This window comes from Duganella aquatilis (assembly GCF_009674565.1).
Classification (GTDB): Bacteria; Pseudomonadota; Gammaproteobacteria; order Burkholderiales; family Burkholderiaceae_D; genus Rugamonas; species Rugamonas aquatilis.
On sequence record NZ_WKJL01000015.1, the window covers coordinates 114,607 to 159,759 of the forward strand.

The 45,153-nt window shown below is 64.4% G+C and carries 42 protein-coding genes and 1 pseudogene; 22 read left to right on the forward strand and 21 right to left on the reverse strand.

Annotated elements, in window-relative coordinates:
• Nucleotides 1-177: 177 nt before the first annotated feature.
• Together GJ698_RS19620 and GJ698_RS19625 are read right to left on the reverse strand one after the other, a co-directional pair.
• Complete coding sequence (locus tag GJ698_RS19620; RefSeq protein ID WP_154359548.1) at nt 178-984, reverse strand: sterol desaturase family protein; 807 nt, start codon at nt 982-984, stop codon at nt 178-180.
• Nucleotides 985-1,030: 46 nt separating this feature from the next.
• A complete protein-coding gene (locus tag GJ698_RS19625; RefSeq protein ID WP_154359549.1) occupies nt 1,031-1,804 on the reverse strand; it encodes a PEPxxWA-CTERM sorting domain-containing protein in 774 nt (257 codons plus the stop codon).
• A gap of 218 nt (nt 1,805-2,022) precedes the next feature.
• Here GJ698_RS19625 and GJ698_RS19630 point away from each other — a divergent pair, with 218 nt between their 5' ends.
• Nucleotides 2,023-2,487, forward strand: a complete 465-nt coding sequence (locus tag GJ698_RS19630) for an OsmC family protein (RefSeq protein ID WP_154359550.1) — start codon at nt 2,023-2,025, stop codon at nt 2,485-2,487.
• Here GJ698_RS19630 and GJ698_RS19635 read toward each other — a convergent pair.
• The 8 genes from GJ698_RS19635 to GJ698_RS19670 all read right to left on the reverse strand — a co-directional run bounded on the left by GJ698_RS19635 (nt 2,471) and on the right by GJ698_RS19670 (nt 8,984).
• Nucleotides 2,471-2,896: a hypothetical protein gene (locus GJ698_RS19635; RefSeq protein WP_154359551.1), complete on the reverse strand. Its 426-nt coding sequence runs from the start codon at nt 2,894-2,896 to the stop codon at nt 2,471-2,473. The two genes, GJ698_RS19630 and GJ698_RS19635, sit on opposite strands and share 17 nt — an antisense overlap.
• A 71-nt stretch (nt 2,897-2,967) precedes the next feature.
• Nucleotides 2,968-5,022, reverse strand: coding sequence for a sodium-translocating pyrophosphatase (locus GJ698_RS19640; RefSeq protein ID WP_154359552.1), 2,055 nt, complete (start codon nt 5,020-5,022; stop codon nt 2,968-2,970).
• Between the two features lie 129 nt (nt 5,023-5,151).
• Nucleotides 5,152-5,808 carry an adenylate kinase gene (gene adk, locus GJ698_RS19645; protein ID WP_154359553.1) on the reverse strand — a complete coding sequence of 219 codons (657 nt, stop codon included), beginning with the start codon at nt 5,806-5,808 and terminating at the stop codon, nt 5,152-5,154.
• Nucleotides 5,809-5,985: 177 nt separating this feature from the next.
• Nucleotides 5,986-6,732, reverse strand: a complete 747-nt coding sequence (gene kdsB, locus GJ698_RS19650; RefSeq protein ID WP_371865386.1) for a 3-deoxy-manno-octulosonate cytidylyltransferase — start codon at nt 6,730-6,732, stop codon at nt 5,986-5,988.
• 3 nt (nt 6,733-6,735) lie between these two features.
• Nucleotides 6,736-6,912 (reverse strand): Trm112 family protein, encoded by a 177-nt coding sequence (locus GJ698_RS19655; protein ID WP_008446346.1) that lies wholly within the window; start codon nt 6,910-6,912, stop codon nt 6,736-6,738.
• Nucleotides 6,893-7,870 (reverse strand): tetraacyldisaccharide 4'-kinase, encoded by a 978-nt coding sequence (lpxK, locus tag GJ698_RS19660; protein WP_229260081.1) that lies wholly within the window; start codon nt 7,868-7,870, stop codon nt 6,893-6,895. The genes GJ698_RS19655 and lpxK overlap by 20 nt, the downstream gene beginning before the upstream one ends.
• A gap of 64 nt (nt 7,871-7,934) precedes the next feature.
• The gene (locus tag GJ698_RS19665) at nt 7,935-8,369 is read right to left on the reverse strand and encodes an ExbD/TolR family protein (protein WP_154359555.1); all 435 of its coding nucleotides are present in this window, start codon (nt 8,367-8,369) and stop codon (nt 7,935-7,937) included.
• A gap of 9 nt (nt 8,370-8,378) precedes the next feature.
• On the reverse strand, nt 8,379-8,984 hold the full coding sequence (locus GJ698_RS19670) for a MotA/TolQ/ExbB proton channel family protein (protein ID WP_154359556.1): 606 nt from the start codon (nt 8,982-8,984) through the stop codon (nt 8,379-8,381).
• Between the two features lie 748 nt (nt 8,985-9,732).
• Here GJ698_RS19670 and cysC point away from each other — a divergent pair.
• From cysC to xseA, 4 genes are all read left to right on the forward strand, one after another.
• Nucleotides 9,733-10,272 (forward strand): adenylyl-sulfate kinase, encoded by a 540-nt coding sequence (cysC, locus tag GJ698_RS19675; protein WP_154359557.1) that lies wholly within the window; start codon nt 9,733-9,735, stop codon nt 10,270-10,272.
• Nucleotides 10,273-10,390: 118 nt separating this feature from the next.
• The gene (locus GJ698_RS19680) at nt 10,391-11,242 is read left to right on the forward strand and encodes a sulfotransferase (protein WP_154359558.1); all 852 of its coding nucleotides are present in this window, start codon (nt 10,391-10,393) and stop codon (nt 11,240-11,242) included.
• On the forward strand, nt 11,239-16,827 hold the full coding sequence (locus GJ698_RS19685) for an Ig-like domain-containing protein (RefSeq protein ID WP_154359559.1): 5,589 nt from the start codon (nt 11,239-11,241) through the stop codon (nt 16,825-16,827). The genes GJ698_RS19680 and GJ698_RS19685 overlap by 4 nt, the downstream gene beginning before the upstream one ends.
• A gap of 215 nt (nt 16,828-17,042) precedes the next feature.
• Nucleotides 17,043-18,407 (forward strand): exodeoxyribonuclease VII large subunit, encoded by a 1,365-nt coding sequence (gene xseA / locus GJ698_RS19690; RefSeq protein WP_154359560.1) that lies wholly within the window; start codon nt 17,043-17,045, stop codon nt 18,405-18,407.
• 25 nt (nt 18,408-18,432) lie between these two features.
• On the opposite strand, the gene glk is transcribed toward xseA, so the two are convergent.
• Complete coding sequence (glk, locus tag GJ698_RS19695) at nt 18,433-19,425, reverse strand: glucokinase (RefSeq protein WP_154359561.1); 993 nt, start codon at nt 19,423-19,425, stop codon at nt 18,433-18,435.
• Between the two features lie 248 nt (nt 19,426-19,673).
• Here glk and GJ698_RS19700 point away from each other — a divergent pair, with 248 nt between their 5' ends.
• The 4 genes from GJ698_RS19700 (at nt 19,674) to mgrA (ending at nt 22,940) form a co-directional block, all read left to right on the forward strand.
• Nucleotides 19,674-20,654 carry a LacI family DNA-binding transcriptional regulator gene (locus tag GJ698_RS19700; protein ID WP_154359592.1) on the forward strand — a complete coding sequence of 327 codons (981 nt, stop codon included), beginning with the start codon at nt 19,674-19,676 and terminating at the stop codon, nt 20,652-20,654.
• A 123-nt stretch (nt 20,655-20,777) separates the two neighbouring features.
• Nucleotides 20,778-21,356 carry a superoxide dismutase [Fe] gene (gene sodB / locus GJ698_RS19705; RefSeq protein ID WP_154359562.1) on the forward strand — a complete coding sequence of 193 codons (579 nt, stop codon included), beginning with the start codon at nt 20,778-20,780 and terminating at the stop codon, nt 21,354-21,356.
• A 75-nt stretch (nt 21,357-21,431) separates the two neighbouring features.
• The gene (locus GJ698_RS19710) at nt 21,432-21,683 is read left to right on the forward strand and encodes a hypothetical protein (protein WP_154359563.1); all 252 of its coding nucleotides are present in this window, start codon (nt 21,432-21,434) and stop codon (nt 21,681-21,683) included.
• 216 nt (nt 21,684-21,899) lie between these two features.
• Nucleotides 21,900-22,940, forward strand: a complete 1,041-nt coding sequence (gene mgrA / locus GJ698_RS19715; RefSeq protein WP_154359564.1) for an L-glyceraldehyde 3-phosphate reductase — start codon at nt 21,900-21,902, stop codon at nt 22,938-22,940.
• A gap of 1 nt (nt 22,941) precedes the next feature.
• Here mgrA and GJ698_RS19720 read toward each other — a convergent pair whose 3' ends face one another.
• On the reverse strand, nt 22,942-23,424 hold the full coding sequence (locus GJ698_RS19720; RefSeq protein WP_154359565.1) for a hypothetical protein: 483 nt from the start codon (nt 23,422-23,424) through the stop codon (nt 22,942-22,944).
• A 99-nt stretch (nt 23,425-23,523) separates the two neighbouring features.
• Here GJ698_RS19720 and GJ698_RS19725 point away from each other — a divergent pair, with 99 nt between their 5' ends.
• On the forward strand, nt 23,524-24,426 hold the full coding sequence (locus tag GJ698_RS19725) for a LysR family transcriptional regulator (protein WP_154359566.1): 903 nt from the start codon (nt 23,524-23,526) through the stop codon (nt 24,424-24,426).
• Between the two features lie 4 nt (nt 24,427-24,430).
• On the opposite strand, the gene GJ698_RS31025 is transcribed toward GJ698_RS19725, so the two are convergent.
• Nucleotides 24,431-24,784 (reverse strand): hypothetical protein, encoded by a 354-nt coding sequence (locus tag GJ698_RS31025; protein WP_229260079.1) that lies wholly within the window; start codon nt 24,782-24,784, stop codon nt 24,431-24,433.
• 165 nt (nt 24,785-24,949) lie between these two features.
• On the opposite strand from GJ698_RS31025, the gene GJ698_RS19735 reads away from it, so the two are divergent.
• The 7 genes from GJ698_RS19735 to GJ698_RS19765 are packed head-to-tail and all read left to right on the forward strand — an operon-like array spanning nt 24,950 to nt 31,342.
• The gene (locus GJ698_RS19735; RefSeq protein WP_154359567.1) at nt 24,950-25,213 is read left to right on the forward strand and encodes a DUF4148 domain-containing protein; all 264 of its coding nucleotides are present in this window, start codon (nt 24,950-24,952) and stop codon (nt 25,211-25,213) included.
• Nucleotides 25,214-25,222: 9 nt separating this feature from the next.
• Complete coding sequence (locus GJ698_RS19740) at nt 25,223-26,659, forward strand: efflux transporter outer membrane subunit (RefSeq protein WP_371865387.1); 1,437 nt, start codon at nt 25,223-25,225, stop codon at nt 26,657-26,659.
• A gap of 51 nt (nt 26,660-26,710) precedes the next feature.
• Nucleotides 26,711-27,208: a MarR family winged helix-turn-helix transcriptional regulator gene (locus GJ698_RS19745; protein ID WP_154359568.1), complete on the forward strand. Its 498-nt coding sequence runs from the start codon at nt 26,711-26,713 to the stop codon at nt 27,206-27,208.
• 9 nt (nt 27,209-27,217) lie between these two features.
• On the forward strand, nt 27,218-29,356 hold the full coding sequence (locus GJ698_RS19750; protein ID WP_154359569.1) for an FUSC family protein: 2,139 nt from the start codon (nt 27,218-27,220) through the stop codon (nt 29,354-29,356).
• On the forward strand, nt 29,334-29,546 hold the full coding sequence (locus GJ698_RS19755; RefSeq protein ID WP_307766663.1) for a DUF1656 domain-containing protein: 213 nt from the start codon (nt 29,334-29,336) through the stop codon (nt 29,544-29,546). The genes GJ698_RS19750 and GJ698_RS19755 overlap by 23 nt, the downstream gene beginning before the upstream one ends.
• A gap of 28 nt (nt 29,547-29,574) precedes the next feature.
• On the forward strand, nt 29,575-30,435 hold the full coding sequence (locus GJ698_RS19760) for an HlyD family secretion protein (RefSeq protein ID WP_371865388.1): 861 nt from the start codon (nt 29,575-29,577) through the stop codon (nt 30,433-30,435).
• A complete protein-coding gene (locus GJ698_RS19765) occupies nt 30,428-31,342 on the forward strand; it encodes a LysR family transcriptional regulator (RefSeq protein ID WP_154359570.1) in 915 nt (304 codons plus the stop codon). Before GJ698_RS19760 ends, GJ698_RS19765 begins: the two co-directional genes overlap by 8 nt.
• Here the strand turns inward: GJ698_RS19765 and GJ698_RS19770 are convergent.
• The 6 genes from GJ698_RS19770 to GJ698_RS19795 all read right to left on the reverse strand — a co-directional run bounded on the left by GJ698_RS19770 (nt 31,302) and on the right by GJ698_RS19795 (nt 36,624).
• The gene (locus GJ698_RS19770; RefSeq protein WP_154359571.1) at nt 31,302-31,784 is read right to left on the reverse strand and encodes an ester cyclase; all 483 of its coding nucleotides are present in this window, start codon (nt 31,782-31,784) and stop codon (nt 31,302-31,304) included. The genes GJ698_RS19765 and GJ698_RS19770 overlap by 41 nt on opposite strands.
• Nucleotides 31,785-31,888: 104 nt before the next feature.
• Nucleotides 31,889-32,635, reverse strand: coding sequence for an SDR family oxidoreductase (locus GJ698_RS19775; protein ID WP_154359572.1), 747 nt, complete (start codon nt 32,633-32,635; stop codon nt 31,889-31,891).
• 44 nt (nt 32,636-32,679) lie between these two features.
• On the reverse strand, nt 32,680-33,012 hold the full coding sequence (locus GJ698_RS19780; protein ID WP_154359573.1) for a hypothetical protein: 333 nt from the start codon (nt 33,010-33,012) through the stop codon (nt 32,680-32,682).
• 22 nt (nt 33,013-33,034) lie between these two features.
• Nucleotides 33,035-33,697, reverse strand: coding sequence for a thiol:disulfide interchange protein DsbA/DsbL (locus GJ698_RS19785; RefSeq protein WP_154359574.1), 663 nt, complete (start codon nt 33,695-33,697; stop codon nt 33,035-33,037).
• Between the two features lie 84 nt (nt 33,698-33,781).
• The gene (locus GJ698_RS19790; RefSeq protein ID WP_154359575.1) at nt 33,782-34,648 is read right to left on the reverse strand and encodes a cobalamin-binding protein; all 867 of its coding nucleotides are present in this window, start codon (nt 34,646-34,648) and stop codon (nt 33,782-33,784) included.
• A complete protein-coding gene (locus GJ698_RS19795; protein WP_154359576.1) occupies nt 34,648-36,624 on the reverse strand; it encodes a TonB-dependent receptor in 1,977 nt (658 codons plus the stop codon). The genes GJ698_RS19790 and GJ698_RS19795 overlap by 1 nt, the downstream gene beginning before the upstream one ends.
• A 139-nt stretch (nt 36,625-36,763) precedes the next feature.
• Here GJ698_RS19795 and GJ698_RS19800 point away from each other — a divergent pair, with 139 nt between their 5' ends.
• Nucleotides 36,764-37,567 carry a DODA-type extradiol aromatic ring-opening family dioxygenase gene (locus tag GJ698_RS19800; protein ID WP_154359577.1) on the forward strand — a complete coding sequence of 268 codons (804 nt, stop codon included), beginning with the start codon at nt 36,764-36,766 and terminating at the stop codon, nt 37,565-37,567.
• Here GJ698_RS19800 and ylqF read toward each other — a convergent pair.
• Nucleotides 37,564-38,514, reverse strand: coding sequence for a ribosome biogenesis GTPase YlqF (ylqF, locus tag GJ698_RS19805; RefSeq protein WP_154359578.1), 951 nt, complete (start codon nt 38,512-38,514; stop codon nt 37,564-37,566). The genes GJ698_RS19800 and ylqF overlap by 4 nt on opposite strands.
• 127 nt (nt 38,515-38,641) lie before the next feature.
• Here ylqF and GJ698_RS19810 point away from each other — a divergent pair, with 127 nt between their 5' ends.
• Both GJ698_RS19810 and GJ698_RS19815 read left to right on the forward strand, forming a co-directional pair.
• Nucleotides 38,642-40,642, forward strand: a complete 2,001-nt coding sequence (locus tag GJ698_RS19810) for an OPT family oligopeptide transporter (protein ID WP_154359579.1) — start codon at nt 38,642-38,644, stop codon at nt 40,640-40,642.
• An 85-nt stretch (nt 40,643-40,727) separates the two neighbouring features.
• A complete protein-coding gene (locus GJ698_RS19815) occupies nt 40,728-42,719 on the forward strand; it encodes an alpha/beta hydrolase family protein (protein ID WP_371865389.1) in 1,992 nt (663 codons plus the stop codon).
• 16 nt (nt 42,720-42,735) lie between these two features.
• Here GJ698_RS19815 and GJ698_RS19820 read toward each other — a convergent pair whose 3' ends face one another.
• Nucleotides 42,736-43,662: a histone deacetylase family protein gene (locus GJ698_RS19820; RefSeq protein WP_154359580.1), complete on the reverse strand. Its 927-nt coding sequence runs from the start codon at nt 43,660-43,662 to the stop codon at nt 42,736-42,738.
• A gap of 83 nt (nt 43,663-43,745) precedes the next feature.
• On the opposite strand from GJ698_RS19820, the gene GJ698_RS19825 reads away from it, so the two are divergent.
• The gene (locus GJ698_RS19825; protein ID WP_154359581.1) at nt 43,746-44,666 is read left to right on the forward strand and encodes an AAA family ATPase; all 921 of its coding nucleotides are present in this window, start codon (nt 43,746-43,748) and stop codon (nt 44,664-44,666) included.
• Between the two features lie 6 nt (nt 44,667-44,672).
• A pseudogene (locus tag GJ698_RS19830) lies at nt 44,673-45,153 on the forward strand (DUF58 domain-containing protein); the annotation flags it as partial.

Below are 45,153 nucleotides of genomic sequence, written 5' to 3' on the forward strand. Positions count from 1 at the left end.
TAAGCATTGTAGCGTATTGACGGGGTTCGGCTGTTGCTTTTGACTTGGCGGCGGATGGCCCCCCCCCCCTGAGACCCGCACACCGCGGCGGCCAAGGGCCGGCCCATGGGCCGGCGGGGCGCAGCCCCTATCCCTGCCCCTGGGGTCAGACCCTTTCGTCAGGGGTGCCTGCAGGCGTTATTTTTTGACCGGAAGCAGCGGATCGAGCAGTTGCCCCGTCAAACTGTCGGCTTGCGGGGTATCGGTGCCATACTCGACCGGCCACTGAGCCGGCAGGTAATGGCTGCCAAACAGCCGATCAAGAAACGCCAGCGTGGACGCGTAGTTGCGGTTGATGTGGTCGTAACGGCTGTGATGCCAGTGATGGAAGGCCGGCGTTACCACCAGCCATTCCAGCGGCCCCAGACGCCAACGCAGATTGGCATGAATGAAGAACCCCCACAGCGTGCCCAGCACCAGCAGCAGTGCTGGCGCTCCGCTGCCCACCACGCTCGGACTGGCCAGCCCCAGCAGATACAAGGGAATCAGGCCGAACAGCCGCGTGACGACCATGTCCACCGGATGGGTACGGGTATTGGCGAGGAAGTTCATGTGCTCCGTGCTATGGTGCAGCGCGTGGAAGCGCCACAGCCACGGCAATTCGTGGCTCAGACGGTGTCCCCAGTAGAAGCCGATTTCGGCAATCACAAAGGCCAGCGCCAGCCGCGCCCATCCCGGCAGCATTTGCAACGCCGAGATCAGCGCATCGGGCACCAGATGCCGGGCTGCCACCGCCAGCACCGCCGTCACCACGCTGAGCACGAGGATAGGCATCAGGCTGCTGATGACGTAGTAGGCCAGATCATGGAATAGTTCGCGGCGTGAGCGCGGTGCGTGTTGCGCGCCGAACCAGCGTTCGAGCGGCACGAAAATAACGGTCAGCACCACCAGCCACAGGCTCAGGCGCAGGACGGCGATCGCGAATTCGTGCAGGGAGAGAGACATGGAGGGGATGCGGCGCACCCGTCAGGATGCGCCGGTGGCGACTGGATCAGGCGCGCTTGGCGGCGCGACGGCGGCGCGCCATGAAGCCGACCAGGCCCATGCCGCCCAGCATCATGCCCCAGGTCGATGGCTCAGGCACGGCAGCGGTCAGCGACACATTGTCCAGCAGCAGGAACGGTGGCGCACCAGCCGAACCTTGGGCGAAGAACGACAGCACCTGGGTCGCTTCTGCCGCGGTGAAGGTCATGGTGGAGGTCTGCCAGCCGCTGAAGCCGCCGGTGGCGATGCTCAGTGCGGCGCTGTTTTTCGAGACGGTATTGGCCGGCAGCACGCCGACTTCAAGATCATGCGCCTTGGCGGTGCCGCCAAACAGGACTTGCCAGTAATCGGTGTTGGCACCGGTGAAGCCGCTTTGCTGGCCCAGCGCGTAATCGAAGGTCAGCGTGTACGTGCCGCCAACGGTCAGGCCGCTGATGGACTGCGACAGCACGCCTGCGTGATACAGCGGGTCGGAGGCGAAGAAGTTGCCGCCGTTGGTCTGCGAAGTGAAGCTTTGCAGCGAGATGGCCGATGCCGCACTGGTAACCTGGCCGCCGTTCAACACGAAGTTGTAGCCGCCGTTGTTGCCGTCGTAGCTGGTCCAGTCGCTCAACAGGGTTTCGCCAGTGACGCCTGCGACGTGACCAACCTGGTTGTTGTTGCCGTTAGTGACCTGGGTGAAATCGCCATTCTTGACCAGATTGGTCGAAGCAGCATTAGCATTGCCTGCGCTCATGGCGGCAACAGCAAGCAGGGACAACAGGATAGAAGTGATGCGCATAGAAGCGAGCTCCAGTAGATGACAGGTAGTGTGGGTAACTGCCGGCGAGTTCCAGGCCGACGACAGCTCGACATGACACCGTCGAACTGGGGAGGCGTTTTCGTTGCAAAACGCCACAATTGATTGCATTGCAGCTATTCTAACAGAAGTAAAATAAAAATCATCAAATATCTCAAAAACAATTCAAATTACTTTTTGGAAATATTTAAGGAGCAAGCATGACGGCAGGCATCCATCATTACCAGGTCGATGTGGAGTGGACCGGCAACCGCGGCAGCGGCACCTCCGGCTACAGGGATTACGACCGCAACCACACCATCAGCGCCGACGGCAAGCCGGCGATTCCCGGCTCCTCGGACCCGGCCTTTCGCGGCGATGCGGCACGCTGGAACCCGGAAGATCTGCTGGTGGCGTCGGCCTCGGCCTGCCACAAACTGTGGTATTTACACCTCTGTGCCGAGGCGGGCATCGTGGTGACGGCGTATGTGGACGAAGCGGAAGGCACGATGAAGGAAGACGCCAGCGGCGGCCGCTTCGAGCGCATCGTGCTGCGCCCGCGCGTGACGATTGCGGCCGGCAACCCGGAACTGGCGGCCAGCCTGCACCATGCGGCGCATGAGAAATGCTACATCGCCAACTCGGTCAACTTTCCGATCCTGTGCCAACCTAGCATTGAATCGTAGCGCCGGCGCGGGTGCAGACCTTGCCGGACGGCCCGACCACGCCGCTGCCGGCGTTGTTATAGCGCACGCCATTGACGCCATAGCAGCCGCCGGCATCGCAATTGGTGACCGGGACCGGCGCGCGCGGCGGACTCGGCAGGGTTGGCGTCATGGACGGCATCTTCACCGACGTCACGCGCTTTTGCTGCGGCATGCGGTCGATGATCTGCGGCACCGGACGGCGCGGCATCGGCCGTTGCGCCGGCGCCGTGCGGCAAGGCTCGACGGCCAGCTTGGTGCCGTCGGCACTGAGCGTGCAGACCGGCAATTTGGCGTAGTCGTCCGTGGCCTGGTCGGCCCATGCGTATTCACACACCAGCATGCCGAACAGGAACACAACGGTCAACGCGGCTGGCTTGGCGATATTCATGGTCTTCCCTCCTTGTCTATATTATTAGCAGACGCACGATTGGAAGGAAGACACGGAAACAATTCGTAACCTTAGTGCACCGATACCGCCAGCCAGCCGGCCGCCGGCAACAGCGGCACCAGCAGCAGCGCCACGATGTTGATGATCTTGATCAGCGGATTCACCGCCGGCCCGGCCGTGTCCTTGTACGGATCGCCGACCGTGTCGCCGGTGACGGCCGCCTTGTGCGCGTCCGAACCCTTGCCGCCGAAATGGCCATCCTCGATGTATTTCTTGGCGTTGTCCCAGGCGCCGCCGCCGGTGGTCATCGAAATCGCCACGAACAGCCCGGTGACAATGGTGCCCATCAGCATGCCGCCCAGCGCCGCCGAACCCAGCAGCATGCCGACCAGGATAGGCACCACCACCGGCAACAGCGACGGCACGATCATTTCCTTGATGGCCGACGCGGTCAGCATGTCGACCGCCTTGTCGTACTCCGGCTTGGCCGTGCCTTCCATGATGCCCTTGATGTCGCGGAACTGGCGCCGCACCTCCACCACCACGGCGCCGGCCGCGCGCCCCACCGCTTCCATCGCCATGGCGCCGAACAGATAGGGAATCAGGCCGCCGATGATCAGGCCGACGATCACCATCGGGTCCGACAGGTCGAAGGTGATGCTGCGCCCGGCCGAGGCCAGCGCGTGCGTGTAATCGGCAAACAGCACCAGCGCCGCCAGGCCGGCCGAACCAATCGCGTAGCCCTTGGTGACCGCCTTGGTGGTGTTGCCCACCGCATCCAGCGGATCGGTAATCGCGCGCACCGAGTCCGGCATGCCGGACATTTCGGCGATGCCGCCGGCGTTGTCGGTGATCGGACCATAGGCGTCCAGCGCCACCACGATGCCGGCCATCGACAGCATCGACGTCGCGGCGATCGCCACGCCGTACAGCTGGCCCAGCTGGTACGAGACCAGGATGGCCGCGCACACCGCCAGCACCGGATACGCGGTCGACTTCATCGACACGCCCAGGCCGGCAATGATGTTGGTGCCGTGGCCGGTGGTCGACGCTTCGGCAATGTGCTTGACCGGGTGGAAGTCGGTGCCGGTGTAGTATTCGGTGATGTAGACCATCAGCCCGGTCAGCACGATGCCGACCACGGTGCAGCCGATCATCTTGCCGCGCATGGCGTCGTCCGGCCACAGCTGCCAGGTCACGGCCACGAAACCGATCAGCGACAACCCGGCCGCCCACCACAGGCCGGTGTACAGCGCCGACATGATCTTCTTGCCCGGCTTGGCCTTGACCATCGAGCAGCCGATGATCGAGGCGATGATGGACACCGCACCCAGCAGCAGCGGATACACCACCGCCGTGGTCCCGGCAGAGCCCATCAGCAGCGCGCCAAGCAGCATGGTGGCGATCAGCGTCACCACATAGGTCTCGAACAGGTCGGCCGCCATGCCGGCGCAATCGCCGACGTTGTCGCCGACGTTATCGGCGATCACCGCCGGATTGCGCGGATCGTCTTCCGGAATGCCCGCCTCCACCTTGCCGACCAGGTCCGCGCCGACATCCGCGCCCTTGGTGAAGATGCCGCCGCCGAGCCGCGCGAAAATCGAGATCAGCGAGGCGCCGAACGCCAGCCCGATCATCGGCTCTATCGTCTTGTGCAAGTCGATGCCCGGCCCGACGCCGGCCACCAGGAACATATAGAACAGCACCACGCCCAGCAGGCCCAGTCCCACCACCAGCATGCCGGTGATGGCGCCGCCCTTGAAGGCGACGTTGAGCGCCTCGTTCATGCCGCGCGTGGCCGCCTGCGCCGTGCGCACATTGGCGCGCACCGAGACGTTCATGCCGATGAAGCCGCACGCGCCCGACAGCACCGCGCCGATCAGGAAGCCGATGGCGGTGCTCAGGTCCAGCAAAACGCCAATCAGGATGAGGAGCACCACGCCGACGATCGCAATGGTGCGGTACTGGCGCGCCAGATAGGCGGCGGCGCCCTGTTGAATCGCGAGCGCGATTTCCTGCATGCGGGGGTTGCCCGCGTCCTGTCGCAAGATCCAGCTGCGCGACCAGAGTCCATACACCACGGCAATGACGCCGCACGCCACTGCTATCCATAAGCTGGCTGCCATATTGTCCCCTTTTATTTTTGTTGATTAAGCCGTACAAACCACACTTCACGTGCGAACTGCAAAACTTCAAAAACGGGATGGCATCCAGCGAAAAAAAAAGCGGACCATCGGTCCGCTCTACTTTAACGCTTATTTCGACAGCGCGGCAAACGCGGCGTCGCGAATTTCCTCAACGGGGCCGACGCCCTCGATGCGGCGATATTTCGGCGCGCCTGCCTGGCCCGATTGTGCCCAGTCGTTGTAGTAACCCAGCAGCACTTCGGTCTGGTTGTGATACACGTCCAGACGCTTCTTGACCACTTCGGCCTTGTCGTCGTCGCGCTGCACCAGGTCTTCGCCGGTGACGTCGTCCTTGCCTTCAACCTTCGGCGGGTTGAACTTGACGTGGTAGACGCGGCCCGAGCCTGGATGGCAACGGCGGCCGTCGATACGCTCGATGATCGATTCGTCCGGCACGGCGATTTCCAGCACGTAGTCCACTGCCACGCCGCTGTCCTTCATGGCGTCGGCCTGGGCGATGGTGCGCGGGAAGCCGTCGAACAGGTAGCCGTGGGCGCAATCCGGCTGCGTCAGGCGGTCCTTGACCAGGCCGATGATGATGTCATCCGATACCAAACCACCCGCATCCATGACCTTCTTGGCGGCCAGGCCCAACTCCGAACCCGCCTTGATGGCTGCGCGCAGCATGTCGCCAGTGGAGATTTGCGGGATGTTATATTTTTCTTTGATGAAGTTAGCCTGAGTGCCTTTGCCGGCACCTGGTGCTCCTAAAAGAATAAGACGCATGAAAAATTCCTAAAAATCAGATATGGGTATGGGTTAGTAAGTAGCGGATCGTACGAAACTTACCACAAAACATAGTTTGAACGCCAATTTAAGCCTGATATACCGTATGAATATCGCACAGTTACAACCGTTATATCAGCACTTGCTGACGGGCGACTGACGTTGTTTTGATATAAATCAATAGAACTGGCGTACGCGCTCCAGGTCTTCCGGCGTGTCGACACCGGCGGCCGGGGCCGAATCGGTGACGTGAACGGCGATCGGATGGCCGTGCCACAGCACGCGCAGCTGCTCCAGCGCCTCGATCGATTCCAGCGGCGACACTTCCAGCGCCGGGTAGGCTTGCAGAAAGTCGTTGCGGTAGGCGTACAGTCCGATGTGACGGAGCGGTACATAAGCGGCGGGCAGCGCCTCCCTGGTCTGCGCGAAGGCGTCGCGGTGCCACGGGATGGTGGCGCGCGAGAAGTACAAGGCGCGGCCGGACTTGTCCAGCACCACCTTGACCACGTTCGGGTTGAAGGCGTCGGCGGCGTCGTGCAGCGGATGGGCGCAGGTGGCCATGGTGACGTCGGCGTCGATCAGCGCGGCGGCCGCCTGCAGCAGCGCCGGGTCGATCAGCGGTTCGTCGCCTTGCAGGTTGACGATGACGGCGTCGGCCGCCAGGTTCAGCGTGCGCGCCACTTCGGCGATGCGGTCGGTGCCGGACGGATGGTCGGCGCGCGTCATGCACACTTCCACGCCATGCTGTGCGCAGGCGGCACGGATGTCTTCATGGTCGGTGGCGACGATGATGCGGGACGCGCCGGACTGCTGCGCGCGTTCGGCCACGCGCACCACCATCGGCTTGCCGCCGAGGTCGGCCAGCGGCTTGTTCGGCAGCCGGGTCGAGGCCAGGCGTGCCGGGATGATGACGATGAAGGACACTGCTTATTCCGCCTTGTCCTGCAGGGTGCGCGCTTCGTCGGCCCACATGATGGGGATGCCGTCGCGGATAGGATAGGCCAGGCGGTCGCCTTTGCAAATCATCTCCTGCGCCTTTTTATCGTACTCCAGAGGGCCTTTGCAGACCGGGCATACCAGGATATCAAGCAATCGAGCGTCCACGACATTTCTCCACAATTTGGTCGGCCAGCGCGCGGTCGATGCGCGCTGTTACCGGGACGACCCATAGTCGCGGGTCGTCTCTGAGTTCTTCAATTTGCGCACATTTTACTGCATCCTTCTCCGTCATCAAGATTAGGTCGGCGTCCAGGGCGGCGAATGGGCGGTCCTGGAAGTCGTGATGGTCGGGCAGAGGCAGTTCCTGGATGCGCAGGCCGGCGGTTTTCAGCATGCCGAAGAAGCGCGCGGGGTTGCCGATGCCGGCGGCGGCGGCAATGCGCAGATCCGGCTGGGCAGCCAGTTCGGCCAATGTTTTGCGCTGCGTCCGGTCGCGCAACTGCTCGGCGAGATCGCCGGCCAACGTCATCTGCACCGGCGGCGTGCGGGCGCCAACCGCAGCGGCCAGCTCCGCGCCCAGCTGCGGCGTGTTGATGACGGTGAAGTCGCGGCGGCGGCTGACCGGCTCGCGCAGCGGGCCGGCCGGCAGCAGCCAGCCGTTGCCGGCGCCGCGGCCGTCGAACAGGATGATTTCCACGTCGCGTTGCAGCTTGTAGTGCTGCAGGCCGTCGTCGGTCAGCAGGATATTCACATCAGGATGCGCGGCCAGCAGCGCGCGGCCGGTGGCGGCGCGGTCGCGCCCCACCATCACCGGTGCGCCGGTGCGCTGCCTGATCAGCAGCGGCTCGTCGCCCACCTGCGCCGGCGTCGAGGCGGCGGTCACTTCGCGCGCGCCATCGGCGTCGCTGCCGAAGCCGCGCGAAATCACGCCCGGCCGCATGCCGGCCGCCTGCAGCGCCTGCACCAGCCAGATCGTCAGCGGCGTCTTGCCGGTGCCGCCGATGTAGATATTCCCCACCACCACCACCGGCACCGGCAGCCGCGACGACTTCAGCACGCCGGCGCGGAACAGGGCCGCGCGCAGGCCGCTTAGCAGACGGAACATCAGCGACACCGGCCACAACGCACAAGCCAGTGGCCCGCGCCGCAGCCAGTTACGCGTCAGCGTGGATTCCAGCGCCGACGCCTTATTTGTCGCCACCGGTTTGCGCCGCGAAAGTCAGTTTTTCATAGCCGGCGATGCGCGCGGCTTCCATCACGTTGATCACCATCTGGTGCATGGCGAACTGGTCGGCATTGACGATCACCACCGGCGACTTGCCGGCGTCGCCGCCCTTGCCTGCCGCCTCGCGCATCGCCTGCGCAAAGCCGTTGACGTCGCGGAACGAGACCGGCTCGCCGTTGATGGTGTAGTTGCCCTTGGCATCCACCGTCACGTTCAGTTCGAACGGCTTGTCGGTGGCCTTCTGCGCGTCGGCCGTCGGCAGCGTGATCTGCAGTTCGGTGAACTTGCTGTAGGTGGTGCTCACCATCAGGAAAATCAGGATCACCAGCAGCACGTCGATAAACGGGATCAGGTTGATCTCCGGGTCCTCGCGGCGCTGGCCTTTGCGGAAATTCATGGCGCGTCCTTACTTGCGCTTGCTGTGGACAACGTCGACAAACTTCACCGCCTGCTGTTCCATGTCGATGATGAAGCTGTCGACCAGCGCGCGGAAGTGGCGGTAGAACACCAGCGTCGGCATCGCGATCGCCAGGCCGAAGCCGGTGTTGTACAGGGCCACCGAAATGCCGTGCGCCAGCGCCGCCGGATTGGAACCGGCGGTATTCTGCGAACCGAAGATCTCGATCATGCCGACCACCGTGCCGAACAGGCCCATCAGCGGCGCCAGCGTGGCGATGGTGCCCAGCGTGGTCAGGAAGCGCTCCAGCGTGTGGGCCACGCCGCTGCCCGCCTCTTCAATGGATTCCTTCATCACCTCGCGCGGCGCGTCCACATTGCGCAGCGCGGCCGACAGCACGATGCCCAGCGGCGAACTTTTTTCCAGCTTGTCGATGACGTCGGGCGTGATCTGCTTGTTGCGGTAGACCTGCACCACTTCGTCCAGCAGGCGTTTCGGGAGGATCTTGCTGCGGCGCAGATACAGCAAGCGTTCGATGATCAGGGCGGTTGCGACGATGGAAGCAATCAACAACAACCAGATAGGCCAACCTGCAGCTTGGAATATGGCGAGCAAAACGAACTCCTGTGTAGAAAATCTGTACTTGAATGGCGCAATGTATCGTGTTGAGCCAAAGTGAGCAAGTGTCTGACGGAGTTCTCAACATTTTCTGTGGACAATAATGTGAGCAAGCTTTACCAACCAAACTCAAACCATTGATTTTAAAAGATATATCAATACAGCCTAAAAATAATGCAGCCCTCACAAACATTTGTCCAGTTATACCCACATTCTGTTGATAAGATTGTGAGCAATGCCTTTTAGGACCTTCCATGTACTTGATTTCATTGATCTTTATATCCTTGAGCAAAAAATAAGCAAGAGGCAATAAGCACTTCTGCACAATAAATGTGGATAAGATTGTGCGTAAACATCACTCCTGCATAAGAGTGCCTTGATTTATAAAGACTTTCTTGCCATGAGTAAAAATTTAGCACAATTGTGTTTTTTCCCGGTTAGCAATATGCTCCAGCTATCGCTTACCCCACCCACTTCTGCACATTTTATGTGGATAAGATTGTTAGCAAGGCGCAAGTCACCCTGATAAGTCATTGATTTAAAACATTTTTATAGCCATGCGCAAAAATCCGGCAGGAGGTACAGTGATCAGCAGCGACGATCAGCCCAGCACCCCGCCCCATTATCATTGGCCAGTTTTGCACAAATTCTGTGGATAAAAGTGTGTGCAATGACCGAAGGCTGAAGGTAAGCCATTGATTTAAAATGAAATAATTTCACTGCGTAAATTTTACGCATAAAAAATATGCAAGAAGAAAAAAACTATCGCTCACCAAAACTGGTGATCTGGTTCACCGGCCTGTCCGGCTCTGGCAAATCGACGCTGGCAGAGGCGGTTTACCAGCGGCTGCAGCAGCAGGACCGCCCAGCCTATGTGCTGGACGGCGACGCCCTGCGCGGCGGCCTGTGCAGCGATCTAGGCTTCGACGCCGCCGCCCGCACCGAAAACAACCGCCGCGCCGGCCATGTCGCGCGGCTGATGACTGATGCGGGCCTGGTCGTGCTGGGCGCCTTCATTTCGCCGTTTGCCGAGCACAGGGCGTTGGTGCGCGGCCTGTTCGCGCCAGGCGAATTTATCGAAGTGCACTGCGACTGCCCACTGGAAGAATGCGAGCGGCGCGATGTCAAAGGCCTGTACCGGCGCGCCCGCGCCGGCCAGATCACCGACTTCACCGGCATTTCCTCGCCCTATGAAACACCGCTGCGGCCAGAGCTGGTTGTCGATACTTCCAATCAGTCGGTCGACGCCGCCTGTGCACAGGTGCTGGCCTTGCTATCAAGATAACCAGGCCACTCCATGTATCAAAAAACAACAAGTGTGCACCGTTACAATTCAAGATAAAACACCGCTCAAAATCTGTCATAGTAAAAAGCTTTCATATCTGCCAAGAAGCTCGTGACAAATGACAGCATCAGCCCGCACCTTCCATTTCATTTCCGGACTACCGCGCTCCGGCTCGACACTGCTGTCGGCCATCCTGCGCCAGAATCCGCGCTTCCACGCCGGCATCAGCAGTCCCGTCGCCGGACTGGCGCACGGCGTGCTGGCCCAGGTGAGCGCCGGCGCCGAATCGGCGCCGCTGGTCGACGCCCAGCAACGCAAGGCTTTGCTGCGCGGCCTGTTCGACTCGTATTACAGCACCCTGCCCGGCGAAGTCATTTTCGACACCAACCGCCAGTGGTGCGCGCGCCTGCCCCTGCTGCTGGACTTGTTCCCGGACGCCAAAGTGATCGCCTGTGTGCGCAACGTGGCATGGGTGATGGACAGCATAGAACGCCTGTACCGCGCCAATCCCTACGAACACACCCGGCTGTTCAATGCGCTCGGCGGCCGCAGCTCGGTGTATACCCGGCTGGAAGGGCTGACCCAGCACGACCAGATGGTCGGCGCAGCCTGGGCCGCGCTGCGCGAAGCGTTTTACGGCGACCACGCGGCGTCGCTGCTGCTGGTCGATTACAACCTGCTGGCGCGCGCGCCGCAGCAAGTGATCCCGCTGGTGTACGACTTCATCGGCGAGCCGGCGTTCGCGCACGATTTCGACCACATCGAATATGACGCCGTCGATTTCGACCTGCAACTGGGCGTGCCGGGCCTGCACCGGGTGCGTTCCAAAGTCGAGTTTCAGGCACGGCGTACCATTTTGCCGCCCGATTTATTCGATAAATATTCCAAGCTGTCGTTCTGGGGCGACCGTAGCGCCAGCCGCGCCAATGTCATCAGCAATCAGACCGCGATCCCAGGAGAACCGTCGTGATCAATCAGACCACTGACAACGAGCTGCTGCAGCTCACCATCCAGCCCGGCGTCATCCATTCGCAGGCCACGCATGAAGCGGCGCCGCTCGCGCCAGCCGCGCTGGCGATCAGCCAGCACACGGAAGTGATCTTTATCGAATCGAATCTCGCCGATCTCGATACCTTGCTGCATGGTCTGTCCGGCGCCGAGGTCCATGTGCTGGACGCCAGCCAGGACGGCATCAGCCAGATCGCCAGCATCCTTGCCGGCCGCAGCGGCATCGACGCCGTCCACGTGCTATCGCATGGCGCCACCGCCGCCGTCAATTTCGGCTCGCTCACGCTGGACAGCAACAATCTCGGCGCGCACCAGACCGATCTGAATACCATCAAAAGCAGCCTGAGCGTCGGCGGCGACATCCTGCTGTACGGCTGCAATGTCGGTAGCGGCGCCAGCGGCCAGGCTTTCGTCGACCAGTTGGCAATAGCCACCGGCGCCGATGTTGCCGCTTCCTCCAATCTGACCGGCGCCGCCGCCCAGGGGGGGGACTGGCAACTGGAAATCAGCAGCGGCCATATCGAGACGGCATCGGCGGTGAATCCGGCGCTGGCGGCCCTATACCAGCAGACGCTGGCGATCTCCAGCGCCAACATCACCTTCGGCACCATCAGCAACTTCGCCAATAACGGCAGCCATTTGTCGTCTGCGGGCGACGTCAGCTATAAGCTCAACGGCAACTCCAGCTATGTGCTGAAAATTGACGGCGCCACCCAGGGCGTGGAAAGCTACGGCAACGGCTATGTGGTCAGCGACTCTTACCACGCCGTCGGCGAAACGCTGCTGACCTTTTCGTTCAGCACCGGCCAGATATTCACGCCTACCTCCATCACCTTGGCCAACTACCAGAACACCAATGTGCAGAACCTGGTGCTCAAGGGTTATGACGCTGCCGGCCACCAGGTCGGCAGCGCGGTGGCCGCCTCCACCTCGGCCAGCTACGGCGCCGGCTCCGAGATCGTAGCCAACATCAGCGGCTTGACCAACATCGCCACGCTGAAGATGACCGGCACCAGCAACGGCGGCAAGATGATCCACCTGGACATCGACAACATCACGATGATCAACATCCAGCCGCCGCCACCGTCGGTCACCAACATCACGTCCAGCACGGCCAACGGCAGTTACAAGGCCGGCAGCCTGATTGACGTGACCATGACCTTCAGCGATGTCGTCACCGTGTCCGGCACGCCGCAACTGACCCTGGCCACCGGCGGCGCCGGCCGCGCCATCAATTACACCAGCGGCAGCGGCACCAACACGCTGCATTTCACCTACACCGTGCAGGCCGGCGACAACAGTGCCGACCTCGATATCTTCAGCACCAGCGCACTCAGCACGAATGGCGGCAGCATCCGGAACCTCAGTGCGGTTAGCGCCACGCTGACCCTGCCGACGCCGGGCGCGACCGGTTCGCTAGGCGCCAACAAGGCGCTGGTGATCGACACCGTGGCGCCCACGCTAAGCATCAGCAGCGACCACGCCACACTGAAGGCCGGCGACACCGCCACCATCACCTTTACCTTCAGCGAAGACCCCGGCGCCAGCTTCAGCTGGGACGGCAGCAGCGGCGACGTCACGGTCAGCGGCGGCACGCTGGGCGCCATTTCCGGCAGCGGCCTGACGCGCACCGCCACCTTCACGCCCACCGCCAGCACCAACAGCGGCACGGCCAGCATCACGGTGGCTGCCGGCGCCTATACCGACACGGCCGGCAACGCAGGCGGCGCCGGCACCACGCCGTCGATCACCTATGACACGCTGGCGCCTTCCACGCCGTCCGCACCGACGCTGAGCGCAGCCAGCGACAGCGGCACCTCGAACAGCGATCACATCACCAAGGTCACCACGCCGACCTTGACCGGCACGGCAGAAGCCAACGCCACCGTCACACTGTACGACACCAACGGCAGCACCGTGCTCGGCACCGCCAGCGCCGACGGCAGCGGCAACTGGAGCATTACCAGCAGCACGCTGAACGAAGCGACGCACACGCTGACGGTCAAGGCCACCGACGCCGCGGGCAATGTCAGCAGCGCTTCCACCCCGCTGTTGGTGACGGTCGACCAGACCGCACCGACGGTTGCCATCAACAGCAACGTCGCCAACCTGAAGATCGGCCAGACCGCCACCATCACCTTCATCTTCAGCGAAGACCCGGGCTCCACTTTTAGCTGGGACGGCAGCAGCGGCAGCGTGGTGGTTAGCGGCGGTACGCTGAGCGCCATTTCCGGCACCGGCCTGACGCGCACCGCCACCTTCACGCCCACCGCTGGCACCGACAATGGCACGGCCAGCATCACCGTAACCGGCGGCAGCTACACCGACGCGGCCGGCAATAGCGGCGGCGCCGGCGGCACGCCGACGTTGCACTTCGACACGCTGGTCAACGCCCCCACCATCACCGGCGCCGCCAGTGGCAGCGACAGCGGCGCCCTCAACAACGATGGCATCAGCGCTGTCAGCACCCCGGTCATCAATGGCCACAGCGAGGCCAACGCCAACATCACCCTGTACGACACCGATGGCGTCACGGTACTGGGCACAACCACCGCCAACAACAGCGGCAACTGGAGCGTCACCAGCAGCACGCTGAGCGAAGGCACGCATACGCTGAAAGCGACCCAAATCGACGCCGCCGGCAATCTGTCAGTGATTTCCAGCGGCTACAACTATTTGTTCGACGCCACCGCCCCCACCGGTCTGGCGCTGGGCAGTACCACCATCGTGCAGGGCAACGCCACCATCGGCGCCACGCTCACTGCGGTGTCGGCCAGCGATACCGGCGGCGTCGGCGGCATCACCTATGCACTGGCCACCGGCGACACCGTCAACGATGCCGACAACGGCAAGTTCAGCATCAGCGGCGGCAGCCTGGTGGCGGCGCAGAACCTCACCGCCGGCGCTTACCATATCCACCTGAGCGCTATCGACGCCGCCGGCAATACCCTCTTCCAAAGCTTCACGGTCAACGTGGTGGACGCGCCCGCGGTCGCCAGTATCGCGCGCACCGGCGGCGCCAGCGCCACTGTGGCCGCCAGCACCACATCGGTGACCTATACCGTCACCTTCAGCCAGTCGGTGACTGGCGTGGATGCCAACGACTTCACGCTGACCAGCAGCGGCAACGCCACCGGCACCATCTCGGGCTTTAGCGGCAGCGGCGACACCTACACGGTGACGGTCAACGGCATCAGCGGCGACGGCGGGCTGCGGCTGGACCTGAACAGCAGTGGCACCGGCATCCAGAACGGTAGCTCGGTGGCCATTGTCGGCGGCTATAACAGCGGGCAAACGTACACGCTCGATCACACGGCCCCATCGCCATCGAGCGCACCAGTGCTGACCACCGGCAGCGACAGTGGCAGCTCGCACAGCGACGCCATCACCAGCAACACCACGCCGGTATTCGAAGGCGTGGGCGAGGCCGGCGCCACCATCAGACTGTACGATACCGACGGCACCACCGTGCTCGGCACCACCACCGCCGACGGCAGTGGCAACTGGCAGATCACCAGCAATACGCTGTCCGTAGGCGACCATACGCTGACGGTCAAGCAGACCGACGCCGCCGGCAATGTCTCGGCCGCCAGCACCGGCTTGCTGGTGGTGATCGACATCGCCGCCGCCGCGCCTGCCACGCCAGCGCTGGCCAACGGCAGTGACAGCGGCGCCGCCGGCGACCGCATCACCAACGTCACCACCCCGACCATCACCGGCAGCGCCGAGGCCAACGCCAGCGTCACCCTGTACGACACCGACGGCACCACGGTGCTCGGCACCGCCACCGCCAACGGCGCCGGTGTCTGGAACATCACCACCAACACCACGCTCAGCGAAGGCAGCCATACGCTGACAGCGATACAGACCGATCCGGCCGGCAACACCTCGATCGCCAGCGGCGGCCTGGTACTGACCATCGACGCCACCGCACCAACCGCACCGGCAGCGCCAACGCTGGCCCCCGCCAGCGACAGCGGCACGGCCGGCGATGGCATCACCAATATCGCCACGCCGGTTGTCACGGGCAGCGCCGATCCTGGCGCCACAGTCCGGCTGTACGACAGCAATGGCACCACCGTGCTGGGGACCGCGGTCGCCAATGGCTCGGGCCAGTGGAGCATCACCAGCAGCACGCTGGGACTCGGCGCGCACACGCTGACGGTGCGCCAACTCGATACGGCCGGCAACCTATCGGCCGCCAGCGGCACGCTGAGCCTGAACATCGAGGCGCCGCCCGCACCGCCAACCTCACCCTCGACCGTCATCGACGGCGTGACGGTGACCCAAAGCAGCATCACGCTGCCGGATGGCAGCAGCGGCACGCAGATCTCGATCCCAATCGTCGGCTCGGACCGGACGGAATCGAATGGCAACGCCGGCGTCGCCGATATCCCACTGGTGACCGGCAACGCTGGCAATCTACTGTTGGCACAGTTGGCGCCTGGCTACGGCCTGACCGCCAGCGGCGGCACGCCGCAAGCGGCCGGTGATTCACTCGCACATCTGGTCCAGGCCATCCTGGCCGCTGCGTCCGGCCATCCAGCCAGCGACCAGGGCCACCTGACCGGCAATGGCAGCAGCTTCCTCAGCCAACTGGCGCAGACGGTGCCGCTGCTGATCGAAACCATCACGCCGGTCGCCGGCGCCAGCGCCCCGGCTGGCGCGCTGACGTTGACCGGCACCAGCAACGCCAACCAGCACACGGCACTCGTGATCGACGCCAGCCAATTGCCTACCGGCAGCCAGTTGGTACTCAACAATGTCGACTTTGCCGCCGTAATTGGCAACGTCAACATCACTGCCAACACCAACGGCCAGATCCTGACCGGCGACGCGGCCAGCCAACAATTCTTCATCACAGCCGGCAACAACAGCACGGTATTCGCTGGCGGCGGCAACGACATTCTCCACTTTGTAACGCCGGCGGCCCAGTCTGCCGGTAACGGCAATACGCGTGTACAGGGCGCCAGCCTGACTGACGGCGGTTCGGTGCTGCACGGCGGCCAGGGCAACGACACGGTCGGTTTCAGCGGCGCACGCGCCGACTACACGGTGGAAAACCATGATGGCTACCTGATCGTCGCCAGTGTTGCCCATCCGGCCCAGCGCGCGGTGTTGATCAATATCGAGAACCTGACATTCAGCGACGCTACGATGACGGTCAGCAACGACAGTTCGCTGACCGCCATCGCCGGCCTATATCAGGATGTGCTGGGACGACAGGCCGACTATCTGGGCATCTCCCTCTGGGCCACAGCGGAAAAGCAAGGGGGCAGCCTGGGCAGTGTAGCGCTAGGTATCATTGGCTCGGCCGAAGCGCAGGCGCGGCTGGGCTCCACATTCACCGGCAACGCTACGCACGATGTCGAGTTGCTATATCAAGGCATCTTTGGCCGCCACAGCGACGCCGCCGGCCTGGCGCTCTGGACGGGGCAGATGGCGGCCGGCATGACACTGGAACAAGTGGCCGACCACTTCATGCACGCGCAGGAAATCAACGTGCATCTGGTGGCGGTGAATAACGGGGATTTCCAGATGGGGTAATGAACAATTTTTGTGGATAACTTTGTGCGTAACCACCCCTGGTTACGCCAAAGTGCTTGATCCATAAGGATTTTTCCTCACTGCACGCAAATGCAGCAAAAAAGTTTACGCTTTAAAATCAGGGACCTATCTATAATACTTGTTGTTTTAGACGCTCTGTGACCGCTGTGTGACCAAACGCACATAGTGTGGATAGTTTTCTTTTTTGAAATGTGATGATTTCCGACAGCCCTCCCGACACCGCCCCCGCCGCCCCCGTAATCACCGTCAGCGCGCTGAACCAGGCCGTGGCGCGACTGCTGGAGCGCTCTTTCCCACTGACATGGATCTCGGGCGAAATCTCCAACTTCACGCGCGCCGCGTCGGGCCACTGGTATTTCACGCTGAAGGACAGCGGCGCCCAGGTGCGCGCGGTGATGTTCCGTGGCCGCGCGCAGTATGCCGACTTCATCCCGCGCGAAGGTGACAAGGTCGAGGTCCGGGCGCTGGTCACGCTGTACGGCGCGCGCGGCGATTACCAGATCAATGTGGAAGCGATCCGCCGCGCCGGTGTCGGCTCGCTGTTCGAGGCCTTCCAGCGGCTGAAGGAAAAGCTCGATGCGGCCGGCCTGTTCCACCCGGACCGCAAGCGCGCGCTGCCGATCTTCCCGCGCACGGTGGGCATCGTCACCAGCCCGCAAGCGGCGGCGCTGCGCGACGTGCTGACCGCGCTCAAGCGCCGCGCGCCGCATGTGCAGGTGATACTGTATCCGACGCCGGTGCAGGGCCAGATGGCGGGACAGAAGATCGCCGAGGCGATCGACACGGCGTCGCTGCGCGGCGAGTGCGATGTGCTGATCGTGTGCCGGGGCGGCGGCAGCATCGAGGACCTGTGGTCGTTCAATGACGAGGAAGTGGCGTATGCGGTGGCCAACTGCCGCATGCCGGTGATTTCCGGCGTCGGCCACGAGACCGACTTTACGATCTGCGACTTTGCGGCGGACTTGCGCGCCGCGACGCCGACCGCGGCGGCGGAACTGGCAGTCACGCCGCGCATGGACTGGATTGGTTCCCTGCGCGCGGACGTGGTGGATATTCGCCGCGCCATGCGGCGGGCCTTGAATGACGCGGAGCAGACGCTGGATGGGTACACACGGCGTCTGCTGAACCCGACCGCGCAGATTGACCAGCAGCGCCACAAGCTGCGCGCGCTGGCGACGGCGATGACGCACGCGAACCGGGCGCCGTTGTCGCAGGCGCGGCATCAGCTGGAGCGGTTGGGTGGGCGGCTGGGCACGCGCAGGCCGGATGTGACGGCGGCGCGTTCGGTACTGGCGGGGTTGCAGCATCGGGCGGCGATCAGTATCGGCACGCGGCTGGGGCAGCAGCGCGATGCGCTGGGGGCGCTGGCGGCGCAACTGGAGATGCTGAATCCGCAGCGGACGCTGGAGCGGGGCTATGCCATCATCACCAACCAGCAAGGCGAAATTGTGCGTACCCCTAATCAACTGCACGCCGATACGACGCTGGATTTGAAACTGGCCGAAGGCAGCGCGCAGGTTGGCATCAACGCCGTCCACCCCGGGCAAGGCGGGGTCTGACCCCTATGACGCGGCGGCCGCGGGGTCAGGCGGCCGACAACATCGCCGACATGCCGATCAGCACCGGGTATTTCTCGGTAATGACGTAAGTGGGAATATGCGCCAGATAGTCGGAGAAGCGGCCTTTCTGTTCGAAGCGGGCACGGAAGCCTGAGCGTTCGAAGAACTCGCTCATCTTCAGCACCGTGCGGCCGCCGATGTAGATGCCGCCCTTCGCGCCCAGGGTCAGCGCGACGTTGCCGGCTACCGTCCCCAGCATTTCACAGAACGCCAGCAAGGTCTCCTCGCACACCGGATCGAGCCGATGCACGCCGCGCTCCATGATCTCCGCCGAGTTCAGGTTCTGCGGCTCAACCCGCGCCCGTTCGCACAGCGCCCGGTACACCAGCGCCAGCCCGATGCCCGACACCAGCCGCTCGCTCGACACATGCTCGTGATAACGCCGCGCATAGCGCAGAATATCGATCTCGCGCTCGTTCATCGGCGCGAACGTGGCATGCCCGCCTTCGCTGTCGATGGCGATCCAGCGGTCCCCCGCCGGCACCAATCCCGACACGCCCAGCCCCGCATCCGCCCCCACCAGACCAATGGTGGCGCCGCTGCGCACTATCCCGCCGCCCACCTGGTGCTTGTGCTCCGCCGCCAGATACGGCAAGGCGCTGGCCAGCGCGGTGAAGTCATTCACCACCACCAGCGATTTCAGACTGAACTGCGAGCACACCGCCTCGATCGAAAACGACCAGTGATGATTGGTCATGGTAACCCAGTCGCCGTCGATGGGATTGGCAATCGCGATGCCGGCGAAGCGCGCCTGGTAGCCGCCCGCCGCCACCGTCGCCGCCTGCGACAGGTAGGCCACCATGGCGGCGCCCAGCGTCGGGTAGGCTTCGCACTCGGTCAGCCAGATCGCTTCGATCTGGTTCGGCGCCGTCTCCAGGCCGAAGCTGGCACTGCTGCCACCGATGTCGGCCAGGATGCGCGGGCCGTGCGCGAGGTGCGAAAAGGAATCGCGTTTCATGTCTCTATCCGTTCTGTCTCTTATTGGTTTACTGCGGCTTGATTATATGTCATGCGTTATTATGAAAACGATTTCAAGCGCGTTTTTCATTAAATACCGCCACCGGCAGAAAGTCAATGCGATGTCACTCTTCAAAATGGCGGACAGGCCCGGAATTTATGGTAATCTTCGGCGAAAAGGTTTTCATAACTACATGACAAGGACGCGCTTTGGCTGAGATTCCCCACTCCACCGGCCCATCGACCCTGATGGATGTTGCACGCCAGGCGGGAGTGTCGCCCAGTACCGTTTCCCGCATCCTCAACGGCACCGCCAAGGTGTCGGACGACAAGCGCCAGGCCGTGCTGGCCGCCATCACCAAGATGAATTTCGCGCCCAACCAGATGGCGCAGGGCCTGAAAAAAGGCCGCTCGATGACCATCGGCATCGTGGTGCAGGATATTTCCTCCCCGTTCTTCGACGAAACGCTGCGCGGCGTCGACGATGGTCTGAAAGGCACCGGCTACGCCTCGGTGATCGTCAGCGGCCACTGGAACGCGGAAGAGGAAGCCGAGCGTATCCGCTTGCTGCTGGCGCGCAAGGTGGACGGCATCATCCTGCTGTCGGGCCGCATCGGCGACGAGGCGGTGCTGGGCTTTTCCGGCCAGCGGCCGATCGTCTCCACCGGCCGCGCGCTGCACACCCGCACCGCGCTGGGCTTCAAGATGGACAATGAATACGGCGCCTACCTGGCCGTGCACCATCTGATCGAACTGGGCCACCGTCGCATCGCCTTCATTTCCGGCCCGGCCAACAACATCGACGCCAACGAGCGCCTGGCCGGCTACACGCGCGCGCTGGAGGAAGCCGGCATTGCGCTGGACCAGAACCTGATCGTCGAGGGCAATTACCACGAGGCCAGCGGCATGCTGGCGATGAACCGTTTGTTCGACAGCCACCAGCAGTTCAGCGCGGTGTTTGCCGCCAACGACCTGAGCGCCTATGGCGCGCGGCTGGCCCTGTACCGCAAGGGCATCCGCGTGCCGGACGACATCTCGCTGGTCGGCTTCGATGACCTGCCCGGCTCGTCGTACACGACGCCGCCGCTGACCACCATCCGCCAGCCGCTGTACGACATCGGCCGCATCGCCACCCAGGCCTTGCTGCGCATCATCAACGGCGAGGAAGCGCGCGGCGAAGTGCCGCCGCTGGAGCTGATCGTGCGCGAGACCACGCGCCGGGTGCGCTAGGTTCGCTAACCCACACGAATCCCGGGTGATTTCTGCGGGGACGGCCCATCCGCTTTACAATGATGGACGTTTCGCTAAAAATGACCCGGTTTCAAGAAACCAACTCAAACCAAAGGAAGAACAATGGAACATACTCTGCCACCTCTGCCATATGCCATCGACGCCCTGGCGCCGTCCATCTCGCAAGAAACGCTGGAATACCACTACGGTAAGCATCACCAAACGTATGTCACCAACCTGAACAACCTGATCAAAGGTACCGAGTTCGAAAACCTGTCGCTGGAAGAAATCATCAAGAAGTCGTCGGGCGGCATCTTCAACAACTCGGCACAAGTGTGGAACCACACCTTCTACTGGAACAGCCTGACGCCAAACGGCAAAGGCGCACCAGACGGCGCGCTGGCCGATGCCATCAACGCCAAGTGGGGTTCGTTCGACAAATTCAAGGAAGAGTTCACCAAGTCGGCCGTCGGCAACTTCGGTTCGAGCTGGACCTGGCTGGTGAAAAAAGCCGACGGTTCGCTGGACATCGTCAACACCTCGAACGCCGCCACCCCGCTGACCACCGACGCCAAAGCGCTGATCACCTGCGACCTGTGGGAACACGCCTACTACATCGACTACCGCAACGTGCGTCCTAAGTACATCGAGACCTTCTTCAAGCTCGCCAACTGGGACTTCGCTGCCGCCAACTTCGCGTAAGCGACACCGGCAGCCTCAAAGCCCGCAGCGCCCCGCGCCTTGCGGGCTTTTTTACGCCCATTTGCGCTGCGACAAGTGCTGTTCGACGTGCTAGCATATCTTCGTCGGATGGAGGATGTCCTGAAAAAACTACCTGAGCACGAAGTCGCCCCCAACCTCGGCAAACCACCCAAAGGCGCGGTTTTCGAACGCCGCCCCTTGGAAGCACATGAGATCGACTGGGAATTGCATCGCCAGATCCTGGAAACGCTGATGTTCAAGCAAACGACGCACGAGGATTTCGACCGCATCAGAGCTGAGCTCAAAAATGAGTCTAGTAAAGTTTGATGTGCACAGCGACGGACGATTTCTAGCTTCATTAAGAGACCTTGGCGCCGGGCCAGCAGACCGCATTCTCGCCATGTTGGATGGAATGAGTGACTGCGTCTCCTGGGCGGAAATGCGCCGGACGTCGTGTGCGTGTTGGCGCGAGTGACAAGGCTCGTGTGAAGTTCCGCCGGCGCGACTATAATCGTCGAGCTCGATTTCACACGGAGACACGCAATGACCTACCAGGCTTCACCACACCGTTACGATGAAATGCAGTACCGCACCTGCGGCCGCAGCGGCTTGAAATTGCCGGCGATGTCGCTCGGCCTGTGGCATAACTTCGGCGATACCAACACCCTCGCCTCGCAGCGCGAGATGCTGCGCACGGCGTTTGATCTCGGCATCACCCACTTCGACCTGGCCAACAACTACGGGCCGCCTTACGGTTCGGCGGAAACCAATTTCGGCCACCTGTTCAAGGAAGATTTCAAGCCCTACCGCGATGAGCTGATCATCTCCACCAAGGCCGGCTGGGACATGTGGCCCGGTCCTTACGGCCAGGGCGGCGGTTCGCGCAAGTATGTGCTGGCCAGCCTGGACCAGTCGCTGCAACGCATGGGGCTCGACTACGTCGATATCTTCTACTCGCACCGCTTCGATCCGGACACGCCGCTGGAGGAAACCATGGGCGCGCTGGCGCACGCGGTCCAGCAGGGCAAGGCGCTGTATGTGGGCGTGTCGTCCTACTCCGCCGAAAAGACCGCCGAAGCGGCGCGCCTGCTGAAGGAGTGGAAGGTGCCGTGCCTGATCCATCAGCCCTCCTACAATATGCTGAACCGCTGGATCGAGACCGAAGGCCTGCTCGATACGCTGGGCCAGGAAGGCATAGGCTGCATCACCTTCACCGCGCTGGCGCAGGGCATCCTGAGCGACAAGTACCTGAACGGCACGCCGGCCGATGCGCGCATCAACCGTCCGGGCGGCGGCTCGCTGCAGCAGTCGCACCTGAGCGAAGCCAATCTGGAACGCGTGCGCGGCCTGAACGAAATCGCCAGGCGCCGCGGCCAGACGCTGGCGCAGATGGCGCTGGCCTGGGTGCTGCGCGATCCGCGCATCACCTCCACGCTGATCGGCGCCAGCAACGCCGCGCAGATCCGCGAGAACGTCGCCGCGCTGAAGAACCTGTCCTTCTCCACCGAAGAACTGGCGCAGATCGACGCGCAGGCGCAGGAAGGCGCCATCAACCTGTGGGCCGGCTCCTCCTCGCACCGCTGACTCAGTGCGCGCCGTAGAAGGCTTCGCCCTGCGCCAGATGCTGGGTGAAGTCGAAGCGGCGCGCCAGCATCGCCTCGAAATCCGCGCGCGCAATGCGCATCACATAGCTGTGCTGATTGGCGATCAGCCGGCTGTCCGGCGGCAGCAGCGCCACGTGCTCGCCGCCGTACCACTTGGCCGCATCCGCATGGCCGGCCTTCAGCACCTGCCCGCCCTGCTCGATCTGCCAGCCGCCATCGAGCAGAATCCAGATATGGTCGTTGGCGTCCAGGCGGTTGCTGACCTCCATGCCGGCCTGCGCTTCCCACTCGGTTGAATGATCGATCACCCATTGCAGCTGGCGCTTGTCCAGCCCGGTGAAGAACGGCGTCTTTTTCAGCAGATGCAGATACGTGACGGACTGTTTCATGTGCGGCTCCTGTGTGGTGCAGCCGCCCACGGCGATCGCAAAGGCAGCGGCAAGCAGGTATCGGGCGATGTTCATGGAAGGCTCCTGGTGAGTTGATGAAACCAGTATGACTTCTCGCCATCCATGAATAAACACAGTAATATTGCAATCACTATGCAATAACCGCGAATAAAAATGGACCGTTTCAACGCCATGCGCATTTTCACCCGCATTGTCGAGCTGGAAAGTTTCAGCAAGGCCGCGGAGGATTTGCAGATTCCCGCCGCCACCGCCACCTACACCATCAAGCAGCTGGAGGCGCGGCTCGGCGTGCGCCTGCTTCAGCGCACCACGCGCCATGTCAGCACCACGCTGGACGGCCAGGCGTATTACCAGCGCTGCGTGCGCATCCTGGCGGACGTGGAGGAAACGGAAGCGGGCTTCGGCAACAGCGGCGTGGCGCCGCGCGGCAAGCTGCGCGTGGATTTGCAGGGGACGCTGGCCCAGCATTACGTGCTGCCGCGCCTGAAGGAATTCTTTGCGCGCTACCCGGATATCGAACTGGAAATCGGCATGGGCGACCGCCTGGTCGACCTGGTGCGCGACGGCATCGACTGCGTGCTGCGCGTCGGCGAACTGCGCGACTCCAGCATGGTCGGCCGCCGCGTCGCCAGCCTGCAGCAGGTCACCTGCGCCAGCGCCGCCTACTTTGAACAATACGGCACGCCCACCACGCTGGACGAGCTGCTGACCCAAGGCCACCGCGCGGTGAACTTCTTCTCATCCAGCACCGGCAAGATGTTCCCGTTCGATTTCGTGGTCGATGGCGTGGAACGCAGCATCGCCCTGCCCGGCAGCGTGTCGGTCGCCAGCGCCGAGGCCTATGCGGCCTGCTGCACCCACGATCTGGGACTGGTGCAGGCGCCGCGCTACCACATGGCGCAGCAGCTGCGCAGCGGCGCGCTGCGCGAAGTGCTGGCGGAATGGCGGCCACGGCCGATGCCGGTCTCGGTGCTGTACCCGCACCAGCGGCAGCTGTCGCCGCGCGTGCGGGTGTTCGTCGACTGGCTCAGCGACGTGATGACCGCCGCCAGCTAGCTCGTCAATCGCGGCGCGACCAGTCGCGCCGTTCCTCGCGCTGCGCCTGCGGCGGCACATCGCGCGACGCGGTGTCGTTCGGCAGCACGTCGTGGAATTCGCCATCCACCAGCGGGATCGATTCGACATGGTCGAAACCGATGTCGCCCGCCTCCACATTGGCTTCGTCCGCGCCGGCGCGCTCGCCGGTGCCGTGGGCGTCGGTGTCGCTGTCCAGGCCCAGGTCGGGCTCGCCCACCACATCGCTGCCGCTGTCGGAATTGTCGCTCGGGCCCAGGGCGCGCGTGCCGTGGCCGCGTCCGAGGATACGGTCGGCGCCTGCCGGAATGTTATCCGGGTCCAAAGTACTGTCAGCCATGATCGCCTCCTTGCCATAAAAATCACATTACACCATCGCCATCGCACCAGGTCGGTGCGGCGGTTCGCTTATGGCATTGCCTGGCTATCGTTCTTATAGGAATTTTTTACTTTACAAATGTATTATTCATCTCTATAGTTATACTCATTAATTACGGAGAACGTCATGAGCACGACTACCAAACACCTGTTGGGCGCCATCGCCACCGCCGCTTTTGCCATCGCCGCCACCGCCACCACGGTGACCAACGCCTTCGCCGAGGATGCCCCGGCGCCAGCCGCCAAAACCACCAAAGCGGAAGCGCCTGCCGGCAAAACCCGCGCCGAAGTCCAGGCCGAATTCCTGGAAGCCCGCAAAAACGGCACCCTGCTGGAAACCGAGGCGGACTTCGACGTCGCCCAGACCCGCAAGCACGTGGTCAAGCACTAAGCGACGCCAGTGAACCAGCGCTCGTCCAAACTTGCCCTGCTCGCCTGCGCACTGGCCGTGCTGGCCGGTTGCGCCGACATGGGCAACGTCAAGCCGCAAGCCACGCAGCTGAAGCCCGCTGAACTGAATCCGGGCAAAGCCATCGCCGCCGCCAGCGAAAACATCGCCTGGCCCGACGAACGCTGGTGGGAAGCGCTGCACGACGAGCAGCTGAACAAACTGGTGACCGCGGCACTGAGCGACAACCCGAACCTGCGCGCCACGCTGGCCCGCGTGCGCCAGGCCGAATCGCTGGCCGGCGTCGCCAAGGCCGCCACGCAGCCGCGCGTGGACGCCTCGGCCAGCGCCGACCGCGAGTTGTACTCGGCGCACAGTACGATCCCCGCACCACTCGCCGGGAACTACGCGTGGAAAAATACCGCCACGCTATCCGGTTCCTACGATCTGGATCTGTGGGGTCGCAATCGCGATGCGCTGGCCGCCGCGCTGGACGACGTCCACATGGCAGCCGCCGAATCGCAAATGGCGCGCCTGACGCTGGAGACCTCCATCGTCCGCACCTACATCCAGCTGTCGCTGGAGTACGCGCTGCAGGACAGCGTGGCCGACAACCTGGCGCAGCGCCAGCGCATCCTGGACATCACGCGCCGCCGCAAGGCGGCCGGCCTGGCCAGCGACCTGGATGTGACCAGCATCGAAACCACACTGCCGGCCGGACGGCGCGAGCACGAGCAATATGGCGAGTCCATTGCCCTGCTGCGCAACCAGCTGGCGACACTGATCGGCAAAGGACCGGGCGACGGCGATACGATCGCCCGGCCGCTGCTGACCCTCGGCACCACCCGCAGCGACGGCGTGCCGGCCACGCTGCCGGCCGAACTGGTGGGCCGCCGCCCGGACATCGTGGCGCAGCGCTGGCGCGTGGAAGCCGCCGGCACCCGCATCGACGTCGCGAAAAAAGATTTTTATCCGAATGTGAACCTGGCGGCCTTCGCCGGCATGCAGTCGCTGGGCTTCGGCCACTTCCTGGACGCCAGCTCGCGCATGCGCGGCATCACGCCGGCCATCAGCCTGCCGGTGTTCGAGGGCGGCCGCCTGCGCAGCCAGTTGGGCAACCAGACCGCTGTCTACGACGGCGCGGTGGAGCAGTACAACGCCACGGTGATCCAGGCCATGTCCGACGTCGCCAACGCGGTGGTGAAGATCGCGTCGGTCAGGCAGCAGGACGAACTGGCGCAGCGCGCGCTCGATTCGGCGCGCCGCCAGCAGCAACTGGCGGAAAAAGCCTACCAGGCCGGCTTGACCGATACACTGAACGTGATCAACGCCCAGTTGACTTTGTTGAACGAGCAGCAGCAAATGGCGCAAGTGGCCAGCAAACAGCTTGATAATTACGCTTTATTGATGTCGGCGCTGGGCGGAGGCATAAAACTGGATTTTGATTGACACTTTAAATAGTACAATCAAGCCTTTCTAAAAGATATCAGAGGAGTGGCAATGAGTAGTTTTGATGCGACTAAAAGGCGCCTTAAAAATATCCATGGCCGAATACCGGAATTCCCTGAGGAGTTGATGCGCCTGTTGCGCATGACTTACCACATCCAGAAACGGATGAAAGATTTGAGCAACGCCGCACTGCGTAAATACGAGCTGGTTGACGCCAGCTACATGGTGCTGGCGGTGCTGTACGGTTCGGACAATGAAACCTCGACCGCGTCCACGCTGGGTGAGGCTTGCATGGAAAAACCGGCCAACCTGACGCGCGTGTGCAACGACCTGGAAGCCCAGGGCCTGATCACCCGCGGCAACCGGCCCGGCGACCGCCGCTGCGTGATGATCTCGCTGACGGACGCCGGCCGCACGCTGGCCGAAAAAGTGCTGCCGGAAGTCTGGCGCACCACCACGCGCGCGTATGATGGCTACAGCGAGGAAGAAGTAAAACTTTTGGAAAGGCTGCTGAAACGGCAGCTCGATAATTTAGAAGCAATCACCTAGAAACGACCAATGAACGCACCTGCCGCCGCCCCTTCCCCGGACCAACGCGCGGCGCGGAGGGCGTTCACCTGGTTCAGGGCGCAAACCGCCGACTGGGCCGCCACCGAAGGCCAGCGCTGGATCTTTGTCGCCAAGGCCATGCTGGCCGCGTTTGCCGCCCTGTGGCTGTCGTTCCGTCTCGGTCTCGAAGCGCCCTACACCGCCCTTGCCACCACCGTGGTCCTGGCCCTGCCCAGCAGCGGCATGGTGCTGGAAAAAGCCCTGCACCGTTTTCTCGGCACGCTGGTCGGCTGCTCCGCCGCGCTGACGCTGGTGGCGCTGTTCCCGCAATCGCCGACGGTGCTGTTCCTCGGCCTGGCGCTGTGGGTGGCGCTGTGCACCGGCGGCGCCGCCATGCACCGCAACCAGCAGTCCTACAGCTTCGTGCTGGCCGGCTATACCGCCGTGATGATCGCAACGCCGGCGGTCGATGCGCCGGGCAATGTGTTCACGCTGGCCGTCACGCGCGTGACCGAAGTCAGTCTGGGCATCATCTGCTCGGCCGTGGTGCACGACGTGTTTTTCCCGCGCCGCCATTCCGGCGCCGTGATGCGCACCGTGCAGGCGCGCTACGCCGGCTTCATCGATTTCTGCCGCCAGGTGCTGGAGCACCGCATCACGCCGGCCGATGCCGAGCTAAACCACCTGAAGTTCGCCGCCGATATCGCCGCGCTGGAATCGGGCCGCGCCGCCGCCTTCTTCGAGGCCGGCCATTCGCGCTCGCAGACGCGCCAGCTGCACGCCTTCAACGCCGCCTTCATGACGGCGCTGACCACCTTCTACACGCTGCACCGCCTGAGCCACCGCCTGCGCGCGGCCGGCGACGGCCCGGTACTGGCCCTGGTGGAACCGATGTACGCCCACCTGGCGCAGGCCATGGGCGACGAGCTGACGCCGGCGCGGCTGGCGCAGATGCGCAGCAAGCTGGCCGACGACAGCGCCGCCGCCCACGCGCAGCTGGCCGCCGGGCCGGAACTGGAGCGCGCGCGCCACATCGACTTCGACACGGCGGTGGAGCTGCTGGAACGCTTCGCCGGCAACCTGGCCGACTTCGCCGCGCTGTACCACGGCCTGGCGCAGCAGAAGCGCCAGCAGGTCAGCGATCCGGGCGCCTATTCGCCGAAGACGCCGCCCGCCATCATCGTCGCCAGCGGCGTGCGCGCCGGCGCCACGCTGCTGGCGACGGCCGCCATGTGGTACTGGCTGGCGTGGCCGGCCACCGTCAACGCGATCCTGATGGCGACCATCTTCTGCGCGCTGGCCTCGTCCTCGCCGCGCCCGACGGTGCTGGTCAAGCAGGTGCTGATCGGCTTCCTGATCTCGATGCCGTTCGCCTTCGTCACCGAGTTCCTGCTGGTGGCCAGGGCCGACAGTTTCTATCCGCTGGTGCTGGCGGCGCTGCCGCTGTTCGCCTTCGGCGCTTACCTCAGCAGCGGTCCGCGCTGGAGCGGCGTCGGCATCGGCGTCGGCATGTTCTCGGCCACGCTGGTGGTGCCGGCCAACCTGATGCACTACGATGTTGAATCCTTCATCAGCAGCGAGCTGTCGCTGACCATGGGCGTGGCGGTGGCCTTCGTGATGTTCAAGGTGCTGCTGCCGGAGCACACGATGGGCCATCGCGGCCACGTGGCGGCCGCGCTGTGGCAGGAGGCGCGCAACGCCTGCAGCGCGCGCCTGCATCGCCTGAAGCGCCGCTTCGACAACCGCGTGCGCGATCTGCTGAGTCAATTGAACGCCGCCGCCGGCCCGTCGCCGAACGCGCAGACGCGCGCCGTGGTGCGCCAGGGCCTGACCTTGCTGGAGCTGGGCCACGCCGCCATCGAACTGCGCCAGCTGATCGCCGCCTCGCACGCGGGCGGCGCGCGCGACAGCCTGGAGGTGGTGCTGCGCCAGCTGGCCGCGTATCTGGATGCGCCGACCCGCGCCGCCGGCGAAGCGGTGCTGGCGGCGATCCTGCACGCCGGCACGGCGGTGCGCGCCGCACTGCCCGATGCGCATCCCGAACGCCGCGCGCGCCTGCACATGGCGCTGACCGACCTGCATTCCATCTATACGTCCCTGCTGGACCAGCTTTCTGGAGAATCGAATGTTCCAACACCTGCCGCGTGAAATCGACTTTTTCGGCGTGCTGCTGCCCGGCGTGCTGCCGGTCTTCCTGCTCAGCGCCGTGCTGCAACTGGTGCTTGACGCGGTGTTAAGCTATGTCGGCGCGTATCGCCACAGCTGGCACCCGGCGCTGGTGCGGCTGTGCATGTTCGTCTGTATCTTCAGTGCCTTGCTGGTCACGCTGTACCAATAATAAATTCAACTTCCTGTGAGAGCCTTCTGTGAGCGCATCTAAAATCTTCCGCTTTTGTCTGACCATGCTGTTGCTGGCGGCGGCCCTGTGGGCGGGCCGCACCGCCTGGGACCACTACATGGAATCGGCCTGGACCCGCGACGGCCGCGTCAAGGCCGACGTGGTGACCATCAGCGCCGACGTCGCCGGCACCGTCACCGAGGTGCTGGTGCACGACAACCAGCTGGTGCAGAAAGGCGATGTGCTGTTCGTCGTCGACAAGGCGCGCTACGAAAATGCGCTGATCCAGTCGAAGGCGCTGCTGGCGTCACAGCAGGTGGAAAAAGGCCGCCGCACCAGCGAGGCCAAGCGCCGCGCCGATCTGGACGCCTCCATCGTCTCGGCCGAGAGCAAGGAAACGGCGGAAGCGGCGGTCGGCACCGCGTCGGCCCAGTACCAGGCGGCGGTGTCGGCGCGCGACCTGGCGGAGCTGAACCTGGAACGCACCGTGGTGCGCGCGCCGGTGACCGGCTACGTCACCAACCTGAATGTGCATCCGGGCGACTTCGCCGCTGTCGGCGCGGCCAAGCTGGCGCTGATCGATGCCGCCTCGTTCTACGTGGTCGGCTACTTCGAGGAGACCAAGCTGCCGCTGCTGAAGGTGAACGACAAGGTCGAGATCCACATGATGAGCGGCGCGGCGCTGCTGCAAGGGCATATCGAGAGCATCGCGCGCGGCATCACCGACCGCGATGCGAACCTGGGCCGCGAGCTGCTGGCCGACGTCAACCCGACCTTCAACTGGGTGCGCCTGGCGCAGCGGGTGCCGGTGCGCATCCACATCGACAGCAAGCCCAAGGATCTGGAACTGGTGGCCGGCACCACCTGCACGGTGGTGATCCATGGATAGCAGCAATGACCGCTTCACGGTCGTGCGGCTGTTCCTCGACGCCGCGCAGCTGGGCAGCTTTTCGGCCGCCGGCCGCAAGCAGGGCATGTCGCCGGCGGCCGCCAGCGCCAGCATCCAGCGGCTGGAACTGTCATTGCAGGTCAAGCTGTTCGAGCGCACCACGCGCCAACTGCGGCTGACCGAGGAAGGCAAGGTGTATCGCCATTTCAGCGAGCAGGCGATGGCGCTGATGGCGGAGGCGGAATCGAGCCTGCATGCCGGCACCGACAGCGTGCGCGGCATGGTGAAGATCTCGGCGCCGTCTGACCTCGGCCGCAATGTGCTGATGCCGATGCTGGACGCCTTCCGCGCCATCCATCCGGAAGTGCAGTATGCGCTGACGCTGAGCGACAACACCTCCAACATGGTGCAGGACGATATCGACCTGGCGCTGCGCTACGGCCAGCTGGCAGACAGCGAGATGGTGGCGCGGGTGCTGGCGCCGAGCCGGCGCGTGGTGTGTGCGGCGCCGGCGCTGATCGCGCAGACCGGCGGCCCGGCCATGCCGGAGGATCTGGCCAGCCTGCCGACGCTGGTGCTGGTGACGGCGCTGGGGCCGATGCAGGACTGGCGCTATTGCAGCAACGACGACGCCGACGAGCGCCTGTCGGTGCGTGTGCGCCGCACGCAGCAAAGCAACGACGGCGAGATTATCCGCAAGTGGGCCATCGCCGGCCAGGGCTATGCCTACAAATCGATCATCGACATCTCGGACGATCTGCGCAGCGGGCGGCTGGCGACGGTGCTGGACGAATACTTCACCGACAGCGCGCCGCTGAATATCCTCTACCACCGCAACCGCTACCAGCCGCCGCGCATCGCGCTGCTTATTGCGTTCCTGATGCAGCGCTTTGCGGATCTGGCGTGATGCCCAGCTGCTGAAGCAGCGTCAGGTTGTCTTCCAGGTGCCAGTTCTCGGCGATGCGGCCGTTCACCACGTGATACAGGTCGAAGGCCTGGAAGTCGATGGCCTGGCCCCTGCCCTGCACGGCGCCGAACTTGCCGGTGAAGTGACCGGTGAAATGCAGGCGTACCGAGACCAGGTCGCCGTTCGGCACGATGTGCGTGGCTTCGGCCTTCAGGTCCGGCACGGCGGTGCGGAAGAATTGCGAGGCTTGCAGCGGGCCGTTGACGCCCTGTTCGCGGCCGGCCGGCAAGGTGCGGTCGATGAAGTCCGGCGCCAGCGCTTTCTTCGCCAGCGCCGGATCGCCGGTGTTCCAGAAGGCGGCGTAGGTGCGGGCGGCGTCGGCGACCGGATCGGCGTGGGCGGCGCCGGCTGCCAGCAGGCCGGCAATGAGAAGTGCTTTCATGATGCTTCCTTTGATGAAGTGGATGCACCCATTTTGCGCGCGCACCGGCCGCGTGGGAATGCGGCTGGCGCATGAAGCACCTTCAAGCGGCGATTGAATATGCGCTAGCGCGCGCCGGCGGCGTCGATGATGGCGCCGCTGACGTAGCTGGACTGCTCGCCCAGCAGCCACAAAATGGTTTCCGCAATCTCCTCCGGCTGGCCGCCGCGCCCCAGCGGCACGGTGGACGCCAGCTTGCTGACGCGGTCCGCATCGCCGCCGCTGGCGTGGATCTCGGTGTAGACAATCCCCGGCCGCACGCAGTTGACGCGGATGCCCTCCGGCCCCACCTCCTTCGACAGGCCCAGCGTCAGCACGTCCACCGCGCCCTTGGACCCCGCATAGTCCACGTACACATTGCCGGCCCCATGGCGCGCCGCGCCCGAGGACACGTTGACGATGCCGCCGCCCTGCCCGCCGCGCGCGGTGGACATGCGCCGCACCGCCTCGCGACTGCACAGGAAGTAGCTGAGCACATTGGTGGTCAGCACGCGCTGCAGGCGCTCGGCCGACATATCGGCCAACTGTCCCTGCTGCTCCAGCACGCCGACATTGTTGACCAGCGCCGTCAGCGGCCCCAGTTCCTCGTCGATGGTGGTGAACAGCCGCAGCACGTCGGCCTCGATGCCGACGTCCGCCTGCACGGCGATGGCCTCGCCGCCCTCGGCCACGATCTGCGCGCGCAGGCGCTCGGCGGCGGCGGCGTTGCTGACATAGTTGATGCAGACCGCATAACCGCGGCGGCTCGCCAGCAGCGCGGTGGCGGCGCCGATGCCGCGGCTGCTGCCGGTCACCAGGAGTACTTGTTTCATGCTTGACCTTTCATGAAAAAAGCCCGCTGCTGCGGGCTTTCGGATTATTTTTCCGGGCTGAGATGGCTCATCGCGTAGGTCAGATGCTCCCACCAGTGCTCGCGCGACTGCACGCTGCGCAGGCACTTCTTATCCAGCTCGGTCTTGAAGATCGGGTCGCGGCACTGCTTGCCGATCAGCGCATTGCGCTGGTTCTCGGCGTTGACCAGGGCCACGCACAGCCACAGGATCAGGCCGAGGAACACAATGACCAGGCTCCACGCCACGTGGTTGATGTACGACCATTCAAACAAGGTTTCCAGCGCAGGCGAAGATTCCTTGTAAATCTTCATGACCTGGGCTTCCGCCTCTTCCCGCTCGTTGTTGGGGAATTTCATTGCCCTACCCGTCCTTCCTTGATTACTTCTTGCCTGCGCGTTCCGCCAGCGATTTTGCCACCAGGCTGTCCGCGACGGCAAACATGGCCGCATGCGCCGCCGGCGCCGAGGTCAGGCCGTGGCCTGCCACCGCCGGCGAGGTGGTGTAGCGGCCGTCGATGACCAGTGCCGGCACGCTATCCAGTTTATACTGATTTGCCACCTGCACGCCGCGTTTCAATTTGGTTTGCACGCCGAACGAGTTGAAGGTCTCCAGGTACTTGGCCTTGTCGACGCCGTTCTTGACCACGAAGTCCAGCAGCGCCTGGTCGGTATTCAGGCGGTTGCGCTCGACGTGGATGGCGCGGAAGATTTTTTCGTGCATGCCGTTGCCCAGCGCGTTCATGGATTCCAGCGTGTAGAAGGCCTTGGCTTGCGGGTCTTCACCCATGTGCATGCGGCGGAACACGATCTTGTCGCTGTTCTTCTTGACCCATGCGGCCAGGTCCGGATCGAGCGCGTTGCAGTGCGGGCAGTGGTACATGAAGAATTCCAGCACCTCGACTTTCTTGCCGGTGTCCGGGCTTGGGCCGTTGACGCTGTTGTAGTCGACGCCATCCTTGAAGTCGGCGGCGGAGGCGCCGGCGGCAGCGGCCATAAAGGCGACGGTGGCAATCAGTGGACGCAGCAAGTTCAGGAGACGCATAACAATCCTTCAAGTATGAGATGAGTGGCAAACGCGGGGAGATTACCACTTTTTCCCCGGTTAGAGATAACTGTTAAGTCAACTTTAAGGCCGGCGTCGGCGCGCGGTCTCCAGTTTTTCGCACAGCACCGCGATGCCGTCGGCGATGCGCGGCGTGGCGCGCACCAGCAGTTCGCTGTCCAGCATGAACAGGTTGTCGCGCTGGACCGCCAGCATGCCCTTGTACGGCTTCCAGATGTTGATGCCGGCCTGGCCGCTGTGCTGCTCGCCGCCGACGATGGCTTCCGGATTTTCCTGCAACACGGCCTCGGTGCTGACCGACGGCGCCGTCACCTTCAGACCGGCGAAGATGTTGCGGCCGCCGCAGACGCGCAGCGCGTCGCTGACGATGTGTTCTCCGTTGAGCGTGAACAGCGGCTTTTCCCAGATCTGGTAGAACACCTTGACCGGCGGGCGTTGTGCGTAGGTGGCCGTCAGCTTGCCGATTTTCTGGCGGTAGTCGCGCGCGGCCGCTTGCGCCGTGCTGTCGGTGCCCAGCAGCTGGCCCAGGCGCGTCAGGCTGGTGGCGATGTCGTCCAGCTTTTTCGGCTCGCTGTAGAAGATCGGAATGCCCAGGCTTTTCAGCTGCGCCAGCTGGCGTTCGGTATTCCCGGTCTGCCACACCACCAGCAGGTCCGGGCGCAGCGCCAGCACGCGCTCCATGTCGATCTGGGCGTCGCTGCCGATCAGCGGGATACGCTTGGCGGCTTGCGGATAGTCGCTGTAGTTCATGGCACCGACCACGCGCTCGCCGCCACCGGCCGCGAACAGCAGCTCGGTGATGTGCGGCGCGGTCGAGATCACGCGCAGCGCCGGCCTGGCCAGGGTGACGCTATTGCCGGCGTCGTCCTGCACCGTGACACCGTGCGCGGCGCCGGCGGCCAGCGCCAGCATCAGTGCGAAGCCGCGCATCAGAACTCGTAGCGCGCCGAGATTTTCAGCTGGCGGCCGTCAGCCGGGTAGATGCCGTACTTGCAGCCGTAGGCCTGCGAGAAGTAGTGCTTGTCCGCCAGGTTCTGGCCCGACACCGCCCACTCCCACTGGCCGAACCTGCGGGCATAGCGCGCGTCCAGCGTGGTGTAGGAAGGCATCTCGCCCGAACAGCTGTTGTCGAAGTCGGCGCCGTAGCGCTGCTTGTCGACCCACTGCGCGCCGAAATCGGCGGTCTGGCCGCTGGCCGGCGTCCAGCTGACGCGCGCGGTCAGCACGTTCTTCGGCACCAGCACCATTTCGCGGCCATCGTTGACGCCTTCGCGGAACTTGGCCTGCACGTGCTGGTAGTGCGCGTTCAGGTTCCAGGCGGCGGCCAGGCGCTGTTCGGCGTCCAGCTCGAAGCCCTGACGGCGCGTCGGGTCCAGGTTGGTGTTGGCGCCGAAGCCGCCGTTCAGCGTTGGATCGTAGAAGATTTCGTTGGTCAGGTTGTTGCGGAACACGCGCGCGGTGATTTTCTGCGTGGCGTTGGCGTAGCTGGCGCCCAGCTCCGCATCGTGCGACTGCTGCGCCGCCAGCGGCTTGTTGAAGACCGGCGTGTAGGCGTTTTCGTCGGCGTTGGCGACGCGGTAGCTCTGCCCCAGTTTGCCGTACACGGTCAGGTTAGACACCGGCATGTAGCTCGCCTGCAGTTCCCAGGCGTTCAGGCCCTGCACCACGTTGTAGCCGGCGGTGGCCACCGGATCGACGAAGTCCTTGTCGAAGATTTCGCGGCGCACGCCAGCCGAGATGCGGCCTTCATGCGCCGGGTCGAAGCGCAGTTCGTCGCGCAGGTAGAGCGCCTTGGATTTCTGGTTGGCGTCGGCGGCGGAGAAATCGGAGGCGGTGGTGCGCTCCCACTTGATGAAGTCGACGCCGGCCACCAGTTCATTGACCATGCCGTTGATCGCGCCCAGCTTGCGCACGCGCGGCGAGAACTGCAGCTGCTTGCTGTCGTAGGTGCTGGTCGACGGGAAGCCGCTGAACACATAGGTCGATTCCACGGTCTTCTTGCGGTACGACAGATCGGCCGCGATGTCGTGGCCGAACAGGCGGTACTGGCCGAACACGGTCAGGCGGTCGCTGTCGAGCGAGCCGTTGTCGTCCGGCGTCAGCGTCTGGCGCGGGTTGGCGTGGTACTGGGCTTCGGTCAGCGCGCCGGCGAAGCGCATGTCCTGGCGCGCGCCTTCGTAGCGGAAGCCGATGCGGTCGAAGTCGTTGGCGAACCATTGCGCGCCGCCGCTGAAATGGGTCTGCTTGAATTCGTTGTTGTCGCGGTAGTTGTCGGTGCGCTGGTGGTCCAGCGTGGCGTCGGCGGCAAAGCCGTTCCAGGATTGCGTGGCCGAGATGCGCGCTTCGCCGGCGTGGAACTGGCCGCCTTCGAGGAACACGCTGCCACGGCTGGTGTACTGGCCTGGACGCCTGGTGACGATGTTGATCACGCCGGCGGTGGCGCCGTCGCCGTACAACACGCTGGCGCCGCCGCGCAGGATTTCGATGCGCTCCACCGTGTCGACCGGGATGGTGGACAGGACGGCGTTGCTCAATTCATTTTCCGACAGGCGCACGCCGTCCAGCACGATGACCATGTTCTGGCTGCTGTTGGTGCCGAAGCCGCGCAGGTCGAGGCCGAAGTCCGGGCTGCCGTCCAGGCTCTGGCGGCCGTAGACGCCGCCGATCTTGCGGATCGCCGCATTGACGTCGCTGGCGCCGGCGCGGCGGATCTCGTCCGCACTGATGATGGTGGCGCCGATCGGGGCCAGCGACGGGTCGGCGTCGAAGCGCGAGCCGGTGACCACCACCGAGGCCAGCGCCTGGCCGGCCTGCACGGTGTCTTCCGCCTGGGCGGCGAACGGCGTGGCGAAGCAAAGGGAAACAGCGGCGGCCAGCAGGCGCGGACGGAATGCGGAGGATATCATGATGTTATTGAGTCAAGCACTAGGAGCCGCAGATTATACGCGTGACAAGATCATTCAGGTTTTGGATATGATCTATCTATATTTACTGCATTGATTACGAAAGCGTGAGTGCTTATAGTGAAGACTGAAAGGAACTCCTATGACCACGCAAAAACTCCCCACCTATTTCCTGTCCCACGGCGGCGGCCCATGGCCGTTCATGATGGACCAGGTCGGCCATTTGTACGGCAAGCTGGATGCCTCGCTGCGCGATATCCCGCGCCAGATCGGCGTCACGCCCAAGGCGGTGCTGGTGATTACTGCGCACTGGGAGGGCCGCGATTTCATGCTGTCGTCGTCCGCCAAACCGCCGATGATTTACGACTACGGCGGCTTCCCGCCACATACCTACCAGGTGCAGTACAGCGCGCCGGGTTCGCCGGCGCTGGCGGCGCAGGTGCAGCAACTGCTGCAGGCCGGCGGCCATGCAGCGCTGCTGGATCCGGAGCGTGGTTTCGACCACGGCACCTTCAGCGCCATGTATCCGGTGTATCCGGATGCGGACGTGCCGATCGTGCAGCTGTCGCTCAAGTACGGCCTCGATCCGCAGACGCACCTGGAAGTCGGTCGCTTGCTGGCGCCCTTGCGCGAGCAGGGCGTGCTGATTGTCGGCAGCGGGCTGAGTTACCACAATCTGCGCGCCTTCAATGCGGCCGGTGCGGCGGCCTCGCATGCGTTTGACGACTGGCTGCGCCAGACCATGGCCTTGCCGCCGCAGCAGCGCAGCGCGCAGTTGATGAAGTGGGACGAGGCGCCGGCCGCGCGCATGGCGCATCCGCGCGAAGAGCACCTGCTGCCGCTGATGGTGGTGCTGGGCGCCGCCGAGAACGACGACGCCTCCGTGCCGTATCACGAGGATGCCTTCATGGGCACCCTCGCGGTCAGCAGCTTTAAACTCGGTTAAGTACCGCGCTTGCCGTTGGCGGCGGCCTTGGCTTTTTCGGCGGCGATGGCGGCTTTCTCGGCGGCCTTGGCCGCCATTTCAGCTTCGTGCTGCGCCAGGCGCACGCCGCGCGTCTCCGGCGTCTCCAGCGAGATGCGGCCCAGGATGCCGCTGCGGTAGTCGCCCAGGAAGGTGTGCGCGGCCTTTTCGTAATCGAGGTCGCCGCCCTTCTGGCGGAAGCCGCGCTTCATGCCCACGCCTTCCACCACGCCGATGGCGTCGAAGCTCTCGATGTCCTTGAAGCCGTAGCGCGCCACCAGCAGCTGCGGGTAGTGCACCAGCAGCTCGCCGGCCAGAAACTCCGCCACTTCCTCTTCAATCAGCGCATTCGAGCCGATCGCGTGGCTGGCGGCCAGCATCAGGCCATCGCTTGGCAGCGCGATCTTCGGCCACAGCATGCCGGGCGTATCGACCAGCACCGTGTTCTTGTCCAGGTACAGCTTCTGCTGCTGCTTGGTCACGGCCGGCTCGTCGCCCACCTTGGCCACGCGCTTTTTCAGCAAGGCGTTCATCAGCGTCGACTTGCCGACGTTGGGGATGCCCATGATCATGATGCGCAGCGGCTTGGTCGGCACGCCGCGGTGCGGCGCCAGCTGCTTGGCCAGGTCCGGAATGCGCGCCACGTCGGCCGGCTTCTTGGTGGTCATGGCGTACGCGGTCACGCCTTCCTGGGCGTTGTAGTAGGCGGTCCAGGCGGCGGTGGCGGCCGGATCGGCCAGATCGATCTTGTTGAGGATCTTCAGGCAGGGACGCTGGCGGAACTTGCGCAGCTCCTCCACCATGGGGTTGGTGCTGGCCTCCGGCAGGCGCGCGTCGACCACTTCGATCACCAGATCGGTGTTCTCCATCTGTTCCGCCGCCTTCTTCTTGGCGGCGTTCATATGCCCCGGGTACCATTGTATCGACATGCTCTGACCTTCAAAATCGTTCTGACAACCTGCTATTTTACCTGCTAACCGGCGCGGGATTCGTTTATCATGAGTCGCCTTTCCTTTTTCTAATCATATAAACAATATTTCAACCGGAGTGCTGAAGATGAGCATAGCTGCACCGTCCAACCCGAAGGAGATCACCCTTCGCGGCATTATTCTGGGCATTCTGATTACGCTGATATTCACGGCGGCCCAGGTGTATCTGGGTCTGAAGGTCGGTCTGACCTTCGCCACCTCGATCCCCGCCGCGGTGATCTCGATGGCGCTGCTCAGCGCCTTCAAGGACGCCACCATCCAGGAAAACAACATCGTCCAGACCATCGCCTCCGCAGCAGGCACGCTGGCCTCGGTGATCTTCGTGCTGCCTGGCCTGCTGATGATCGGCTGGTGGGCGCACGTGCCGTTCTGGCCGACCTTCGGCGCCTGCGCCATCGGCGGCGTGCTGGGCGTGATGTACACGGTGCCGCTGCGCCGCGCGCTGGTGTCGCAATCGAACCTGCCGTATCCGGAAGGCGTGGCCGCCGCTGAAGTGCTGAAGGTCGGCATGGCCTCGCGCGAAGGCGCGGCCGAGGGCAAGGCCGGCCTGCGCGCAGTGATCTGGGGCGCGCTGACGTCGGCGCTGTTTGCCGCCGGCGCCGCCGCCAAGCTGCTGGCCGCCGAAGTGTCGGTCTACTTCCGCACCGGAAGCGGCGCCACCGCCGGCGCCACCGGCATCGGCGCATCGAGCTCGCTGGCCCTGATCGGCGCCGGCCACCTGATGGGCATCACCGTCGGTGTCGCCATGGGTGTCGGCACCATCATCGCCTGGGGCGTGCTGGTGCCGCTGATGACGTCCCTGACGCCGGCCGCCGCCGGGGTCGACGCCGCCGGCCACGCGCTGGGCATCTGGTCCAAGCAGGTGCGCATGATCGGCGCCGGCGTGATCGGCATCGCCGCCATCGTCACGCTGGCCGGCCTGGCCAAGCCTATCCTGGGCGGCCTGACGTCGGCCATGGAGACCGCGCGCAAGGCCAAGCTGGAAGGCGCGGTGCTGGACCGCACGGAAATGGATATGCCGATCTTCATCGTCGGCCTGGTGACGCTGATCGCGCTGGTGCCGGCCGGCTGGCTGCTGGCCAGCTTCCTGCAGGGCGGCCCGCTGATGTCGCTGGCCGTGCCGCTGGTGGCGGTAGGCGTCGGCTACATCCTGATCGCCGGTATCTTCGCGGCCGCCGTGTGCGGCTACATGGCGGGCCTGATCGGTTCGTCGAACTCGCCGGTGTCCGGCATCGCCATCCTGACCATCCTCGGCGCCGCGCTCAGCGTCGGCTTCGTCGGCCGCAGCGTGATGGGGCCGGAAGTGGCGCAGGCGCTGATCGCCTTCGCGCTGTTCGTCACCACCGTGGTGCTGGCGGTGGCCGTGATCGGCAACGACAACCTGCAGGATCTGAAAACCGGCCAGCTGGTCAACGCCACGCCGTGGAAGCAGCAGGTCGGCCTGCTGATCGGCGTCGCCGCCGGTTCGTGCGTGGTGCCGCCGGTGCTGGAACTGCTGAATCACGCCAACGGCTTCGTCGGCGCGCCGAATCTCGATTCGATCTCCAGCGAGCCGCTGGCCGCGCCGCAGGCGCTGCTGATCTCGACGCTGGCCAAGGGCGTCATCGGCGGCGACCTGCAATGGGATCTGCTGGGCTACGGCGTGCTGATCGGCCTGGGCCTGGTGGTGATCAACTTCCTGCTGAAGAAGTTCAGCAACGACAAATACAGCCTGCCGCCGCTGGGCGTGGGCCTGGCCATCTACCTGCCGAGCGCCGTCATCACCCCGGTGGTGATCGGCGCCGTCACCGGCTGGCTGTTCGACCGCGCGGTCGAACGCAAGGTGGGCGGCGAATCGGCCAAGCGCATCGGCGTGCTGGTGATGTCCGGCTTCATCGTCGGCGAGAGCCTGTTCAACGTCGCGCTGGCGGGCCTGATCGTCCTGTCGGGCAAAGGCGAGCCGCTGGCGGTGGCCAACAGCATGAGCGAGGGCGCCTCGATGGTGGTGGCGCTGATCGTCGGCGTGGCCATCGTCTGGGGCCTGTACCGCTGGTCGGCCAGGAACGGCGAGGCGGTGCACCAGAAATAAGGCTGACGCCACTCCGCCTATTGCCAATAGACAAATATTTCATTGCCTTTTATGATAGCGAAATTGTCAATCATAAAGGTGCACTGTGATACCACGCTGTTTTACCTCCCTGCTGCTGGCCGGCGTCCTGCTGGCCGGCGCTGCCGCCGCCCAGCCGGGCGCCGAGAGCTTCTTCCAGACGCCCAAGGCCGGCCATGTTGAACTGTCGCCCAAGGGCGGCTATGTCACCATGGTCAGCATCTTGCCCGGCGGCGTCAGCGTGCTGACGGTGCACGACACCAGCGATGTCGCCAAGTTCAAGCCCATCATCCGCACTTCCAGCGAAGAGGTGATCCTCGCGGTCCACTGGATCAACGAGAACCGCATCGGCTTCACCATCAAGAACCGCCGCATCGAGTTCAACGGCAACCTCGACGAAATGGCGGCCGACCGCGACGGCGGCAATCTGACCCACCTCATCACCGGCAACTGGGAGCACCAGCAGGAAGTCACCGGCAGCTTCATCGCCAACAAGCTGCTGACCGCCGACTATGTGTTCTTCGACGTGCTGCACGACGGCTCGGACGATATCCTGCTGAAGAAATACTTCTGGAATAACATCGATCCGACGCCGGACCACGCACGCCTGTTCCGCCTGAACACCCGCACGCGCCAGCTGCGCGGCCTGGAGGGCACGCAGCCGACCTCGGCGCTGATGTGGCTGGCCGACAACCGCGGCGTGCCGCGGGTGGCGGTGTCGCGGCGCAAGGGCCACTGCATCACGGCCCACCGCCCGGCGCTCGGCGGCGAATGGCGCGAGCTGGACGACAGCGACTGCATCGTCGGCAACGGCTTCACGCCCTCCTTCTTCGACGGCGAGGACACGCTGTACGTGGTGGCCGACCACAAGGGCTATGGCGCGCTGTTCCGCTACGACCTGAAGGCCATGCAGCGCGACGCCGAGCCGGTCGTCTCGGTGCCCGGCTTCGACTACAGCGGCACGCCGGTGATGGACTACGCCAGCCGCCGCCTGGTCGGCCTGCACCTGTACACCGACGCCGGCACCACCTACTGGATGAACCCGGTGCTGAAGGCCGAGCAGGCCAAGATCGACGCCATGCTGACCGCCACCACCAACACCGTCTTTTGCGCCGACGAGTGCCTGACGGCGCCGGTGCTGCTGGTGATGGCGGCCTCCGACCGCCAGCCGACGCAGTACATCATCTACCACCGCGACAGCGGCAAGATGGAGGGCCTGGGCCACGCCCATCCGGAGATCCAGGCCTCGCAGATGGGCCTGCGCGACTTCCACCGCTACACGGCGCGCGACGGCCGCAGCATCCCGGTCTATGTGACGCTGCCGCCCGGCAAAGCCAGCGGCCCGCGCCCGGCGGTGGTGCTGGTGCATGGCGGCCCGGCGGCGCGCGGTGCCTACTGGGAGTGGGATGACGAGGCGCAGTTCCTGGCCACACGCGGCTATGTGGTGATCCAGCCGGAATTCCGCGGCGGCACCGGCTTCGGCGCGGCCCACTTCAACGCCGGCCTGAAACAATGGGGCATGGCGATGCAGGACGATCTGGTCGACGCCGCCCAGTGGGCGGTCAAGCAGGGGTGGGCCGATCCCAAACGCATCGGCATCATGGGCGCCAGCTATGGCAGCTATGCCACGCTGATGGGACTGATCCAGAATCCGCAGGTGTTCCGCTGCGGCGTCGAATGGGCCGGCGTCACCGATATCGATCTGCTGTTCAGCACCACATATTCGGACGCCTCGCAGGAAGACCTGAAGTACGGCATGCGCACCCTGATCGGCGATCCCGACAACGCGGCCGACGCCGCCCGCTTCCGCCAGTATTCGCCGCTGCAGCGCGCCGCCGAACTGAAACAGCCGCTGCTGATGGCGCACGGGCTGGAGGACAAACGGGTGCCGCTGGTGCACGCCACCCGCTTCTACGACGCGGTCAAGCGCAGCAATCCTCACGTGGAGCTGATCACCTATCCGAACGAGGGCCACGGCTGGCGTCACGACGCCACCAATATCGCCTTCTGGCAGCGGGTCGAGGCCTTCCTCGAGCAGAACCTGAAGCAGGCGCCGTAAGCGCGCCGGCGCTGGTCTAGAGGTCGGCCAGCGCCTTGACGTGGGCCACCACGCTGCGGCCCAGCGCCGACAGGTTGTAGCCGCCTTCCAGGCAGCTGACGATGCGGCCCTTGGCATACACCCTGGCCACGTCCATTATCTGCTGCGTGATCCAGGCGTAGTCGTCCTCCACCAGGCCCATGCCGCCGATGTCGTCCTCGCGGTGGGCGTCGAAGCCGGCCGAGATGAACAGCATCTCCGGCTGGAACGCGTGCAGCGCCGGCAGCCATTGTTCGGTGACGATGCGGCGCACCACGTCGCCCTTGGTGTAGGCCGGCACCGGCACATTGACCTGGTGCCCGGTGATCGGCTGCGGCTCGCAGTACGGATACAGCGGGTGCTGGAAGAAGCTGACCATCAGCGCGCGCGGCTCGTTGCGGAAGGCTTCCTCGGTGCCGTTGCCGTGGTGGACGTCGAAGTCGACGATGGCCACGCGCGACAGGCCGCGCACGTCCAGCGCGTGCTTGGCGGCGACGGCGACGTTGTTGAACAGGCAGAAGCCCATCGGCTCCACCGGCCGCGCGTGGTGGCCGGGCGGGCGCACCGAGCAGAAGGCGTTGTCGATTTCGCCGTCGATGACGGCGTCGGTGGCGGCCACCGCGGCGCCGGCGGCGCGCTGCGCGGCGCGCCAGCTCCAGGCGTTGAGCGAGGTGTCGCCGTCGATCGGATAGGTGTCGCCTTCGGCCGGCACGTTGTCGCGCACGATGGCGATGGCGTTCTTGCTGTGGTTGCGTTCCAGGTCCGCCAGGTCCACCAGCGGCGCCTCGCGGTGGTCCAGCAGGTCGCTGATGTGCGAGCCGATCAGCTGGTCGGCAATGGCCTGCAGGCGCGCCGGGGATTCTGGGTGCCAGTCGCCCATGTCGTGGCGCTGGCAATCGGGATGGCTGTAAATGGCTGTGCTCATGTGACCTGGATGTCTCTGTTTTTTCTGCGGCAAGCGTTTTCTCGCATAGAATCGCTCCTAGGCGCTAATCTACCATACATATCATGACCACAAAATTGCATGCGGTCGCCCGCCAGGTGGGCGGCATCATCGTCGGCAAGGAGTTGCAGATCCGCCTCGCCCTCACCTGCCTGCTGGCCGGCGGCCATTTGCTGGTCGAGGATGTGCCGGGCGTCGGCAAGACCACGCTGGCGCACGCGCTGGCCATTTCGCTGGGCCTGCGCTTCAACCGCGTGCAGTTCACCAGCGACCTGCTGCCGGCCGACGTCAACGGCATTTCGATTTTCGAGCGCGAGCGCAACGGCTTCGTGTTTCATCCGGGGCCGATTTTCACGCAGGTGCTGCTGGCCGACGAAATCAACCGCGCCACGCCGAAGACGCAATCGGGCCTGCTGGAGGCGATGGAGGAACGCCAGGTCAGCGCCGACGGCGTCACGCGTGCGCTGCCGTCGCCGTTCTTTGTCATCGCCACGCAGAATCCCGCGCACCAGATCGGCACCTTCCCGCTGCCGGAGTCGCAGCTGGACCGCTTCCTGATGTGTCTTTCGCTGGGCTATCCGGACGCCGCCGCCGAACGCGCGCTGCTGATGGGCGAGGACCGGCGCGAACTGCTGAAAACCCTGCCGGCGGCGATGACGGCCGAGGAACTGCTGCAGGCGCAGCAAGGGCTGCGGCAGATCCACGCATCGGCGGCGCTGATCGATTACGTGCAGGCGCTGGCGGCGGCCTCGCGCCAGAACGGCATGTTCGCCGAGGGACTGAGTCCGCGCGCGGCCATCGCGCTGCTGCAGGCGGCGCGCGCGTGGGCGGCGCTGGAGGGCCGCGACCACGTGCTGCCGGAGGATGTGCAGGCGGTGCTGGTGCCGGTGTGCGCGCACCGTCTGCGGCCGCTGAAGTCGGCCCACGGCGTGGCGCTGGCCAGCCGCGATCTGGTCTTGCAGCTGCAAGCGTCGGTGGCGGTGTAGGCACCGATGGCCGGCGCGCTGCACGCGTTGTACCGCAAGGGCCGCGACAAATGGCTGTTCCAGCTGCGCGACGCCGAGCCGGGCACGGTGACGCTGACCATGCGCCGCGTGTTCATCATGCCGACCCGCGCCGGGCTGGCGTTCGCCGGGCTGCTGCTGGTGATGCTGATCGGCGCGCTGAATTACAACCTGGGCCTGGGCTTCGCGCTGACCTGCTTTGCCGGCGCCTGCGCGGTGGCCGACATGTATCTGACCGCGCGCAACCTCGCCAAGCTGCAGCTGGCGCCGGGCCGCGCGGCGCCGGTGTTTGCCGGCGAGGCGGCGCAGTTCGAGCTGCATCTGCTGAACCGCGGCGGGCCGGATCGCTATGCGCTGTGGCTCGGCTTTCAGGCCGACGGCGAGCCGCGCCAGGTGGCCGATGTGGCGGCCGACGGCGCCAGCGCGCTGACGCTGTCGACGCCGGCGCCGCAGCGCGGCTGGCTGGCGG

Excerpts from the sequence above, each read along its gene's own strand:
- mgrA (WP_154359564.1), top strand. The coding sequence starts at position 21,900 with ATGACCTACCAGGCTTCACCACACCGTTACGATGAAATGCAGTACCGC.
- GJ698_RS19745 (WP_154359568.1), top strand. The coding sequence starts at position 26,711 with ATGAGTAGTTTTGATGCGACTAAAAGGCGCCTTAAAAATATCCATGGC.
- GJ698_RS19700 (WP_154359592.1), top strand. The coding sequence starts at position 19,674 with ATGGATGTTGCACGCCAGGCGGGAGTGTCGCCCAGTACCGTTTCCCGC.
- GJ698_RS19770 (WP_154359571.1), bottom strand. The coding sequence starts at position 31,784 with ATGAAAGCACTTCTCATTGCCGGCCTGCTGGCAGCCGGCGCCGCCCAC.
- glk (WP_154359561.1), bottom strand. The coding sequence starts at position 19,425 with ATGAAACGCGATTCCTTTTCGCACCTCGCGCACGGCCCGCGCATCCTG.
- GJ698_RS31025 (WP_229260079.1), bottom strand. The coding sequence starts at position 24,784 with ATGGCTGACAGTACTTTGGACCCGGATAACATTCCGGCAGGCGCCGAC.
- GJ698_RS19765 (WP_154359570.1), top strand. The coding sequence starts at position 30,428 with ATGGATAGCAGCAATGACCGCTTCACGGTCGTGCGGCTGTTCCTCGAC.
- GJ698_RS19785 (WP_154359574.1), bottom strand. The coding sequence starts at position 33,697 with ATGCGTCTCCTGAACTTGCTGCGTCCACTGATTGCCACCGTCGCCTTT.
- GJ698_RS19725 (WP_154359566.1), top strand. The coding sequence starts at position 23,524 with ATGGACCGTTTCAACGCCATGCGCATTTTCACCCGCATTGTCGAGCTG.
- GJ698_RS19635 (WP_154359551.1), bottom strand. The coding sequence starts at position 2,896 with ATGAATATCGCCAAGCCAGCCGCGTTGACCGTTGTGTTCCTGTTCGGC.
- GJ698_RS19630 (WP_154359550.1), top strand. The coding sequence starts at position 2,023 with ATGACGGCAGGCATCCATCATTACCAGGTCGATGTGGAGTGGACCGGC.
- GJ698_RS19625 (WP_154359549.1), bottom strand. The coding sequence starts at position 1,804 with ATGCGCATCACTTCTATCCTGTTGTCCCTGCTTGCTGTTGCCGCCATG.
- GJ698_RS19825 (WP_154359581.1), top strand. The coding sequence starts at position 43,746 with ATGACCACAAAATTGCATGCGGTCGCCCGCCAGGTGGGCGGCATCATC.
- GJ698_RS19720 (WP_154359565.1), bottom strand. The coding sequence starts at position 23,424 with ATGAACATCGCCCGATACCTGCTTGCCGCTGCCTTTGCGATCGCCGTG.
- GJ698_RS19775 (WP_154359572.1), bottom strand. The coding sequence starts at position 32,635 with ATGAAACAAGTACTCCTGGTGACCGGCAGCAGCCGCGGCATCGGCGCC.
- GJ698_RS19750 (WP_154359569.1), top strand. The coding sequence starts at position 27,218 with ATGAACGCACCTGCCGCCGCCCCTTCCCCGGACCAACGCGCGGCGCGG.
- GJ698_RS19755 (WP_307766663.1), top strand. The coding sequence starts at position 29,334 with ATGTTCCAACACCTGCCGCGTGAAATCGACTTTTTCGGCGTGCTGCTG.
- GJ698_RS19735 (WP_154359567.1), top strand. The coding sequence starts at position 24,950 with ATGAGCACGACTACCAAACACCTGTTGGGCGCCATCGCCACCGCCGCT.
- GJ698_RS19680 (WP_154359558.1), top strand. The coding sequence starts at position 10,391 with ATGACAGCATCAGCCCGCACCTTCCATTTCATTTCCGGACTACCGCGC.
- GJ698_RS19620 (WP_154359548.1), bottom strand. The coding sequence starts at position 984 with ATGTCTCTCTCCCTGCACGAATTCGCGATCGCCGTCCTGCGCCTGAGC.
- GJ698_RS19665 (WP_154359555.1), bottom strand. The coding sequence starts at position 8,369 with ATGAATTTCCGCAAAGGCCAGCGCCGCGAGGACCCGGAGATCAACCTG.
- GJ698_RS19780 (WP_154359573.1), bottom strand. The coding sequence starts at position 33,012 with ATGAAATTCCCCAACAACGAGCGGGAAGAGGCGGAAGCCCAGGTCATG.
- sodB (WP_154359562.1), top strand. The coding sequence starts at position 20,778 with ATGGAACATACTCTGCCACCTCTGCCATATGCCATCGACGCCCTGGCG.
- ylqF (WP_154359578.1), bottom strand. The coding sequence starts at position 38,514 with ATGTCGATACAATGGTACCCGGGGCATATGAACGCCGCCAAGAAGAAG.
- GJ698_RS19640 (WP_154359552.1), bottom strand. The coding sequence starts at position 5,022 with ATGGCAGCCAGCTTATGGATAGCAGTGGCGTGCGGCGTCATTGCCGTG.
- GJ698_RS19795 (WP_154359576.1), bottom strand. The coding sequence starts at position 36,624 with ATGATATCCTCCGCATTCCGTCCGCGCCTGCTGGCCGCCGCTGTTTCC.
- GJ698_RS19790 (WP_154359575.1), bottom strand. The coding sequence starts at position 34,648 with ATGCGCGGCTTCGCACTGATGCTGGCGCTGGCCGCCGGCGCCGCGCAC.
- GJ698_RS19820 (WP_154359580.1), bottom strand. The coding sequence starts at position 43,662 with ATGAGCACAGCCATTTACAGCCATCCCGATTGCCAGCGCCACGACATG.
- cysC (WP_154359557.1), top strand. The coding sequence starts at position 9,733 with ATGCAAGAAGAAAAAAACTATCGCTCACCAAAACTGGTGATCTGGTTC.
- xseA (WP_154359560.1), top strand. The coding sequence starts at position 17,043 with ATGATTTCCGACAGCCCTCCCGACACCGCCCCCGCCGCCCCCGTAATC.
- GJ698_RS19810 (WP_154359579.1), top strand. The coding sequence starts at position 38,642 with ATGAGCATAGCTGCACCGTCCAACCCGAAGGAGATCACCCTTCGCGGC.
- GJ698_RS19800 (WP_154359577.1), top strand. The coding sequence starts at position 36,764 with ATGACCACGCAAAAACTCCCCACCTATTTCCTGTCCCACGGCGGCGGC.
- adk (WP_154359553.1), bottom strand. The coding sequence starts at position 5,808 with ATGCGTCTTATTCTTTTAGGAGCACCAGGTGCCGGCAAAGGCACTCAG.